This window comes from Paenibacillus sp. LK1 (assembly GCF_002750415.1).
In the GTDB taxonomy this organism is placed as follows: domain Bacteria; phylum Bacillota; class Bacilli; order Paenibacillales; family Paenibacillaceae; genus Paenibacillus; species Paenibacillus taichungensis.
Window position 1 is genome coordinate 461,372 of the sequence record NZ_PEII01000003.1, and the last position, 57,671, is coordinate 519,042.

The 57,671-nt window shown below is 46.7% G+C and carries 53 protein-coding genes and 4 pseudogenes (2 of these 57 running past the window's edge); 23 read left to right on the forward strand and 34 right to left on the reverse strand.

What is annotated here, in order from left to right:
• The 3 genes from CS562_RS09255 to CS562_RS09265 form a co-directional block, all read right to left on the reverse strand.
• On the reverse strand, positions 1-334 hold the 5' end (the start) of the coding sequence (locus CS562_RS09255) for a nucleotidyltransferase domain-containing protein (protein ID WP_099855178.1). The gene continues 434 nt to the left of window position 1, outside the view; only the first 334 of its 768 coding nucleotides appear in the window; its start codon is at positions 332-334; its stop codon lies off the left edge, out of view.
• A 191-nt stretch (positions 335-525) separates the two neighbouring features.
• On the reverse strand, positions 526-909 hold the full coding sequence (locus CS562_RS09260; RefSeq protein ID WP_099855180.1) for a nuclear transport factor 2 family protein: 384 nt from the start codon (positions 907-909) through the stop codon (positions 526-528).
• 122 nt (positions 910-1,031) lie between these two features.
• The gene (locus CS562_RS09265; protein ID WP_099855182.1) at positions 1,032-1,586 is read right to left on the reverse strand and encodes a GNAT family N-acetyltransferase; all 555 of its coding nucleotides are present in this window, start codon (positions 1,584-1,586) and stop codon (positions 1,032-1,034) included.
• Between the two features lie 650 nt (positions 1,587-2,236).
• Here CS562_RS09265 and CS562_RS09270 point away from each other — a divergent pair.
• A complete protein-coding gene (locus CS562_RS09270) occupies positions 2,237-2,944 on the forward strand; it encodes a CAP domain-containing protein (protein ID WP_099855184.1) in 708 nt (235 codons plus the stop codon).
• Positions 2,945-3,170: 226 nt separating this feature from the next.
• On the opposite strand, the pseudogene CS562_RS33805 reads toward CS562_RS09270, so the two are convergent.
• The 10 genes and pseudogenes from CS562_RS33805 to CS562_RS09325 form a co-directional block, all read right to left on the reverse strand.
• Positions 3,171-3,652: pseudogene (locus CS562_RS33805) on the reverse strand (DUF1643 domain-containing protein).
• Between the two features lie 226 nt (positions 3,653-3,878).
• The gene (locus tag CS562_RS09285) at positions 3,879-4,658 is read right to left on the reverse strand and encodes a Cof-type HAD-IIB family hydrolase (RefSeq protein ID WP_099855189.1); all 780 of its coding nucleotides are present in this window, start codon (positions 4,656-4,658) and stop codon (positions 3,879-3,881) included.
• A 217-nt stretch (positions 4,659-4,875) separates the two neighbouring features.
• A complete protein-coding gene (locus tag CS562_RS09290; RefSeq protein WP_180287082.1) occupies positions 4,876-5,349 on the reverse strand; it encodes a DinB family protein in 474 nt (157 codons plus the stop codon).
• Between the two features lie 194 nt (positions 5,350-5,543).
• Complete coding sequence (locus CS562_RS09295) at positions 5,544-6,011, reverse strand: hypothetical protein (RefSeq protein ID WP_090808360.1); 468 nt, start codon at positions 6,009-6,011, stop codon at positions 5,544-5,546.
• Positions 6,012-6,211: 200 nt separating this feature from the next.
• The gene (locus tag CS562_RS33395) at positions 6,212-6,544 is read right to left on the reverse strand and encodes a DUF3024 domain-containing protein (protein ID WP_257219432.1); all 333 of its coding nucleotides are present in this window, start codon (positions 6,542-6,544) and stop codon (positions 6,212-6,214) included.
• Positions 6,545-6,729: 185 nt separating this feature from the next.
• On the reverse strand, positions 6,730-7,845 hold the full coding sequence (gene xerA / locus CS562_RS09310) for a site-specific tyrosine recombinase/integron integrase (RefSeq protein ID WP_257219433.1): 1,116 nt from the start codon (positions 7,843-7,845) through the stop codon (positions 6,730-6,732).
• An 81-nt stretch (positions 7,846-7,926) separates the two neighbouring features.
• Positions 7,927-8,229 carry a hypothetical protein gene (locus CS562_RS32565; protein WP_125477255.1) on the reverse strand — a complete coding sequence of 101 codons (303 nt, stop codon included), beginning with the start codon at positions 8,227-8,229 and terminating at the stop codon, positions 7,927-7,929.
• Positions 8,168-10,204, reverse strand: a complete 2,037-nt coding sequence (locus CS562_RS09315; RefSeq protein WP_099855195.1) for a B12-binding domain-containing radical SAM protein — start codon at positions 10,202-10,204, stop codon at positions 8,168-8,170. Before CS562_RS09315 ends, CS562_RS32565 begins: the two co-directional genes overlap by 62 nt.
• A gap of 550 nt (positions 10,205-10,754) precedes the next feature.
• Positions 10,755-12,635, reverse strand: coding sequence for a DNA helicase RecQ (gene recQ / locus CS562_RS09320; protein ID WP_099855197.1), 1,881 nt, complete (start codon positions 12,633-12,635; stop codon positions 10,755-10,757).
• Positions 12,636-12,900: 265 nt separating this feature from the next.
• Positions 12,901-13,242 (reverse strand): annotated as a pseudogene (locus tag CS562_RS09325) (Rpn family recombination-promoting nuclease/putative transposase); the annotation flags it as partial.
• Between the two features lie 176 nt (positions 13,243-13,418).
• Here CS562_RS09325 and CS562_RS09330 point away from each other — a divergent pair.
• Positions 13,419-13,940: a DUF5412 family protein gene (locus tag CS562_RS09330; protein WP_099855198.1), complete on the forward strand. Its 522-nt coding sequence runs from the start codon at positions 13,419-13,421 to the stop codon at positions 13,938-13,940.
• A gap of 80 nt (positions 13,941-14,020) precedes the next feature.
• On the opposite strand, the gene CS562_RS09335 is transcribed toward CS562_RS09330, so the two are convergent.
• The 5 genes from CS562_RS09335 to CS562_RS09355 form a co-directional block, all read right to left on the reverse strand.
• Positions 14,021-15,145, reverse strand: a complete 1,125-nt coding sequence (locus CS562_RS09335) for a glycosyltransferase family 2 protein (RefSeq protein ID WP_257219434.1) — start codon at positions 15,143-15,145, stop codon at positions 14,021-14,023.
• A gap of 61 nt (positions 15,146-15,206) precedes the next feature.
• Positions 15,207-15,953, reverse strand: coding sequence for a class I SAM-dependent methyltransferase (locus CS562_RS09340; RefSeq protein ID WP_099855200.1), 747 nt, complete (start codon positions 15,951-15,953; stop codon positions 15,207-15,209).
• On the reverse strand, positions 15,940-17,526 hold the full coding sequence (locus CS562_RS09345) for a nucleotide sugar dehydrogenase (RefSeq protein ID WP_256716934.1): 1,587 nt from the start codon (positions 17,524-17,526) through the stop codon (positions 15,940-15,942). Before CS562_RS09345 ends, CS562_RS09340 begins: the two co-directional genes overlap by 14 nt.
• Before the next feature lie 25 nt (positions 17,527-17,551).
• Positions 17,552-18,541 (reverse strand): polysaccharide biosynthesis protein, encoded by a 990-nt coding sequence (locus CS562_RS09350; RefSeq protein WP_099855202.1) that lies wholly within the window; start codon positions 18,539-18,541, stop codon positions 17,552-17,554.
• A gap of 17 nt (positions 18,542-18,558) precedes the next feature.
• Positions 18,559-19,248: a glycosyltransferase gene (locus CS562_RS09355; protein ID WP_076291781.1), complete on the reverse strand. Its 690-nt coding sequence runs from the start codon at positions 19,246-19,248 to the stop codon at positions 18,559-18,561.
• 353 nt (positions 19,249-19,601) lie between these two features.
• Between CS562_RS09355 and CS562_RS09360 the strand changes: the two genes are divergently transcribed.
• On the forward strand, positions 19,602-20,312 hold the full coding sequence (locus CS562_RS09360) for a GT-D fold domain-containing glycosyltransferase (protein ID WP_076291780.1): 711 nt from the start codon (positions 19,602-19,604) through the stop codon (positions 20,310-20,312).
• 109 nt (positions 20,313-20,421) lie between these two features.
• On the opposite strand, the gene CS562_RS09365 is transcribed toward CS562_RS09360, so the two are convergent.
• Positions 20,422-20,838 (reverse strand): hypothetical protein, encoded by a 417-nt coding sequence (locus tag CS562_RS09365; RefSeq protein ID WP_076291779.1) that lies wholly within the window; start codon positions 20,836-20,838, stop codon positions 20,422-20,424.
• Positions 20,839-21,027: 189 nt separating this feature from the next.
• On the opposite strand from CS562_RS09365, the gene CS562_RS09370 reads away from it, so the two are divergent.
• The 12 genes and pseudogenes from CS562_RS09370 to CS562_RS09420 all read left to right on the forward strand — a co-directional run bounded on the left by CS562_RS09370 (position 21,028) and on the right by CS562_RS09420 (position 30,834).
• Positions 21,028-22,161: an RluA family pseudouridine synthase gene (locus CS562_RS09370; RefSeq protein WP_076291778.1), complete on the forward strand. Its 1,134-nt coding sequence runs from the start codon at positions 21,028-21,030 to the stop codon at positions 22,159-22,161.
• 111 nt (positions 22,162-22,272) lie between these two features.
• Positions 22,273-22,854: an SLOG family protein gene (locus CS562_RS09375; protein ID WP_179087229.1), complete on the forward strand. Its 582-nt coding sequence runs from the start codon at positions 22,273-22,275 to the stop codon at positions 22,852-22,854.
• Positions 22,855-22,975: 121 nt separating this feature from the next.
• Positions 22,976-23,794, forward strand: a complete 819-nt coding sequence (gene speD / locus CS562_RS09380; protein WP_063564347.1) for an adenosylmethionine decarboxylase — start codon at positions 22,976-22,978, stop codon at positions 23,792-23,794.
• Between the two features lie 177 nt (positions 23,795-23,971).
• Entirely contained in the window at positions 23,972-24,382 is a 411-nt protein-coding gene (gene flgB, locus CS562_RS09385; RefSeq protein WP_076291820.1) for a flagellar basal body rod protein FlgB, read from the forward strand.
• A 229-nt stretch (positions 24,383-24,611) separates the two neighbouring features.
• Positions 24,612-25,103, forward strand: a pseudogene (locus tag CS562_RS33400) (GNAT family N-acetyltransferase); the annotation flags it as partial.
• Positions 25,104-25,304: 201 nt separating this feature from the next.
• Entirely contained in the window at positions 25,305-25,712 is a 408-nt protein-coding gene (locus CS562_RS33185) for an NUDIX domain-containing protein (RefSeq protein ID WP_256716933.1), read from the forward strand.
• A 234-nt stretch (positions 25,713-25,946) separates the two neighbouring features.
• On the forward strand, positions 25,947-26,462 hold the full coding sequence (locus tag CS562_RS09395; protein WP_076291777.1) for a sigma-70 family RNA polymerase sigma factor: 516 nt from the start codon (positions 25,947-25,949) through the stop codon (positions 26,460-26,462).
• Entirely contained in the window at positions 26,459-27,796 is a 1,338-nt protein-coding gene (locus CS562_RS09400; RefSeq protein ID WP_099855204.1) for a DUF4179 domain-containing protein, read from the forward strand. Before CS562_RS09395 ends, CS562_RS09400 begins: the two co-directional genes overlap by 4 nt.
• A 94-nt stretch (positions 27,797-27,890) precedes the next feature.
• Positions 27,891-28,934: a S66 family peptidase gene (locus CS562_RS09405; protein WP_099855206.1), complete on the forward strand. Its 1,044-nt coding sequence runs from the start codon at positions 27,891-27,893 to the stop codon at positions 28,932-28,934.
• 64 nt (positions 28,935-28,998) lie between these two features.
• Positions 28,999-29,304, forward strand: coding sequence for a hypothetical protein (locus CS562_RS09410; RefSeq protein WP_076291774.1), 306 nt, complete (start codon positions 28,999-29,001; stop codon positions 29,302-29,304).
• Positions 29,305-29,669: 365 nt separating this feature from the next.
• The gene (locus CS562_RS09415) at positions 29,670-30,365 is read left to right on the forward strand and encodes a threonine/serine exporter family protein (RefSeq protein ID WP_373561709.1); all 696 of its coding nucleotides are present in this window, start codon (positions 29,670-29,672) and stop codon (positions 30,363-30,365) included.
• 19 nt (positions 30,366-30,384) lie between these two features.
• Positions 30,385-30,834 (forward strand): threonine/serine exporter family protein, encoded by a 450-nt coding sequence (locus CS562_RS09420; protein ID WP_063564353.1) that lies wholly within the window; start codon positions 30,385-30,387, stop codon positions 30,832-30,834.
• Between the two features lie 240 nt (positions 30,835-31,074).
• Here the strand turns inward: CS562_RS09420 and CS562_RS09425 are convergent, their stop codons facing one another.
• The 9 genes from CS562_RS09425 to CS562_RS09465 form a co-directional block, all read right to left on the reverse strand.
• Positions 31,075-32,934 carry a transglycosylase domain-containing protein gene (locus CS562_RS09425; RefSeq protein WP_373561702.1) on the reverse strand — a complete coding sequence of 620 codons (1,860 nt, stop codon included), beginning with the start codon at positions 32,932-32,934 and terminating at the stop codon, positions 31,075-31,077.
• Positions 32,931-33,725 (reverse strand): hypothetical protein, encoded by a 795-nt coding sequence (locus tag CS562_RS09430; RefSeq protein ID WP_099855212.1) that lies wholly within the window; start codon positions 33,723-33,725, stop codon positions 32,931-32,933. Before CS562_RS09430 ends, CS562_RS09425 begins: the two co-directional genes overlap by 4 nt.
• Positions 33,726-33,894: 169 nt before the next feature.
• Positions 33,895-35,031 (reverse strand): sensor histidine kinase, encoded by a 1,137-nt coding sequence (locus CS562_RS09435; protein ID WP_099855214.1) that lies wholly within the window; start codon positions 35,029-35,031, stop codon positions 33,895-33,897.
• Positions 35,032-35,085: 54 nt separating this feature from the next.
• Positions 35,086-35,808, reverse strand: coding sequence for a response regulator transcription factor (locus CS562_RS09440; RefSeq protein ID WP_373561703.1), 723 nt, complete (start codon positions 35,806-35,808; stop codon positions 35,086-35,088).
• A gap of 89 nt (positions 35,809-35,897) precedes the next feature.
• Complete coding sequence (locus CS562_RS09445; protein ID WP_063564357.1) at positions 35,898-36,719, reverse strand: DUF2785 domain-containing protein; 822 nt, start codon at positions 36,717-36,719, stop codon at positions 35,898-35,900.
• A 241-nt stretch (positions 36,720-36,960) separates the two neighbouring features.
• A complete protein-coding gene (locus CS562_RS09450; protein ID WP_099855216.1) occupies positions 36,961-37,419 on the reverse strand; it encodes a DinB family protein in 459 nt (152 codons plus the stop codon).
• A gap of 183 nt (positions 37,420-37,602) precedes the next feature.
• Positions 37,603-38,547 (reverse strand): DUF1963 domain-containing protein, encoded by a 945-nt coding sequence (locus CS562_RS09455; protein WP_180287083.1) that lies wholly within the window; start codon positions 38,545-38,547, stop codon positions 37,603-37,605.
• Positions 38,548-38,702: 155 nt separating this feature from the next.
• Entirely contained in the window at positions 38,703-39,992 is a 1,290-nt protein-coding gene (locus tag CS562_RS09460) for an ammonium transporter (RefSeq protein ID WP_099855220.1), read from the reverse strand.
• A 2-nt stretch (positions 39,993-39,994) separates the two neighbouring features.
• Positions 39,995-40,408 carry a hypothetical protein gene (locus CS562_RS09465; RefSeq protein ID WP_099855222.1) on the reverse strand — a complete coding sequence of 138 codons (414 nt, stop codon included), beginning with the start codon at positions 40,406-40,408 and terminating at the stop codon, positions 39,995-39,997.
• A gap of 284 nt (positions 40,409-40,692) precedes the next feature.
• Between CS562_RS09465 and CS562_RS09470 the strand changes: the two genes are divergently transcribed.
• Complete coding sequence (locus CS562_RS09470; protein WP_076291767.1) at positions 40,693-41,193, forward strand: DinB family protein; 501 nt, start codon at positions 40,693-40,695, stop codon at positions 41,191-41,193.
• 87 nt (positions 41,194-41,280) lie between these two features.
• Here the strand turns inward: CS562_RS09470 and CS562_RS09475 are convergent, their stop codons facing one another.
• Together CS562_RS09475 and CS562_RS09480 are read right to left on the reverse strand one after the other, a co-directional pair.
• Positions 41,281-41,784, reverse strand: coding sequence for a GNAT family N-acetyltransferase (locus CS562_RS09475; protein ID WP_099855224.1), 504 nt, complete (start codon positions 41,782-41,784; stop codon positions 41,281-41,283).
• Between the two features lie 100 nt (positions 41,785-41,884).
• Positions 41,885-43,033, reverse strand: a complete 1,149-nt coding sequence (locus tag CS562_RS09480; RefSeq protein WP_257219435.1) for a M23 family metallopeptidase — start codon at positions 43,031-43,033, stop codon at positions 41,885-41,887.
• 218 nt (positions 43,034-43,251) lie between these two features.
• Here CS562_RS09480 and CS562_RS09485 point away from each other — a divergent pair.
• The 3 genes and pseudogenes from CS562_RS09485 to thrS all read left to right on the forward strand — a co-directional run bounded on the left by CS562_RS09485 (position 43,252) and on the right by thrS (position 48,083).
• Positions 43,252-43,873: pseudogene (locus tag CS562_RS09485) on the forward strand (response regulator transcription factor).
• The gene (locus CS562_RS09490) at positions 43,870-45,630 is read left to right on the forward strand and encodes a sensor histidine kinase (protein WP_099855226.1); all 1,761 of its coding nucleotides are present in this window, start codon (positions 43,870-43,872) and stop codon (positions 45,628-45,630) included. The pseudogene CS562_RS09485 and the gene CS562_RS09490 overlap by 4 nt, the downstream one beginning before the upstream one ends.
• Positions 45,631-46,106: 476 nt before the next feature.
• Positions 46,107-48,083: a threonine--tRNA ligase gene (gene thrS, locus CS562_RS09495; RefSeq protein WP_257219436.1), complete on the forward strand. Its 1,977-nt coding sequence runs from the start codon at positions 46,107-46,109 to the stop codon at positions 48,081-48,083.
• A 120-nt stretch (positions 48,084-48,203) separates the two neighbouring features.
• On the opposite strand, the gene CS562_RS09500 is transcribed toward thrS, so the two are convergent.
• On the reverse strand, positions 48,204-49,067 hold the full coding sequence (locus tag CS562_RS09500) for an SDR family oxidoreductase (protein ID WP_099855228.1): 864 nt from the start codon (positions 49,065-49,067) through the stop codon (positions 48,204-48,206).
• A gap of 129 nt (positions 49,068-49,196) precedes the next feature.
• On the opposite strand from CS562_RS09500, the gene CS562_RS09505 reads away from it, so the two are divergent.
• Positions 49,197-49,742: a hypothetical protein gene (locus CS562_RS09505; protein ID WP_099855230.1), complete on the forward strand. Its 546-nt coding sequence runs from the start codon at positions 49,197-49,199 to the stop codon at positions 49,740-49,742.
• A 70-nt stretch (positions 49,743-49,812) separates the two neighbouring features.
• A complete protein-coding gene (locus CS562_RS09510) occupies positions 49,813-50,544 on the forward strand; it encodes an MBL fold metallo-hydrolase (protein ID WP_099855232.1) in 732 nt (243 codons plus the stop codon).
• A gap of 99 nt (positions 50,545-50,643) precedes the next feature.
• Here the strand turns inward: CS562_RS09510 and CS562_RS09515 are convergent, their stop codons facing one another.
• Positions 50,644-51,852, reverse strand: a complete 1,209-nt coding sequence (locus tag CS562_RS09515) for a PQQ-dependent sugar dehydrogenase (protein WP_099855234.1) — start codon at positions 51,850-51,852, stop codon at positions 50,644-50,646.
• A gap of 259 nt (positions 51,853-52,111) precedes the next feature.
• Between CS562_RS09515 and CS562_RS09520 the strand changes: the two genes are divergently transcribed.
• A complete protein-coding gene (locus CS562_RS09520) occupies positions 52,112-53,203 on the forward strand; it encodes a M24 family metallopeptidase (RefSeq protein ID WP_099855236.1) in 1,092 nt (363 codons plus the stop codon).
• Between the two features lie 145 nt (positions 53,204-53,348).
• On the opposite strand, the gene CS562_RS09525 is transcribed toward CS562_RS09520, so the two are convergent.
• Both CS562_RS09525 and CS562_RS09530 read right to left on the reverse strand, forming a co-directional pair.
• Positions 53,349-54,032, reverse strand: coding sequence for a queuosine precursor transporter (locus CS562_RS09525; RefSeq protein ID WP_076291758.1), 684 nt, complete (start codon positions 54,030-54,032; stop codon positions 53,349-53,351).
• A 259-nt stretch (positions 54,033-54,291) separates the two neighbouring features.
• A complete protein-coding gene (locus CS562_RS09530) occupies positions 54,292-55,689 on the reverse strand; it encodes an L-cystine transporter (protein WP_099855238.1) in 1,398 nt (465 codons plus the stop codon).
• A 334-nt stretch (positions 55,690-56,023) separates the two neighbouring features.
• Here CS562_RS09530 and CS562_RS09535 point away from each other — a divergent pair, with 334 nt between their 5' ends.
• Positions 56,024-57,671: the 5' portion of a methyl-accepting chemotaxis protein gene (locus tag CS562_RS09535; RefSeq protein WP_076291756.1), read on the forward strand. 53 nt of this gene lie beyond the right edge of the window; the window shows 1,648 of its 1,701 coding nt (coding positions 1-1,648); it begins with the start codon at positions 56,024-56,026; the stop codon falls past the right edge of the window.

The following is a 57,671-nucleotide window of genomic DNA, read 5'->3' on the forward strand; positions in this document are numbered from 1 at the left end:
TAACCCAAAAACCCCATTCATTCGGTTTACTTAATACATCGTCAATCGAGCAAATTATCGTATCAATCTTAGTTACTAATGGATATTCTTTTAAAAGCCTGTCTTTAATATTTGTCACTCTTTCGTAATCAATATCTTTGGGATCTACACAGACAATAGTAAAGTCCGCATCTGACTTAAAAGGTTTAGCGGTTCCTTTTGGAATCGAGCCACACATATAAACGCTATGAATTTTACCTTTAAATTCGGTAAGGATCTGATCTATATACTTATCAACAAAATCCTTATATTCACTTTGTATTTCAACTCTATTTATAACTTTTTCTAGTATCATATAGACTCCTCCTAAACTAAGAACTTCTTTCGACTAACGTTGTGTATTCATGACGCTTGGCGAATGCCAAGTGTGTCCGGCAGCCTCTGCTTCCCTGAAATACTTCTGCAGGACCGAGGGCGTATGCCCGATGCGGTGAATATATTGTTATCTGATTTCAGGGTAATCTATGAATAACTTTCAATACTGTTTCAACTATGATCTTCAATCAGTATTATCTTCTTATCTTTCATTTGAAATATTGATTTCCCTTGAAATTTTAATGTTTCTCCTGCCTTCATTCCATTAGGGAGATCGCTGGACAATATTCCCTCATAATCAATCTCAACCTCCGCTTTATCTCCTTCAAAAGTAATGTTCTTTATTACTTGACGCCTTTGAGAGAATACCTGAATTGACTGCTCTGCTAATGTGCGAAATTCCTGAATCCCCTTTGTTTCCGAATTCACTTCACCTTTAGAAATGTTTCGAAAATGAATATTCTCATTTAAAACTCCTATCATTCCATCAATGTTAAACGTGTTATATGCGCTCAGGTATTTTTCAATAAGATCTTTTAAATTTGAGTTCTCCATGTTGAATCACACTCCTAAATTTTGATATTACATATTTATCATGATTTCAGATAACGTTTCTGTATCCACGAATCCGAGAGGCTCAAAGGAACGTAGCGACTGGTCCGTCAGGACCTAGCCTCTCAGTGGTTGTCGCCTGAGTCCGCTTCCGTTCTATTGAATTTCGCTAAAACCTCATCAATGTTATCCCATTCATAAATTAATTCATTTAGAACTTTTCCTCCGATTATTATTTGAATTGATTTACATAATTTAGCTCCATAATGTTCATAGAAATATCGTGTATTATTATCTTCTAGAACTTCAACAAATATCTTTTGATAGCCTAAAAATTTAAATTGTAGAAACAGTTGTTTAAGTAATTCTTTCCCTAAACCTCTTCCGTGATATTCCTTAAGTATGTATATAGATGTTAAATCACTAGAATTGGCTATTATATTTGTTTCTCTCTTCCAAGAATCTGCAAATCCAATAATTTCTCCTTCTGGGTTTTCTGCTATAACTACAAAATTATCTTCTCTTTCAATATTTTCGATCCATAATTCAGTTCTTTTTTTATATGATAGATTATATAAGACTTCATCTGGAATAATACCTTTGTAAGTTGTTCTCCAACTATCCACATGAACTTTTGCAATGCCTTCTGCATCATTCATCGTTGCTTTTCTTATTTGCATAATAACCACCTCATAAGATTAGTTAAAACGAATATCTCAAGCACTTAGCCATAACTGTATATAATGAGTAGCATTATACAGTTCCTATCTTGTAATTTATTTACGATGATTTCTCATAACTTTCTTGTATTCATGAAACGCCCCGGCCTTAGATAGCTCTTAACTTAGGCTGGGGCGTTTGTTGACTGAGATTTCTTCCATGATTATACATCTGTCAATCAAGGGGCGATAGCCCCACAGCTTGAATACTGTGTTAAACGCAGTTTATGACTTCATCGAATTATCAAATACTCGCTTTCAGTTTGTTTTATATGATGCAGCATATGCTTTATATTCTATAAAATTGTCTATTAGTTTGAATAGATTCTTCCAATTATCCATCGAAATACTCCAATCATCAGGAATCCCATTGAAATAGATAACATTCATCCCGTGATGCATTTATGACCCGATATGGCCTTCTTTATCCATAACCATTCGCAACACGCTTTGCTTTCCTCGAGACACAAAAAAAGACAAGGCTATCTAAATGGTATAGATCATAAAAAAGTACTGGATAAGGAGAGAACCATATTAGGAATAAGTAAATGGCATACAGGAAAACATAAATCCGGGAACTTCATTAACTAACGGATCTAGGAGGTTGGCAAATGGCAAAGTTTTTCGTTTTAACAATATTATTATTGGTGGCAGGCTGTTCGTCCCATAACAATATGATGCAAAAACAAGTGACTCCTGAGCAAAAACAAATTTCAATTCATGATCATGCTGCTGCACCAAACTCTGTCCTCACACAGGCATCATCAACAGCTACATCGTGGCAAGAGAGATCTATTACAACAAAAGAAGCCCAAAATGGAATTCCATTGGATTTGTTGGATCTGGTTCGAACACCGGATGGAAATCCAGTAAACCAGGCACCTGCAGGAAATCCTGAAAATAAGGAGCCAACAGGACAAGTACAGGAAGGTAAAAAAAATACTACGGATAAAACCGATTTTGAGCAGCAGGTTCTGGATCTAGTCAATCAAGAAAGGGCCAAAACAGGATTAAGTTCCTTGAGTAGGAATGAAGAATTGTCAAATGTGGCTATGGTCAAGGCACAGGACATGTACAACAACAGTTACTTTGATCATAATTCGCCAACACATGGATCCCCCTTCGATATGATGAATGAATTTGGGATCACATATAATACCGCTGGAGAAAACATCGCAAAAGGGCAAACCACCCCTACCCAGGTTATGAAGGAGTGGATGAATAGCCCTGGCCACAAAGCAAATATCCTGAATAATAGTTATACTCATATCGGTATTGCTTATTATAACAACACATGGGTCCAGGAATTTACTGGGTAGCGCCTTTCATCTCCCAACAATAAAGTATCAAAAACCCGCAATTTATGTCGGGTTTTTGATACTTACAGATCCTGCATACGCCACCAGTTGTTTTGTTTCCTCGAACCGGATTGAATTGTAAATTTTATCCATTTTTTATCCGGGTGTCCGGCGAATGCCGAACCAAGAGCGTATGCCCGCAGCGTGAATATTATGTTATACGACGGAACTTACTACCTGATTTTAATCATCCAAAATAAATCAGTTCATCTATGTCGTGTCCAAGTCTTGAAGGATGTCTAGGGTGGCCAGACTTAGCCTTCTTTAAGCAAAATAGATTAATTCCTTCATTCTTCAATAATTCCATTACTTTTTTGTCTCTTTTGTTAAAGAAATGTTTTTCGCCCCATGCTATGACCACTCTATCGGCTCTTAATGCTGCTTCTATAATGTATTTGTCGTTTCAAGCCCTACAGGGTCTATTAATGATTCTTTTAGCCTTTTTGGATCGGTTGATATCAAACTATAGAGATTGACTACCTCAAGTGATCCATATTGAAATTTGTTTGCAAAGTATAGACATTGTCTTGAAGTCTGATCCTCTGAGCTTTCATTCGCTGTACTGGGATTTAACATTATGTATAATAGCTTTGGTAGCGTAATATCCCATTCTCTAGTCAATAAGTATCTATATTTTCTTTCTGAATCAAACATAGCGCCTTGCTTCATTTAACTCACCTTATTTTGAGTTTATGAAAATATGATTTAAGTTCTGTTGTATAACGTTCTCTGCGTTCCTGAACCCGAGAGACTTAAAGGAGCGTATGCACTGGGTGGCTCCGCCACTTAGTCTCGCAGGGTTGTCTGCCTGATTCCACTTCACCGAAAACCCTCGAGCAAACCGAGGAGCGAATGCGACGAAGCAGGAAACAATGTTAGGCGAAGTAACCTTGAATTACTCACAAAGTCTTTCTAAGATCATTGCCACTCCATCTTTATCATTAGTGTCTGTAATCTCTCTAGATTTCAATTTCAATTCATCTATTGAATTCCCCATTGCCACGGGCCAACCACAAATATTAAATAATCCCATATCATTAAAATCATCACCAAAAACCAAGACGTTTTCGAGAGAAACATTCATCTCCTTACACAAAGCTGCCACAGCAATTTCCTTAGAAGCCTTCGGTGATGAAACTTGAACAAGATTTCCATTGTCTGTAATCACAATATTTAGTTTCATTTTAAATTTCTCTTGAAAAGAAATCATATCAATTTTTCCTGAAAATAAGATTTTTGATGCCTCAAGGCATCTAAGTTCTTCCAATGGCTTTACAACAGGGTTATCTTTAACTTGTATTACAGTTGAATAGTCACATTCCTTTAAAGTCATCCATACATCTTTCACTTCAAAACTTAAGTCAAGATCCGGATTGCAATTGAGACAGTAATTTAAGAGTTCTTCTGTAACTTCAGATTCAATTGATATATGTTTGTTAATTCCTGTATGTTTACAATCAATGTAGGCACCATTGTAATAAACAAATGAACCTATGCTGAGCATTTCCTCGTTCATAAACGACCTCACTGCCCTTGGAGGGCGTGCTGTTGCAAAGATAAATTTCATCCCCATATTCGAACAATCCATAATGGCATTATAGTTTCGATTTGATATTTCCTTTTTGGAGTTGAGGAGTGTACCATCTAAATCTAAAACTATTACTGAAAACTTCATTGAGATCTCCTCTCTGAAAATACTTCAGGTTATTTCGCCTAACGTTGTTTTGTTCCTGACGTCAATTCCCCTTAGATAGTTCTTATCTTAGGGGAATTGATTTGTCTGTCTGAATCTGCTTCCTTGAAATCCTTCAGGCAGACCGAGCGGCGACAGACGCGAAGCTGGAATATGGTGTTATAAGATATTGGGCATCCCTGAATTCGCTTACACTTTATTATATTGACGTTAAATACTTTTCAATTTGTTTTTTATGGTGTTTATCGTGGGGAATAAATCCTCTTAAATATCCCCTAATCGAAAACTTTTTTCTGTCTCCGTCTTTATATTCCTTTATATAATCTTCCTCTGGTAATCCGGTGATATCATCAATGATCTTGTTTCTGTATTCAAAGAATTGGTTAACGATAGAATCTCTTGTTTGAGTCTTTGCATATTCCCTCGCATTAACGTTGAATTCATCAAAGTTCAAATGCCTTACAGTCACGAATTGACCAAGCTTGATCTTCTCTATGCCTTCCTCATAAAAATATTTGTCCCAAAGCATGATATGACTTATTACATCTTTCAATGACCATTTCCCTTCTGAAATGGGACTATTCCAATGTTCTTCATCTATAGTCTTTAACTCTCGTACAAAATCAATAAAGGTTTTGAATTCTTCTACCATTTCCAAAGAGGTCTTCGCCATGTACATTACTCCTTTGAGTTGTTTTTATATCCTTTTCCCAATTTCTTATAACGTTCCTGTATTCACGACCCGACGTATGTCGGGTGTCCGGCGAATGCCGAACCAAGGACGAATGTCCGCAGCATGAATATTATGTTATAGGATGTAAGCAGCTTCTTTGAATTGCTTATCCCTCTTGTAACATTCCCTTTATATCAACTATATTTTTCTTTTAATATTTCTATATATTTGAGTGGAATTTCTGTGATTTTCGAAATATCTGATACTTCAATTCCTAGTTTTATAGCGCTTCTTGCAGTCTTCAAATTATGCTTTACTTTAATGATCCGATCTTTAAGTAATGCGTCTCCAAAATCCAGATAATCATCAGCAATCTCACCATTCAAAAAGAACTCTATATCATAAGTTCCTATGTGCTCTTCTATGTAAAAAATATTAATCGAGCAAAATACTACGGCTTCTGTTGTATTAAAACTATATTTTAGGTATATGGCTCGCTCTTCAACGCTTATAAATTCATCATATAATTTGCCCATGAAAGTATCATGATAATCGCTTTTGTTCTCGTCACGCCACTTCCTATAGGTTTTCCAATAGTTTTCTTTCGTGTTCTTCATCGCACTATGCTTACTGTCCCACTCAAGTAGAATGTCTTTATTCACTCAATCACTTCCCTTAAAAAATCTTGAATAAAATAAGTTTTCTTTATGTGTTTGCTGATTTCCTATAACGTTCCTGTATTCATGAACCCCAAAAGGGTTGTCTGCTGAAAGTCCTCCTCGAAATCCGCCTTGCAGACCAAGGCTCCAAAGGAGCCGCTGCTTGAATATGATGTTATAAGATGTCATTGGCTTCCTGCGAACTATCCCCAAAACATTCCGTTGTGTCCTTCATCCACTATCTTTAACTGGGTTTCAAAATCTTCATTCGGTTCAATGTCATCTATGAAATGCCATTTCCCTTTACTGTTCTGCCAATATATTTTCCATTCATTATCACCTAATCTAAACTGAGCTACTGGCATCTGCACCCATTGATCACTTTTGAATCCTTGTCTTTCTTCGATCAATGTCACATGATTCCCTCTGATTTTATAACTAATTTTAATTTGGCTTTTTACATGTTCTGGTACTGCATTTTCAGTATATTTGTCCATCATCTTCATAATCCGCTTCTTCGTGAAATCATCCATCATTACCTGTCTCTCCTTGCTTTGATCCGTTTTACTCTGTTTATATCACAATGATGTCTCATAACATCTAATTTATGTACTTCGTAAATACCACACATCCTGCATGATATGTGAACTACGTATATGATAACCTAAGCAGTGGTGTTTGCGAAGAAGAATTTGGTGAAAAAGGGATATTTATTAAGCACTCAATCTCCCAAATCCAAACGATCCAATGGGATCTGAATACGCTGAATATTTTTCGTACTAACATGGGTATATTGCTGTGTTGTTCGTGCACTCGTGTGACCAAGTAGTTCCTGAATATAGCGCAGGTCTGTTCCGTTTTCCAACAAATGAGTAGCAAAAGAGTGCCTTAAGACATGAATACTAACCTTCTTCACAATGCCTGCACGTTGTCTGGCTTCTTCAAAAACCTTCTGCACACTCCGCTCCGTAAGATGCCGATCAGAAGATTGCCCTGGAAAGAGCCAACGGGTTGGTCTATATTCAGTGACATATTTCTGCACCATATCCCACGCTAGACTCGATAGGATCGTTCTCCGATCCTTTTGCCCCTTCCCCTGTCTCACGATGAGTGTTTGCCTTTCAATATCAAGATCGCTGCACCGCAAACGTACAACTTCACTTACACGAAGTCCAGAAGAATAGGTTAGAAACAATATGGCCTTATGTTTAGGGTTGGTTACGGATTTGAGCAATTGAGCGACTTCCTTTTCCGACAATACTTGCGGAAGCTTGGTCTGCTTCTTGGGACGAATATACTGGATTTCCGTAGGGTGATGGAGTACATGCTTGCAATAGAAGCGGAGCGCGCTAATCGTCTGATTCACGCTTGAATGGGATATCCCTCGCTCAAGCATACCTAAACAATACGTCTGAATTTTGGAAGTAGTCACATCGGTATCATTAAGGGGAAAGCTACTCAGAAAACGTTCAACCTGATTACAATATGCTTTAATCGTTTTGCGGCTGTATCCTCGTAACTTTAATGCCTTCTGTAACGGCTCTTTGCTCCATGGATGGTTTGCCTTACTAGCTTTCCACTGCTGTAAAATCTCATTTTCAACCCACAACTCTGGGGTAATCAGAACGTCATCTGGATCGAATTGATTCATGAACTCCTGAAGAGCAGCTATGGTGTAAGGGATGATCCACACTTTTTGTTTGGCTTCCCACGTTCTGCCCTTAATCCGACGAATCCGCTCAATATATGCAGGGTTATACGGGATATGAATGCGCAGGAACTCAGCGGAACCTTTAGCTATGGTAATCGTCTTTTCAGTAGTAGCATATTTATTCATAGGAAACTCTCCTTCGTTTGGATAGGTCATGTTTTTACCAAATTCAAAAAAAAGGAAGGCCCTTCTTCATCCACTAGGGAATCAGACGACCTTCCGATGCTTTCGGAACATATATGTTTTGATAAAAGGTGAAGCGGAGCGCGGCTTGTGCAGTGGCAAGCCGCGTAAGGATGAGGGCTGCTCCCAATGGGGCAGCACCTCACGGGATTGCACCGCGTCCACAACCGCGGTGCTCACCGTTATAGCACCAGAACGGCAAAGCCATGGTGCATCCCCCACTGCATGCAACCATCGGCCATGCAGCTCCCCAATGCCGCTGCACCTACATGGCAGCGGCTTCTTCTCCCAGCGGCAGCGTGTAATACTGCGCCTGCTGCCCTTCATGCTGCTGGTACACCACGACCAGCAGCGTCCGGCCTTTTGCGGCAAGCGGGCTGGCGCCAGCAAGCACACGCTCAAGCCGGAACGGAAGCACATCCAGTACGGTGTGCTTCTGCAGTTCCTTTTCGCCGAGACCAAGGTCGGCGAAAGCACGGGCACCCATGACCGTCTGTGCGGTCATGGCCGAGGTCATCGGCAACGCACGCGAAGCGTTGCCGTCCACCCCGTCCGCCGCTCCATCCGCGGCGGACCCTGTTGCGTCGCACGCAGGGAGCGACGCTGCGCCATCGCTACCGATAACACCCGCCGCATCTGCGGCAGAGTCTTCTCCGGCAGCAGCCGAACTTCCCGCAGCGGCAATCGCACTCGTGCCGCTACTTTCCAGCCACGCCGTGCCTGCGGCACCGGCAACGCGCGGCAGGCGAACGTCTTCCGGACGTTCAGCCAACGTTTTCATATACCCCGCCCACTGGTCTTTCTGGAGCGGATCTTCCCACCAGATTTTGCGTGGTTTGTATTTGTGACCGAGGAAATAATCGAGCTTCATCAGACCAAGCACGATATCCATGTGCGGTGTGTTGCGCGACTCCAGGAAGCTGTGCAGACGGGTGAACAGATCCTCCAGCTGGTGACCGATCTTCTGCCAGCCCTGACCCTCCCAGTAATCCCCGAACGCTTGGAAGAAATCAAATGGCGAATCGAACTCCTGCTCCATCAGATACTTCAGCGTATGGTCCATCCGGTGTGCGTTCCAGTATTTCTCCAGCACATCTTCCAGTCGCTTCAAGCGCACAATGTCGCTGAACGGCAGCACGTCACTGCCCAGAATCTCATACGGCGCGTGATCCATATACGTGTAGTTATACTTCTCCGCATCCAGACGCAGACCGGTACCACGAAGCATTTTGAGGAATCCAAGCTGAAGCTCTTCCGGCCCCAGAGCAAATACATCGTTAAACGTCTTGCGGAACGTATTGTAATCTTCCTCCGGCAGTCCGGCGATGAGATCCAGATGCTGGTCGATTTTTCCGCTGGCTTTCACCTTGTTCACGGTACGACTCAGCTTCGAGAAGTTCTGGCGACGTTTCACCAGTTCATTCGTTGGATCATTGGTAGACTGAACCCCAATCTCGAACCGGAATGTGCCCGGCGGAGCATTCTCTGCCAAATAGTCCAGTACCTCGGGACGCATAATATCCGCCGTAATTTCAAACTGGAATACCGTCCCCTGATGATTCTCGATCAGGAATTTGAACATTTCAAGCGCATAATCCCGCTTGATATTAAATGTCCGGTCCACAAACTTGATCAGCTTCGCGCCCTTCTCGATCAGGTACAGAATGTCCGACTTTGTCCGCTCAATATCGTAATACCGCACGCCGACCTCAATACTGGACAGACAGAACTGACAACTGAATGGACAGCCACGGCTGGTTTCAAAATAAACAACCCGTTTCCCCAGCTCCGGGATATCCTCTTCAAAACGGTGCGGTGACGGTAGATCGTTCAGATCCGCCTTCGGTCGTCCTGGCATGAGAATGACTTCTTCCCCTTTGCGATACGCCAGTCCATATACGAAGTGGAACTTCTTGTCCCCCTCCAGCTCCGTCAAAAGCTGATGCAGCGTCTCTTCCCCTTCCCCCATCACGATGAAATCGACATTGGGAATCCGGTTCATCCAATATTCCGTGTCGTAGGACACTTCCGGCCCGCCCAGCAGAATTTTGACCTCAGGCATAACCTTTTTCAAAATATCAATGACCTTGATTGTCTCTTCAATGTTCCAGATGTAACACGAGAACCCGATAATGTCAGCACCGCGCTGATACAGATCGGATACGATATTCATGACCGGGTCCTTGATCGTGTACTCGGCCAGCTCAATATCAAAATCCTTCTCACTGTACGCCTTCAGACACCGCAAGGCCAAAGAGGTATGGATGTACTTTGCATTTAATGTAGAGAGAATAACTTTCATGGTTCACAACCTTTGCCTGGACACCCAGACCTTATTTTTGGTAAAAGGAAAGCTGCGCAGCCATCCATCCTGCCCCGGATGCTGTTCATGCAAACCTCTTTTGATAGCCATTCCATGTCACATGGACATATCCAACTTTTGTCTTTCAAAGAGTGGACACTCCTTTCAAAAAGACATATCCACCCCGCAAAACCCAAAACACAACATACAGTATGAGATACACACAATCAAACTACATGCTGTATACGCTACTGTCTGCCATTCCTATGACCAATGTCCACCTTATGAAAGACAATTCACTGTCTTTTGTCCACACCTCAGAGACGACACATCCAACTTCAACTTGTAAAAGTCCTCATTCGCGCTCCATCTGTGGTAAACCTCAATCACGTTGCATGCACTACGCACTACGCACTGCCCACTAACCACACCGGTAACGAACGATTCCCCATATCATGGACGAAGCATCACTAAATCTAAAAACATCTATCTCATCTATTTGAACACTTGAACTTGGACTTTGCACAATCGAAAGCACGAATCCAACAACTCACTCATACTCGTAAAAAGCGTCATCATCCGTATCCACGTCTTCGCCCGTTTGCTTCTGGAAAAACTCAAGGAAAGGCAGTCCGTACTTGCGATACTTAACCTCACCGACCCCTTTAATATCCAGCATGTCACGTTCTGTCTGTGGACATACCACACTCATCTCGCGCAAGGTCGCGTCATTGAAAATAATGTAGGACGGCACATGCTCTTTCGCCGCCAGATCACGACGGATTAGACGCAGCTGCTCAAATACCGTCTCGTTAACCGCAGATGGCATTGCATCGCGTCCACGACGTCCGCCATAGTTTGTACCCGAAGCCGTCGCCGCCGTCTTGCGGACCACCCGCTGCATCACTTCACGCTGACCTTTAAGCACTTCCACCGCCAGTGGCTGCAAACGAACAACCGGATACTGCCCCTCTGACAGCATCAGATAGCCTTCCGATACCATCACGTTGATGATCTCGGCGATCTCACGTTCCGTGCGATTACCCATGACGCCGTAGGTTGGCAGGGAGTTGAAGCCGTAATCAAGTACTTTTTTGGCACGGGAGCCTTTGAGCACCGAAGCGACCAGCGATACACCATACCGCTCACGCATGCGGTGAATGCAGCTGAATATTTTCTGCGCATCAATCGTCATATCCACCAGCTCACGGTCGTCCGTACATGAACTGCAAATGCCGCACGGCTTGTCCTCATGCACCTCACCGAAATAATCCAGCTGTGCACTGCGCAGACAACGCGTCGTGTAACAGTAGTCCACCATCTGTTGCAGCTTCCGGTAATCGTTCTGTTTGCGGTCACCCTCCATCGGGTTCTGCTCGATCAGGAACTTCTGGGTGATAATGTCCTGTGCCCCGAATAACAAAATGCACTGGCTCGGCTCTCCGTCCCGTCCCGCACGCCCGGCTTCCTGCACATAGGCTTCCATGTTCTTCGGCATGCTGTTATGAATAACGTAACGTACGTTGGATTTATCAATCCCCATCCCGAACGCATTTGTCGCCACCATCACCCGGATATCATCGTACAAAAAAGCTTCCTGGCTCTGGGCCCGTTCATCGTCCGTCATCCCGGCATGATAGCGTCCTGCTGGCAATCCCGCCTGCAGCAAACGCTGATGCAGATCGTCCACGTCCTTACGGGTCGCGGCGTACACAATACCCGGCTCGCTGGCGTGCTCGCGCGCGTAATTCAGGACAAAGTCCTTTTTGCTCTCGCCGCGCAGCACGCTGAACGCCAGATTATCCCGCCCAAGTCCGGTCACATACGTCTGCGGGTCCTGCAAACGCAGCAGCCGCAGAATATCGCCCATGACCTCGGGCGTCGCTGTAGCCGTAAAGGCCGCAACCACCGGCCGCTCCGGCAAACTGTCCACAAACGGCGCTACCGCCAGGTAGCTTGTCCGAAAATCATGCCCCCACTGCGACACACAGTGGGCCTCATCCACAGCAACGCAAGAGATTGGCAAATAGCCCATCTCCTCTCGGAACCAGTCTAGCTCCAGTCGCTCAGGCGCGACGTAGAGCAGCTTCAGCTCACCGCGCTGCGCCGCGCGGATGCGATCATTCACTTCTTTGCCGCTGAGCGTACTATTAATATAGGCGGCTGCAATACCAGCCGTGGTCAGTGCATCGACCTGGTCCTTCATAAGCGATATCAACGGGGAGACGACAAGTGTCAAACCCGAATATAACAAAGCGGGGATCTGATAACAGATCGATTTCCCGCCCCCGGTTGGCATAATACCCAGCGTATCTTCACGTTCGAGCAGGCTGGCTACGATCTTTTTCTGTCCCTCACGGAAGTCGGGGTAGCCATAATATTTTTGCAGGAGACCCTGCGCTTCTTCTAATGTAGGTGTTTGCACACTCATGTAAAGACTCCTTACTTATCACCGGTGTTCTTCCACCAGCTTGGTCCGATCCGATTCTGACATCCGAAAGCGGCTTATACCGCATCCTTGACAACAAAATGGCGTTCTCATGACTTGTCCGTCAAGCAAACGCCGCTCCCTTTAGTTTAACGGCCCAGACCCGAATGAGCAACCGCGTTTTACTGTAAAACGATCTAGGGCAAATTAAAAAACAACCGCCTGCCTTTTGGGGACAAGACGATTGTTTCAATTTAAAGTACATTTGCTAATCTTTCAGTGCCTCAACTTCAGACTCAGTTAGACCACTTGTTTTGGCAATGACTGAAACTTCGATGCCGAATGAAAGCATATTTTTTGCAATTTCAATCGCCTTCTTTTGTTCGCCTTCCACTATACCTTTAGCAATGCACTTTTCCGTAGCCCACTCAATCATTGAGGCTTCATCATGCAAATACTTTTGCCGTTCTTCATACAAGCGACGTGCTTCACGATCCTGACTCAGAAACTCCAGCGTATCCATCGCTTTCTTCAACGTAGGTTCATTCATTTGCAGCACCTCCCAATTTGATTTGTCAGCACCTTTCAGGAACAAAAGCCAGTTAATCAAAGCTTTACAAATTATTCTACTTTAAATAAGATCAAATTCCCCATTACAACTAGAATCATTCCACTTATTTGTTATTAATTTCAATCATCAATATGATATCATCAATGAATGATTTACTATAGAAAAGATCCTAAATACACATCAAATTCGTACCTCTAAAGGAGGTTGAACGTATTATGAAACAACATGCACATGCTAGTGACTCTTCAAACATCTCACCATCAAAATCATGGATACGCCGACACCCGATATTCACCGCATTTTCGATATTGATTTTTGTTCTGTTCTCCGCCGTATACCTTTACTTCACGCTTCGCCCTTACTTCTCCACGTTTGATCGATCCGAACAAGGTGACCTGAGCTACTCCATGCCATCACGGAACGGAGAATATATCGCCGAGATTTACGGCGTACCTTATGGTGGAGCGGCAGGTGGAGTCACAATCTGGGTTGAGGTGAAGAAAACGAATGCCCTTGATGATTCCAATGTAAAGGCCATATACCGCGCTGGATACCACGGACATAACCATCTGGAATGGGAAGATGAAAATACACTCCGGATCGAAAACTGGAATGAGTATGTAGATGAAAGCATTACGCTAAACATCGATGATGAAATCTATGACGGCCGGGGCTGGGCATGCCAAAGCCTGCGTATGAAGGACCAGTACGTTCGCTGCCTAGCACCAGAAAAATAAAACCACAAATAAGCAGCCCCGCTCGCCGACTCTCATGGCAAGCGGGGCTGCTCTTATTCCACCTCTCGAACAGATCAACACTACTCTTTCTCTTTCTCTTTCTCTTCCGGCCCACTGTTCCCCTTACTCACCATCGCTTCAATCTTCTGCCGATTGGCAATCAGACTGGGGTCATACGGCAGATACTCCCTTGCTTTGCTGTTATGCAGAAGCGCGTGCTCCCAGTTTCCCACGTGAGCGTAACAAAGGGAGAGCCGTGCGTGAGGCAGCCAAGTGCGGCATGCCGTAGGCACGGGACGCAGACCCGGATCCCGGCTGCTGACATCAAGCGCTTGCATATACCAGTAGATGGCAGACACAATCTCCTGCCTTTCCTGGAAGCAGGCAGCGATGGCGCAGCAGAAGTCGGCATGCGGCAGGTCGAATTGAAATGATTGCAGCAGCGCGCCCAGTTTCCGCCCCGGCTCGCCCAGCCGCTCATAACATTCCGCCAGCCGTGCGCAGGCGATGAGCCGATCCTCGCGATAGCCGCTCGGCTCCAGCAGCAGCTTTACGTACGCCCGAGCCGCCGCCGCATAACGCTTGCGGTCGTAACATTCGCCTGCATAATAGAACAGCAGGCGTCCCTGGGCTGCGCCCTCTTCGGCGATCCATTTGCGCAGAATGCGCACGTTTCGCGCCGAATGATGGCCCGCTTCGCGGCGGTGCGTGACGGCAATGTCTGCCGTAATGACACCGCTCCGCGGGAAGCCTAACTGCTCGTGCAGCCGGCCATGCCAGCGGCACCCCGCCTCTCGCTTAACGAGGCGTAACCGTCGGTCCGTCACGAGCGGACTTCCCTCCGGCCCCTCGGCCAGCGTATAGCTCAAGATCACAGCAGCCGTCTCACCGCCTGACGGCAGCTGCTGCTTCAACCTTTCCAGTTTCGCCCGTTCCGCAGGCAACAGCACATCATCTGCATCCAGCCACAGGATATATTCCTGTGTGGCCTGGTCGAATGAATAATTCCGCGCTGCGGCGAAATCATCTTTCCACTCATACGTGTAGACCCGGTCGGTATATTGCGCAGCGATCTCCATGGTACGATCGGATGAACCGGTATCTACAATCACGATCTCGTCCGCGATGCCGGCGACCGAGTCGAGACAGCGCGCAAGCGTGCGTTGTTCGTTCTTCACAATCATACACAGACTGATGGTGATCACGGTTTAAGCCCCTTCCTGTCTTACCCGTATTGCGGTCTTTTTTTCTTCTCAATCTTATCTGTTACCCTTCTCCGTTCTCCTGACGTCGCAGACGTTTAACCTGTTCAACCGCATTATCCAACGCTTTCTTGCGTAGATTCATCAGACGAAGGTGATTCTTCTCCACAGCGGCAAAATGTACGTGATCCAGCTCCATCCATTCCGTCAGTTGGTTCAGGGTTGGTGACATATACAGCTGCGTTTTCCGTCTTTTGCGTGCCACACAACATAGATATTTATGATGAACTTCCAGCTTCAATACTTCAAAATACGGCAGCAAGCACATCGCCAGATTCCCGGCATAGAACGTCTGCTTGTGATCGTAAAAGGGATGATAACCATATGGCACGGTCACAACCAGGGTTCCCTCCTCCTGCAGCAGTCGGTGAATTTGCAGCAATAACGTCTCCGGATGGGCAAAATGCTCCAGCACTTCGCCCAGCAGTACTGTATCAAAGGTGGTTCTGGCTTTCCATTGTGTAATGTCCAGCAGGCGAAAATCCACATTGTTCCGCACGGGTCTGGACTCCTTCGCCAGTTCCTCGCGGGCGTATCGTATACTCTCTTCTTCCAGATCAATCCCGGTCACCCGAAAGCCTTCCCGCGCCAGCAAAATGGACGTGACTCCCTGGCTGCATCCAATATCCAGAATTCGCTTGCCTGTTGCTTCCCGGCACATCCAGTGCACACGTGTACGTGTGGCTTCGTGCGATTCTTCCGAATTGATCTCGCCATAATAACGCTCGTTGACCCGGTCATGATTCGCCATGGCTGCCTCCAGAATTTTCGTGCGAGTGTTCGTTGGTTGGTTCGATGGACGGTTCAATGTGTGATTTAACATTGGCCTTACTGTCTGACTGGATAGGATCGGTGTGTCCCCGCTTTTCCCCATCCTTCGTCCGAGGCACTCGCATGTTCTCGTGAATTTGTATTTCATGTTCTTTCTTGGCGTCCTGCACCACGTTTACTTCCGGTCGGATCGGCTGTCCAAGCACCACTATGTTTCCACCTACACATCCGGCTGTCGCATTGCGTGTGTCGAAGATGAGCTTGGCATGATCCGCCATCTCCTGATAGTCGAAGCCCGTATGATCCGTCGTAATGATGACCAGATCCGCCCCCGCCCACAATGCTGGTGATGCTAATTGAGCCTGGGCAACCGTACCATCATCCTTGCGGAACACAGGCACCATAGGATCGGTGAAAACCACATCTGCCCCTGCTTCACTAAGCAGTCTATAGACATCCAGCGCTGGCGATTCACGCAAGTCGTCGATATCTTTTTTGTACGCCATACCCGCCAATACAATTTGGGCCCCTTGCATCGATGAACCTTTCTGTTCGAGCAACTCGGCAGCACGTTTCACCACTCTTTCCGGCATTTGCCGATTGGTCGCATCCGCAAGCGAAATGAATTGCAGCTCTGATCCCTGACGGCCTGCGGCCCAGGACAGATAGATCGGGTCAATTGGAATGCAGTGTCCACCAATGCCCGGGCCCGGATAGAACGGCATATAACCGAACGGCTTGGTTGCTGCAGCGTCCAGCACCTCCCAGATGTTTACGCCCATTTGCTCACAGGCAGGTGTCAGTTCATTCACGAGCGCGATGTTCACGCTGCGAAACGTGTTTTCGAACAACTTTGCCGTCTCCGCCACCGTCGTTGAACTAACGGGAACGATTTCGTTCAGGAACGAACCGTAGAATGCCTTTCCATAAGATAGACAGGACGGCGTGGAGCCGCCAATGATCTTCGGTGTATTTTTCACCCCGTAATGCACACTTCCGGGATCTACTCGTTCTGGTGAATAACAGACATGGAACTGCTGTCCTACTTTCCACCCTTTTGCAGCTTCGATCGGGTGCTTCACACGCTCCTCGGTGGTGCCGGGATACGTAGTACTTTCCAATATAACAAGGCAGCCCTCCTGAAGATAAGGCGTTATGCCATCCACTGCTGCAGCGATAAATGAAATGTCCGGCTGGTGCTCCGCAGTCAAAGGCGTAGGCACACAAATAACAATTACATCCGCCTGACCCACCGCTGCGAAATCAGTCCCCGCCATCAATAATCCAGCCTGCGCAAGGGATTGCACAACCTTATCCTCAATGCCGATTACGTACGATTTCCCGGCACGCAGTTTAGCCACCTTCGCCCCATCGATGTCAATTCCTTGCACCTGATACCCAGCCTGCGCCATCTCCACCGCCATCGGTAACCCGACATACCCAAGACCAATGACGGCGGCTTTGAGGGAGCGGTTGTTTAGGTTTTGAAGCGTAGTACGTTCCTGTGTTTCCTTATTTCCTTCATGCTTGCTGCTCTCTACCATTCCTTCCACCTCCAAACGGTCCGCCTCCCTTCTATTAATGAATAAAGCCGCCTGCACGTAAAAACTGGGCAATAGCGGAACGGTTCATCATTGCGCTGTCTGAACGATACTCGGAAAACGTCACGCGAGGCAGCCCACTATACGGATCTGTCAGGCGCTTGTCCGGTTCCTGTGGCAAAATCACATAATATTGTTCGTCAACCTTGTAGGTACGTGGTGCCTCGAATGGAGAAATGAGTACTTCATGTAATTTTTCGCCCGGTCGAATCCCGGTTACCTTATAGTCGTGAGCCGGACGACCTGCCTGCTCCAGCATGACCGAAGCCAGATCCGTCATTTTGCAGGCCTTCATTTTCATCACAAAAGTCTCGCCGCCCACCGCTGCCTCAGCCGCCTTCAGCAACAAATGAATGGCCTCCGTCCGCGTCAGGAAAAAGCGGGTCATGCCTTTGTCCGTAATGGTCAGGCTCTTGCCTTCATCAATCTGACGACGGAACAATGGAACAACACTGCCGCTGGTCCCGAGTACATTGCCTCCGCGAATACATACAAAACGGGTGGACTCGCTCAACCCATTAGCACGAATCATCATCTTTTCCCCCAAAGCCTTGGTCATGCCGTAAACGTTAATCGGATCTACCGCTTTGTCAGTGGAGACGTCAATGACCTTGGCAACCTGCATGCGAATCGCAGCGCGAATAATGTTCTGCGTGCCGATGACGTTGGTCTTGAACGCTTCATCCGGCTGATCCTCGCATACCGGAACATGCTTCAGTGCAGCCAGATGGAAGAGTACATCCACCCCGCGACAGGCTTCCTCCACTGCCCGATAGTCGCGAATATCTCCGATGACAAAACGCAAACGTGCATCATGACCGAAATCCCGCTGCATCGTTATCTGGGCGTACTCATTACGCGAGAGAATCCGAATCTCGGCTGGATTCTGTTCCAGCAGTATCTCGGTCAGCTTCTGCCCCCAGGAGCCCGTGCCTCCGGTGATCAAAATTGTTTGTCCTTTAATCATGATGAATCCCTCCTTGTTCAAATCATGAATTCGCGTAATACCGCAGCCATCTCTTCCCGGCTCAATCGGTCTTTCGGTGGTACTTTTTTGATGGATGTATTGTTGGAATGCACTATATTTACATAATTGCGCGGAGCCAGCAGTTCATGCGGCAGCTCAATGACATTGCCATGTGTTCCCCGGCCCGGCAGCTTCACCCGGTATCCCGCAGCGTACTCAGCCGTTTTATACAGGTAAACATAGAACTGCGGGGAACGGTGAAATGCTGGAGCCATCTCATGATTCACACTGTCCCACAAGTATCCATTCTGGTTGATGAGTGCTATCGTTCCGGGCTGCGGCTGCACGTCATAGAGCTGCTGAACAAAGGTCCTGTGATATAGATCATCCGAATCCAGACGCGCCATGTAGATCTCCTCCACCCCTTCTGCAAAAGCCAAGATGGCCCGCACACTTTCTATGGTTGTTCCAAAACGGATATTGGAAGGCAGCGGCTCCTGTTCAGCTAAAATGTCTTGCATCAATTCCCCCGATTCCTTGGAAAGCTTCACCACCGTCAGAAAATCCTGATTGGTCTGCGCCTTAAGACAATGAAGAGTGAAAGTACGAAAAATGCTCATTCGTCGCTCCAGCCACTCTCTTGTCAAGCGCTGTGGGTCCATTCCGTAATTGTTGAAGTTAATCTCAATAACCACTTTTCTGGACATGCCCTTCCTCCTCATCTTTTGTTGAACTTCTTTCAATTCAGTCAGACTATTTTCATAGTTTTTACAGCCCTTTCCACGCAAAAAATGCCTCCGTCAGCCCGAAACTGCTATACAGAAGCTCTCTCCAATCCAGCCGACTCTATAACGTATGAAAAAATAATAGAACTGGTCCGGACACTTGCACGGGTTTTTGTATAAATCAGCTTTTACATAAGCCCATCAACACTTTCCGGTCCCGAAAGTAGATTGATATATAACCGAAGATGCGCCCTGCGGGTCGAACGCACAAAACGTTGCCGAAGCCGCAACATAGAATAGAGCAATTGAATTTTCAAAGGAGGCCTTATACCACTATGAGTCCAATCTATCTTGAAATGGATGGTGTGCTGGATCAACTCGAAGCCGCCGTGAGGGATAAGCGTCCCTTCTCTCTGGTCCGTGTGGGCGATGGGGAAAATATCGTCATGTCTCAGGAAACGGTCTGGAGTACGGAACAGGTTTTGCAGGAACGATGGGCTATCAAAGCTAATCTGGGACAAAAAGGACTGCGTCTGCCCAATCTGCAGCTTCGGGACGAGGTTGCCGCTTCCTTGCAAAGGGCAGATATCGTAGGTATTCTTCCTCACGGGGACAGTACCATCAAAGCGCCGGAGCATCTCAAAAGACAGCTGACCGATACGGTGTTCGCACATTTCGGCATCGCTCCGGCACTAACTTGCCATGCCTGTGTCAATCGGGAACTCGCGCAGGTGCCCCGCTTCTGGAATATGCTTGCCGGCAAGCGGGTGCTGCTCGTTACCCGCGAGATTGAGCAGCTGCGAGTCATGCTCGTTCAGGAGCCCTACCATCTGGATATCACAACTGCGCTGCCGTTCGACAGCTGGGATCAGATGCAGGAAACGCTGCAATGGATTCAAACGAATCAGGATACCTTCGATGTAGCTCTTTTCTCCTGTGGCGTGAACGCGGTTGTTCTTGCGGAACGAACAGCGGCACTTGCAGGCAAAGTCGCCATCGACTTCGGCAAAGCCAACAACATTATTTTGAAAGGCCGCGCTAACTAGTCTGTAAAAGTAGATACTACAACAAAAATCCCGGACTCCTTGGAGCCGGGATTTTGTTCTGCTAATCATCAGATGCTTACTTAAACACTCTTCCTGCTGAACCTTTTGTTCATAGGAACCAATTGGTGGCTGCAATGCCATGGAACACCTCGGGGCCAGTCCGTACCGATGTGGACACGCCGGAAATAAACGAAGTATATACACTTTCCAGTGCAGGCGGTGCGGAAAGATCCTGTGCAGTGAATGAATGAAATTCAGCGCCACCGTTCTGACCTACCGTGCCTTCGGCGCGATAGATCACATAGAACGGATCGTAAACGCTGCCCCGTACAAGCTCAACAACAAACGTATCCCCCACTTCTCCGGTAACGCCAACCGTGCCATTCAAGGTGATAATGGGATTGGGCACACCAAGGGTCTGCAGACCAATGGAGCCAAACGCTTCTGGCGATGGGCCTAGAGACAAACCGGGCTGTCCTACGGTTCCCGAGTTCATCGAAGTTCTCATATCGAGAAACACACCCATGAGTAACACCTCCAATGCTATGGGATACGTTATTCTATGAATCTCGACTCTCTTTGGATTGGATGGGTAACAGATTGTCTCCACCTATTTTTATTTGCCCCTGGTTAATGGTATATTGGACTGCATAACGAAATGAACGGATCGTATGCACACAAGCGGTACAGGCTGTTCAGAAGGAGATTACTATTTATGAATAAACGTAAACGCCCAACAGGCAATACATCGGCCAAGGGAAAAACATCCGCAGGTTCGTCCACAGCACGGTCCGGTCGGTCCACTTTTACTTCTGCCAAATCGTCAGGACCATCCACATCACGCAATACAGGAGCGGCGAATAAGCCTGTAGCATCCAAATCCTCCGCGGCTCCCAAGAAAGCCGGAGCACCCAAACCCAAAGCAGCCAAACGTTCGGGCAATTCCTATTATCGCAAGCAAGAACCACCACGCCCGTACAAGGTTACCGAACCGGATGAGCTGCTTAACTTCTTGCTGAAACATTTGAAGTCCGGCCGGAACGCCGTCAAATCGATTCTGGGTCGCGGACAGGTATCCGTTGATCAGAAAGTGGTGACCAAGTTTAATCTGGAGCTGACGCCGGGGCAGATCGTAACGATCAGCAAAGAAGGCGCTGTTGCCGCTCCTTCCCTGACGGGCATTAACATTTTGCATGAAGACAATGATATCATTGTCATTCGCAAGGAAGCTGGACTGTTATCCATTGCCGCTGACAAGAGTGATGATCTTACCGCTTATCGCCAGCTGACCGAGCATGTTCGCCGTACCGACGCCCTGAACCGGATATTTATTGTCCATCGTCTGGACCGCGACACTTCGGGTGTCATGATGTTCGCGAAGAGTGAAGAAGTGCAGCAGAAGCTGCAGGACAATTGGAAAGAAAATGTACAGGAACGTGTGTATGTTGCCCTTGTGGAAGGCGCCGTTGCAAAAGAAGAAGGCACTATTTCCTCTTGGCTGAAAGAAACCAAGACGCTCAAAATGTATTCCAGCTCTCGCCCGAATGATGGACAACATGCCATTACACACTACAAACGTCTAAAATCGAACCGTGAATTCTCCCTGCTGGAAGTCCGTCTGGAAACGGGACGCAAAAACCAGATTCGTGTGCATATGGAAGATCTGGGCCATCCCATCGCAGGCGACAAAAAATATGGTGCTCATACCAAAACACTGGGTCGCCTCGGACTGCATGCACGGGTACTCTCGTTCATCCATCCAACGTCGGGTGAGCTGATGAGATTTGAGACGGATATTCCAAAACAGTTCCTCTATCCATTCCGTACGGATGCTCCATCAGCGAACTAACGGGATGATTCAAAGAACAGGCATCGCTGACTCAGTGACTTCAGCCGATACTGGACATGCCACGGTGCCGGAACTGGCCGATGGCCTGACCACGCCTGAAAGGAGGAACCGATGCTGAAAAACGTGTTAATTACCGGTTATCGTGCACATGAACTACAGATTTTTGGACAGAAGCATGAGGGAATTCCTTTCATCAAAAAGGCGATCTCCTCCCGTCTTACACCTCTGGTCGAAGACGGGCTGGAGTGGGTGCTGACACCAGGCCAATACGGTGTAGACCTGTGGGCCTGTGAAGTGGTGCTTGAGCTGAAGAAGACATTCCCGGATCTGAAGCTGTCGATCATTACCGCTTTTCAGAATCCCGAGGAACAATGGAAGGAAGACAAACAGGAGTATTATCGCTCCATTCTTCAAGGTGTGGACTATTATGGTGCGATTAGTCGTCAGCCGTATATCGGCCCTTGGCAGTTTACTGCGCGAGACGACTTACTGCTGCGCAAAAGCGACGGTCTTCTGCTCGTGTATGATGAAGATGCCGGGGATGGCAGTCCCCGTTTTATAAAGGAAAAAGCGGTCAAAAAACAGCAGAATGAAGATTATACGATCATCAGCATTACCTCGGAGGATATTCAATCGGTCGCCGAAGATGAACGGATGAACGATGTCGGGGATTACGAAGATCCTTCATTCTGATCTGTGCACGACTGGAGTAGCAAAGAATGAAGTACATATGTTTTTTTTGGCGGCAGGTTGGGTATAAGTAGTAGTAAAACTGCGATTACCATGTCGTATGGGACAAAGGGGAACTGCAACCATGACATTAACGCCAGAGCAGCGCATTCAACTGCATGGATTCAACAACCTGACCAAGTCGCTGAGTTTCAATATGTACGATATTTGTTATACGAAAACCAAAGATGAACGCGAAGCTTACATTGAATATATTGATGAACAATATAATGCGGCCCGGCTGAGCAAAATCCTGAATAACGTGTCTGACATTATCGGTGCCCATGTGCTGAATGTCGCCCAACAGGACTATGTTCCCCAGGGTGCAAGTGTGACGATGCTTGTGTCGGAAGGCCCCATTGTGGAGATCCCCGAAGAATCCTTCGATGAATCTCCAGGCCCCCTACCCGATAATGTTGTCATGCAGCTCGACAAAAGCCATATTACCGTTCATACGTATCCCGAATTCCACCCGAGCGAAGGCATCAGTACGTTCCGGGCAGATATTGACGTCTCTACCTGTGGTGAAATCTCACCACTAAAGGCACTGAACTATCTAATCCACTCGTTCGATACGGATATCATGACGATGGACTACCGGGTACGTGGTTTTACACGGGATACGAGTGGACGCAAGCTGTTCATTGATCATGAGATCGGCTCGATCCAGAATTACATTCCGGATGAGATCAAGAGCAGCTTCGACATGATTGACGTGAACGTCTATCAGGAGAATATTTTTCACACCAAGTGTAAACTAAAAGAATTCGATCTTGATAACTATCTCTTTGGTTATACCAAAGATAAACTGAGCAAGGCCGAGCAACAGGAAATTACGGAGTGGTTGAAGCTGGAGATGGATGAGATTTATTATGGCAAAAACATCAATCGTCCTTCTTCATAGCTGATTCGTGAGGACTGATTCATACGGACTGGGACAAGGATAAGATGTCATGAAGCAGGATTTCGTAATGGAAACCTCCGGCATGCGCTTGTCCTTTTCTTTTGCCTAACTTGACAGGCAGCAGCTCATTTTTTTATGATGAAAGCAATTGCATTTCCATTGAAGGAGACTGAGCCGTTGATTGAAACGAACACTTCCAGACGCAATGAATCTCTGTTACAAGCGCTGAACGCGCAGCACAAGGTTACCACTGAAAATATTGCCAATGCAGACACACCCAATTACAAAAAGAAATCGGTGGAGTTTGAGGAAGAGCTCAGACGTATCATTGAGAATGGCAAAACAGATCAGCTCGATATGAAGCGGACTCATGAAAAACACTTTCCGGTCAGTAATCCCAATGACTCCATCGTAAACTACTGGATTGTCGAGAACAACGAAACCTCCATGAATAATAACAACAATAACGTTGATATTGACAAGGAAATGGCGAACCTTTCGGAGAATCAGCTTATGTATAACTACATGGTTGATCGGGTCAGCGGGCACTACAAGAAAATGAAAAACCTGTTGCAGGATATGAAATAATGAATGGTTGAGCAGCCCTTTGGCTGCTTTTTGTTTTGTCTATATTCGGAAATATCCAGAGGATCTATGTTGAATTATATGGATCTATATTAACCGCATTTAGCGTCGCTTTTCTTTTCCCAAATCAGGAGGATATGCTCCCCGCTTGTGCCCTTTTTCGGTATCCTCTCTGTTTCGTAGTATAATGAGATAAAATGTATGATTTCATATCCAATAAAAGAGGTGCAACATGGCTCCACATCATCTAAATGCTTTTCAGGGCTCCAAAGTCCGGCTAGCCGCTCCTTGCCCAGAAGACTGCATGCGGCTCTCCCGCTTTACTGACAGTTATGATTACTTGCGTAATCTGGATACCGATATTGCTGTTCCGCTAACGCCGGATGAGACGGGGTCATCCGCAGTTCGTAGAGACAACGGCTTTGAATTTGCACTGCGTACTCTCGAGGACAATCGGTTCATCGGATTCACGGCCCTCTACCGAATTGAGTGGAATAACCGCTCTGCACGCCTGGCCATTGGTATTGGTGATGACAAAGATAGAGGCAAAGGATACGGCAGTGATGCTCTCGCCCTGATTATTCGTTATGGATTCCATGAATTGAATCTGAACAGAATTGCGCTGGAAGTAATTGAATACAATGAGACTGCCCGACGCGCCTATCTGAAAGCAGGATTTCGTGAGGAAGGCCGCCAGCGTTCTGCCGTTTTACGGGATGGCACGCATTATGATCTGATCTCGATGAGTATTCTTGCAGAAGAATGGTCATCTCAGACCCAACTTCCGCTCGCGTTTCAGTCCACTCATACCCAAGGAGCTAAACAGACGGAAGATCACTCAGACTCACGATTGGTCGCTGCCGAAGGATCTGCGTTGTCCTTACTTAACGCCAAAGGTACTGAGAACTCTCCTGTCCAACCTCGGATTGGTGTCGGAGCGGTCATCCTCAACGAACGTAATGAAGTCCTTTTGGTTTGGCGGAATCGGCAGCCTGAACAGTACACCTGGAGTATCCCTGGGGGCAAAGTCGACCCGTACGAATCCATTGAAACGACGGTCATTCGGGAGATCAAGGAAGAAGTCGATCTGGATATTGTCATCGACAAGCTGCTCTGCACGGCAGAGACGATCCGACCTGAACAACAGGAACATTGGATTTCCGTCCTCTACTCAACTCGAGTTATCGGCGGTATTGCTCGTAACCGCGAAGAAGGCGGAGCGATTGGTGAGATCGGTTGGTTCCCGCTGGATGATCTGCCATCGCCGCTCGCTAGTTTCGCGGTGCCTGGTCTGGAAGCTGCGAAAAAACTCCATCTTTATTCTGAAGATTGAAATCGAGAGAAACTAACCTCACTACGGTTAGACAAGTCATATGAAGATAACAGCCGCCGAACTCCTCTCTCTAACATAAGGGGGAGCTTGGCGGTTGTTTTCAGTTTCTTCGCAATTTCCTTCTTTTTGGTAGTCTTCGGTAAGTGTATACATAACTTTTTTTTCCAAAATCAAGAACCGTTTGGCCCTTTGCACGGTCTAATACGCAACAACATCCATGAAAGGAGGAGCCATGTGACCCCTGCTCAACTGACCATCGCCGCACAAAAAGGGGATGCCGAGGCTTTTGCAGCCTTAATGGAGATGCATCAGAGCCGACTGTATCGGATCGCCTATGCCTATCTGCACAACGAGGGCGATGCGCTGGAAGCGATACAGGAATCCACCTATAGAGCTTATCGAAAGCTCAAGAAATTAAAAGAACCCTCCTATTTCGCCACTTGGCTGATCCGCATTCTGCTGAACTACTGTGCGGACGAACGCAAACGCAAGAGCCGGTTCAGCCACGTTACTGAAATTCATGAACCCAGCAGCTGGGACCGGCCCGCAGACCCTGATCTGGCCGCAGCCGTCTCTGCGCTGAATCGGGATTGCAAACAGATTATTATTCTAAGTTATTTCGAAGGTTTCTCCTTAACAGAAGTCGCTGATATTCTCGAAATCCCGGCCGGAACCGTAAAATCCCGACTGCACCGGGCACTCGGCCAACTTCGGAACCAGCTTGAAACGAAAGGAGATGTAACATTATGAGCGATGAAATGAAGTCATTTGAAGCCCTTGAGCAGCGTCTGAATGATCGTAAAACAGAATACGACGCCATGTCTGTACCGGATGCCGCAGCATATCAGGCTGTACAGGCTGGAATCCGTCAGGCTGCGCGTAAGCGCAAGTCCCGGCTGCGCTGGGTTATGAGCTCCATATCGGCAGCCGCAATCATCCTCGTGTTTACGGGATGTATTCGCGTCTCCCCCGCCTTTGCATCCTTTGTGGAGCAACTGCCAGGCATGGAGGGCATCGTCAGTATGATTCGCCAGGATAAGGGGTTAATGATGGCCATCGATCAGTCCCTCTTGCAGAAGGTAGGTGTGACCGATGAGCATGACGGAGCTTCGATGACCGTGGACAGCATCATTACAGATGAGTCACGCATGGTTATTTTTTACACGATGAAAGGCATGAAAGATCTGGACAAAGGTGGATATGATTTCGATTTGCTTGATGAGCATGGTAAGAATCTTCCTGTTGGATTTAGTTATTCATCTCCTAAACCGACTTCAGACGAGAATGTCTATGAAAATTATATCGATGTTATCTTTACTGGCGACGTTTCGCCCCCCGAAGAACTGAGTGTTGTATTTAAATCCAGACATAAAGGGAGTTCTAAAGAGTGGAAAGTTACTTTCCCAGTAGACACTGATTTAACGAAAGGTATGAAAAAAATCATCCCGGTGAATCAAACGCTAATGGTAGATGGGCAGCGTATTGATGTTAAACAGGCTACCCTTTATCCAACTCGTTTTGTGCTTGATGTAAAATTCGATCCAAAAAATACAAAGAAGATCTTTGGACTGGATGATCTTCAATTGGTGGATGAAAAGGGCCGCGCATGGAGAACAGATACCACGACAGGTGAGGATGAACGATCCATTTACTTTGAAAGCATGTACTTCTCCATTCCGAAAAAGCTGACTTTACAAGGTTCTGGATTCTCGGGGCTGAATAAAAATGAACTGGATATCGTCGTTGATCTGAAATCACACAAGATTACAGGTGGTCCATCTGGATTGAAGATGCTTGGAAGCAAGGTCGTCGGCAAAGATTTGGTTATCCATTTCTCTGTAGACGGTAGTATGGAAGGCAAATTCATTCTAGCTTTCGGAGATGTTATGGACAAAGAGGGTAAATCATATCAGATTCCAGGCTCCAATTGGAGCAGTGGAGATGGAACAGATGAAAGACATACAATTATCTCTTCTACTATTCAAAATGGGGCTAAGATGAAAGGAGAAATAAAGATGCATATTGCCACCTATCCAATGAAATTTAAATCACCATTTTCAATGGAAATCCCGGTGAACCCTTAATCTTTTTCAGAAGCATGCTGGTATAAACGCAATTATTCTTTATAATGGAAACATTCATTAAATCGATATGTTCCCAAGAAAGGGTGTTTTCACAATGAATAAGCGTTCAATCCGTTACCCGCAGCCACTCGCTCCGGGAAATACCATTGGCGTGGCTGCACCATCCAGCGGTGTAAGTGAATCCTTGCATCATTACCTTGAAGAGAGCAGGCACAACATGGAGCGCCTTGGTTTTGGTGTTCAGGAGAGCCCATTTCTACGGCATAACGCCAAATGTGTAAGTTCCTCCAAGGAAGATCGCGCTGCCGAGATCAATGCATTTTTCCGCGACCCTGAGATTCAGGCTATTATTCCTCCGTGGGGTGGAGAGTTCCTTATGGATATTCTGCCCCTACTCGATTGGGAAGCTTTGAAAACCTTGCCTCCCAAATGGGTTATGGGATATTCGGATATCAGCACCTTTTTATTCGCATATACCCTGATCACCGGAACGGCTTCGGCACATGGTACGAACTATGTGGATCTAAGATCCAATGAACTCGATCCGGTGACAGCCCGCTGGATTGATGTATTACAAACTAGCCAGGGAGGGCAGGTTACTCAATCTTCTTCCACTCACTATCAATCGGAATGGAAACCGGATTTGTCGACATTCAATCTGGATACTCCTTCTCGCTGGAAACAGCTTGGGCAACCCGAAGGAGCAGACTCGCAGGTTACATTCTCAGGTCGGTTGATCGGCGGCTGCATGGATACGATCTCCAGTCTTATTGGCACGCCGTATGCACCTGTTGAAGCGTATCTTGATCAGTATTGTGCAGAAGAAGGAACAATCTGGTATCTGGAAAGCTGTGAGATGAATGCGGGTGATATCTACCGTCATCTGTGGCAGATGAGACAGGCAGGCTGGTTTGCAGGCGTAAAAGGCTTCATGTTCGGCCGACCTGCTGGTTATTCCGATACAGGAGATTTCAACTTCATCGATGCCCTGTCTTCGGCTCTCGGAGATATGGATGTTCCCGTACTGTATGATGTGGATCTTGGCCACATCCCGCCACAGTTAACTTTTGTGAATGGAGCACTGGGCAAAGTGGCTTATGAAAATGGACGCGGGAGCCTTGAGATGGCATTTGTGTGATCACCTTTTGTAGGCAGATGCATACCTTGAAGTAAGAAATGATTTTGAGGAAGGGTTGTGCATCATGTCTGAATCCACGTCCACACCATCCGCACGGGTCGTATACCAAGCCAATCAACCAATGCTCCAATCCGTGCAAAGTGTGCGGAATATGCTTCATCATACAGCCCGGCAGCATGTAGGCAAGAAGGTGCAAGTCCAGAATATCGATGGCCAAGTATGGGAAGGTGTCATTATCAGCGCAGATCGGGGAATATTGTATCTCCAGGTTACGCCGATGCATGGATATCCCGAGCCACGCGCCTTGTTTGGACCAACTATTTTGCCACTCGTGCTGTATGAGCTGTTGGTCATTACCCTGTTGATGTAGTTGTTTTTTGTTTCGATCGAGCCTAATCCAAGAAGCTTCTCTCCCTTTGACCATCCGGCCCTGGGAGCGAAGCCTTTTTTGGGTTTTTGGAGTGATCGGTTATCAATTTGGTGTGAATGCATGCATTAATCTCTGCAACCTGGATGACTTCCTGTAATTCGTGCGGTATGTTTCCTTGCTAACGTGTGAAATATGATACAATGGTGTCGGCACCAAGCCTTATCTCATATGAACGGAGCTTGATCCGGTTGGAATATATCCCTCATGATCCTCCACCCGTGCCTCAGTCTGAGACGGAGCTGGTTGGGACAAATCATACTGAACAATCCCGCGTGATTGCAATCTGTCTATTGGCAGGCAAGATCATGCTGCAAAGTGGCGGTGAGACCTATCGTGTGGAAGATACGATGAAACGCATGGCTGCCGCGCTGGGCCTTCCCCATTCGCACAGTTATGTTGTGCCCACAGGTATCTTCTTCTCGGTTGATGCAACCGAGCCTGCCAAGCTGATACGGATCTCTGAACGAACCACGGATTTACATAAGGTATCCGAAGTGAATGCCGTTTCCCGGCGTATTGGACAAGGTGAATTGTCCGTTGAAGACGCCTATGCATTGTTACAACAGATTGAGGGACAGCCCTCCTCCTATTCTGCAGTTGTGCGGCTTACAGCGGCGGCGTTATCCAGTGGTTGCTTTACCATTATGTTTGGTGGAGGCTGGGTCGACTTTCTCCCTGCCGTTCTCTGCGGTGGTATTGGCTATGCAGCAGTCATTGCCTTCCATCGATTAGTACTGGTGAAGTTTTTTGCCGAACTGACCGCTTCATTTGTCATCGGTCTGCTCGCCTTTTTGCTTGTCTATATGGACGCGGGTCATGAACGGGACAAAATCATTATTGGCTCAGTCATGCCCTTGGTACCGGGACTGCTGATTACCAATGCGGTGCGTGACCTGATGGCCGGGCATCTCGTGTCCGGGTTATCCAAGGGAGCCGAGGCGTTTCTGACGGCTTTTGCGATTGGTACCGGCATTGCTGTTGTTTTTTCACTTTTTACGTAAGATGGAGGAGTTGCAGGTTATGCTTCATTTTATTGAACAGGCCCTGACCAGCTTTGTCGCCTCGGCCGCATTTGGTATTATTTTCAACGCTCCTCGGCGCATGCTGCTTCACGGTGGATTTGTCGGTATGATCGGCTGGATCATCTATATTGTGCTCGAATATGCTGCGGATGCTGTTCCTGCTACTCTTGCAGCGACCATCGCGGTAGGTGTCATCAGCCAGCTGTTCTCCCGCATGTTTCGCGCACCCGTCATAATCTTCAGCGTAGCAGGTATCATTCCGCTCGTTCCCGGTGGACTGGCGTATAATGCGATGCGTAATTTTGTGCAAAATGACTACGGCGCTGCCATGGAGATGGCTGCCAAAGCGCTCATGTTATCAGGTGCCATCGCGATCGGACTTGTATTGTCCGAGGTGTTGAACCAGATGATTCGTCGTATACCTGAATCATTGCGAGCAAAATCCTAACACAGTAGATGAATATATTATCACTAAACTAAACGATAAAGACCCGTTAGAGACAGGGTAAACGCTGTCCTTCACGGGTCTTCTATATTTCCAGCCAATGTTGATCCGTTATCATCTAATATGCAGCGTTTTGTTTTCATCATTGTATCCATTTGTTCGATAACTGTACGATCCATAAAAAGAACTCCCCATGTCTGTTGGACACTCCTTGTCCATTGGTGTACGGTAAACCCTTCTCTTTTATGGCAAAGCACGCTTCATCACCGACGCAAATAAATCCGCCGCCACACCACTTCCGGATCTCATATAATGCTCTGCATCTGTACGATCAAATCCCATCCAGACTGCGGCCGTCCACTTGCTCGTATATCCTACAAACCACAGATCCCTGTTCGCCTCCTTGCTTACACCAGGTAATGCAGCCTGCGTTGTTCCTGTCTTCCCCGCTACCTTATGCTGACTCAATTGTGCCCTGCTACCTGTTCCTTGACTGACCACATCTTGAAGCATACCGGTCATCGCCGTTGCCGTGCTGGTGGAGATCACCTGCTTGTTCTCTGGCTTAAAAACATAGATTGTCCGACCGCATGAATCCTTAATTTCACGAATTAGATGCGCCGTATTGAACTTGCCGTTATTGGCAAACACGGAATATGCCTGGGCCATTTTTAGTGGAGACACCCCTTTATGCAAGCCACCTAGGGCAATCGACAGATTAAGATCCTCCTTGCCCAGTTCAATGCCCAATCGATCTGCAAATTGATGTGCGCGTCCCAGTCCTGTCTCATGCATCAGCCATACAGCCGGAGCATTAATGGAGTTTTCAATGGCTTGCGACATCGTAACTGTACCTCTGTAACGCCCGCCCAAGTTGCTTGGTTGATAACTCCCATATTTCATGCGTTGATCAGGCAGCATGCTCTCTGGCTTAAACCGCCCTGATTCCAATGCAGGTCCGTATGCAATAATAGGCTTAAATGCAGAACCAGGTTGCCTTGCATCCGTCGTTGCCCGGTTAATGCCTCCTTTTACAGGGTCTCTCCCACCCATCATCGCTTTGACTTCACCGTTATGCTGGTCCAGTATGATCATACTCGCCTGCACTTGCTCATCCTCACGATCATCGGTGAACCGTGAAGATTCACGGAATGTTTGCTCCATCGCCAGCTGCGCCTGATCATCCAATCCCGTACGAATGGTCCAGCCTGCGGATTGAATCTCTGCTCCACTCTTACCTGTGAGACGAGAAGCCTCCTCAATTACCGCATCCAAGGCAGACACGTAAGCAGGCGCTGTTGAGCCTGGAGTCGATTCAACTGTAGAATTGAGCGGTGTATAGTCCACATTTCGCGCTTCCTCCATCTGTTTTTTAGTAATAATTCCTTGCTCATGCATGATACCAAGAACCACAGAACGCCTCTCTTTGGACAGGTCTTCCCGATCCACCGGATTGTATATAGAAGGTCCCTTCGGAATGCCGGCCAGCGTAGCCATTTGCCAGATCTCCAGCTGATGTAGATCCTTAATCCCGAAGTATCGCCAAGCCGCGGCTTTAACGCCATATTGCTGGCGTCCCATATAAATATGATTCAAATATAGCTCTAATAGCTCATCCTTGCTAAATCTCTTTTCCATCGCCATGGCAATCGACATTTCATTCACCTTGCGAACCAGCGTTTTATCTCCGTTCAAATACAGATTTCTGGCCAGTTGCTGTGTAATCGAGCTGCCTCCTTGACTCAGGTTCATATGTAAAACATCCTGCACAACCGCCCTGCCAATGCCGATAAAATCCAGGCCATCGTGGTTATAGAAACGTCGATCTTCCGTAGCCAGAAACGCCTGCTTTAACAGATCGGGCATATCCTTTAAATCAGCATGCAGCGCATATCCCTTGGTTTGTACTTGTAATCTTGAAATTTCTGTTCCATCCGCATTGGTAATGATCGTGGAAGAGGCCACCAAAATGGCCTCAGGATGATTGCGAAGGACACCTTCGCCGTAAGTAACTAGATAGATATAGCCGACCGCAAGCAAAATAACGATTACTACAGAGGCATCAAATATATGATAAATTCCGCGCCTTATGCTGGATCTCAACATTCAGGCTCCCTAAATACATGTGGATTGGAGCCTGAATGTTCCTGTTGCTTCATTTCCATAGAATCCAGAGCAAGCTCCAGCCTTAACGTCTGCTCATACGCTAGCCTGACCCAGTGCTGAATCTCCGCTTCATCCCGGCAGCGTCCTTCCACGATCGTTTCAAGCGAGGAACGAACACCGTAGAGAGTAAGTTTCATCGGCAGATCTGCATTTATGCGACCAGATTGTAATCCAACCCAATCTGCTTGTATACGTTGCTTATGACTTCTCTCACTTTCTGACGCTATTTGTTGTCGGCTACTTTCTTCGCCATACATATACATACCAGAACTGAACCATTCTTCGTCTCTCGGCTCTCGATCTATCCACTCCTGGTCTGAACTGTTTAAGCGCTCCGATTGTATACGTATCGCAACGTCATTCAGATCCGTGGCAATCTGCCGCAGCTCTCCTCCGTTTAACACTTCAATCTGTGCTGGAATTCGGCCATGGGCCAGTTCATGAGTTCCACGACCAATCACCTTGAGGTCATCTGCAATCTTCTGGGATCGAATCCAAAAAAACAATGCAAACATACCACCACCGATGAATATAACCAATGGCGTTGTACCGATATGGTTTATCACCCAGTACATAATGCGAGTTATTCCTGTTGTCTCCGATAGGATATGATGATGGGCAAAACGTAACATGTGATAAACGACAAATAGGAGCGCTGCGCTAAGTAACGCGCTTGCTCCGCAAATATATATGTAGCTCAATCTGACTGTACGTAATAATAATCTCATATTCGGTAGCCTCCTCAATTTTGCAGTTCATCTTTTCGATTGAGGTTAAGAATACCGAATATTTCTTAATTAAGAAGTGGGTAACTTCTTATCATTTTCTTAATTAAGCAATTTGCCTACATGTTGAATCAAGCAAGCTCTCTTATAAGTAGACGAAAATTCTGCCCGGTTACCGTTCCTCTGCATCTCTGTTCATCGGAGGAGCAGTCACCGGAAAACGCGTAACAAAATCGGTTCGGCCCTGATCACTGTAGGCAGCGATAGTTCCTTTATGTAATTCAATCATGGATTTGGCAATAGCCAGCCCCAGTCCGGTGCCGCCCGTATCACGCGAGCGGGACTTGTCCACACGGTAGAATCGATCGAATAAATGCGGCAAATCCTGCGCCGGAATCGGTTCACCATAATTGCTAATGCTCACCACAGCTTCTTCACCTTCAAGAGACAACGCAATCTCCATCACTTTACCCTGTGCTCCATAACGGATTGCGTTGCTGAACAGGTTCTCATACGCACGAACAAGCTCTCCAGGAGCGGCCTGAATCCATAAAGGTTCTTGTCCACCAATGATCTTGTATGTCATGCCTGCTTCTTCCAGCATCGGAGAGAACTCTTCAGCGAGCTGCATCAGAAACGGATTCAGGTTCAAAGAAGTCAATGACAAAGGAAGGCTCCCACCACTGACACGGGTATATTCGAACAAATCGTCGATTAGCTTCCTTAATGTTAAGGACTTCTCGTACGCAATGCTCACGTAATACCGCATCTCAATTTCATCCTGATATCGATCCTTCTCTATGTACTCCAAAAATCCGAGAATGGAGGTCAGCGGAGTCCTCAAATCATGAGAAATACCCGTAATTAAGTCATTTTTGGCAGCAACTGCACTACGCTCCTCTTGCAATGACAGCTGCAATTGTTCAGCCATCTGATTAATACTGGCAGCCACAACGCCAAATTCATCCGATGTCTTCACATCGATCCGATGAGACAGCTCTCCTTTGGCAACTTCCTGAATTCCTGCCGTAATCTCATCCAGAACCAGCATCACCCTGCGCGTGAACAGGAAAAAGAACAGCACAAAGCCAAGTATGCCAACCATAATCATTAATGGCACCGACCCAATATGGTTCACCAGCCACCTGATGCCCCTTGCAGGGATCGAATAATTAGGATAAGTCTGAGCCGCCAGAATGGAGTGTACGACTTTGCTGCCCCCATACAAAATAGCCCCCGTCAAAATGCCACTCAGCAGAAATGCGTAGATAAATTTCCACCGGACTGTGTTAATTAATTTTGAATTCATCTCGGAACTCCTTGCTCATGCTCTGTATCCAATTAACCTTATAGACGCACGTGCTTATTGTGATTTGATCATCTTATAACCAACACCCCATACCGTCTGTATGAACTTGGGATGTTTGCTGTCGAGTTCGATTTTCTCACGAATCTTGCGGATATGCACCATAACGGTATTGTTGGACTCCATAAACTCTTCTTTCCAGACCTGCCTGTAGATCTGCTCCATACTCAACACAGAGCCTTGATGGCGCGCCAGCAGCTCCAGAACAGCAAATTCACGGGGAGTCAAGCGAACAGGCTGCTCATCCAGCCAGACCTCATGCGTATCCGTGTTGATGACCAGATCGTCAATCACCCATTCATGCTCCTTGTTCTCACGGCCTTCATTGAAGGTATGGTACCTGCGAAGCTGTGACTTTGCCCGTGCCACAAGTTCAAGCGGGTTAAACGGCTTGGTCACATAATCATCAGCGCCGATGCTCAGCCCTGTAATTTTATCCATATCCATGCTTTTGGCTGACAGCATAATGATCGGCATTTTCTGCTCTTCCCTAATTTTCATACATGCTTCAATTCCGTCCATATTCGGCATCATGACATCCAGAATGATCAGATCAATTGGCTCTTTTTTCAGTTGCTCAAGCGCCTCGATCCCATCACTGGCTGTCAGAACCCGGTATCCTTCATTGCCAAAATAAATCTCCATCAGTTTAATAATATCCTGCTCATCATCCACAAGCAGAATGGTTGCTGGCTGTGCCACGGCATTATTCCTTTCCATTCCATGAATCATTACTTGATCAAAGTATACCACTAGGAAATGGATCTGCGAAAATCATCGCCCTAGGAAAGAAGCAAAAACGTTGGATTTTAGGAATAATATACTTTTTCTATTTTATATAAAGTATGCTCGATTGTTGGGCAGAGATCAGCATCGACTTTGTGAAATTTAATTCGAAAGTATAAACTTTTCAAAAAGTTCTTTATATTATTTTTTTGCCTAAAGGCAGGAAGGAATTCTGGATTTTTCTCCACATCACCAAAACGTTGAATCCATTGCTCTACATAAGTCTGACTAAGTATTTTTCTATTTAAAACACTAATTATGGATTTTACCATTCTTTCATCTTCCCCGTCGGAGTAAACTCGATCAGTGATGGTCATCTTTTCGTAAACCAAATCGAGAATGGTTAAGAGATCATTTTTATCCAACTCGGAACATTGGGCCAATTCGTCTAAAGCATCTGCTGCATGGGCTATGGCATGAGCCCAGCCTTTTTCTTCGTCATACCCGCGGTAATCTCGCTCTTTATGTACATTGTAAAACACGATCTCTTTTATCTGATGAATATGCTCTTTCGAGAGAAATGGTGATTCTTTATGCCTCATGAAGAGGAGCGGTATAACTAGCATAGAGAACGATCGAGTAAAGACAGAGTCTGTATTCGTTTCACCAAGCCTAAAAAGCAAATGCTTATTATCCAAAACAACGGATAGAAGTTGTTCTAGTTCGTTTACTGTTAAGGTATTATCAGGAATCCAATTTGATAAGGTTGTATAAATGAGGTCATCACGTAGTTGGGCATCCAAAGAACCGATATTAACCATCATTTCTTGTATCAACTGGAATGTATCGAGAGGTGTTTGGTAGTCATTCTCTTTTACTAATATCAACTTTTCTTTTAAACTCATTTTACACACCCCTAATAGAAGATTTTCCGAACTTACTATTTTAGTTTCTATTGACTATGTGGCATTTTTAAACGTTGGTTTTCGTTAATTGTAGCTGATCCGGCAATCTCTATTATTAACGTATAGTATCGTCGATCTAATCCTTGCTTAACCGTTGCTTGTTACGGATAACATGCTCTATGTATTCTATTAAATCTGCTCTGTATTCAGGCAGAACCTCACATTATGGACCTGGATCTATCTATTCAAACAACGCTACTTTGGGCTCTATACCAGTTAGTGTCAGCATCGTATGCAGTTGACCCCTGTGGTGATACACATGTCCCATGATCTCAAGCAGCCACTCCAGACGACTGTACGAAGCTCCCCAATAGGAGTCAGTCACCTGTAATAATTCCTCCGTATTAAACTGTCTGTATCGATGATAGAGGTACATCTGATTCGCAATCAGCGCTTCCCTGATCTCACTCAGTGAATTCGGCTGATTTTCCTCGTAAAACAAAGCCATTTCTTCTTCGGAAGCTCCCTCCGAAATATGTACATCTGCACGACAAATGACGGATAGATGAGAAAGCAATTCTCCAACCGGCCGTTTGCCTTCAATCGGAGTCAAAGCCAAGTCCTGCTCCGACAGTTGGTCACATAAATTGATTAATGATGTCACTGCCACATCAATATGTTTAAATGCAGACTGAATCAACAGAAACACTCCCTTTTTATTCCATTATACAGAACATATGATCGCCAATCAACTATAAATTCCCCCTTTATATATAAACCAGCTTTGCTCGAAAACCAACAATGATGAACAAAAAAAGTCCCTCCTCCCTCATATAGACGGAAATTGGGACATTTTGTTGCTCCGATGATAACAAACACGAACTCAACTTGAATATAACGAACAATACGTTTGATCGAATCGTCCTGCGAGCAAGTCAGCCTTGCGAATGAAAAATTGCAGCTCCCCACAATCCCACCATTGAAAACCGATAGCGTCATGCGTATCAATTTTTAATAGAAGTAAGGTATCCGCAAGCTCTTGTTGTGTGCGTTTCTCATCCCCGCCATAATGAGCAGTCAGCTTCTTCTCACACGCCTGCTCGTCATAAGCGTACTCTTCATCTAGCACGATCTGTAACAGCGCCTGATGTTCTGCATCCGGATGCTGACCGTCCGGGTATCCAAACATGCCACCCCAGTTCTGCGTACTCGGATGATTCCAGCTGGACTCAAATTCGAGGTATCGGTCATACAGACCTTCCTCCCCTTCGACAGCAACCGTTCCACCAGACAGCGGGGCGGCGATTGCATTTAGAGCCAGAGAATCAATGTATGCGTATGTAGGAAACTCGAGATTAGGCAGCACTGTTACCGAATGTGCTACAAAATCGTCCTCGCCCAATGCGGTTTCGCCATCAGGCTCTCGCCTTGTCAGATTGTGAGCGTCCGGCTCGTAAATCACACGATGCTCAATATGATAAGCAGGTTCATCCACACCAATGAAAAAGTATAACATGCCCCGTTCGGGCAAACTCCCGCGCCCATCATTTGGCGTATATGGCGTCAAATCCACGAGATTCAACTGGGCCAGGAATGTCATGGGCACCCCATCCTGTGTCAAAGGCCATTTCATGTTACTCGGCAGATCCGGATTTCCACCTACACGTGAATTTCCTGTTCTGCGATACTCATCGATTGTCGATACATCAAGGCGAATTCCCCAACGGCTTGAAGATAACAGCAGATCGGCAGCATTACCCAACCCATATTCTTCAAGAGTTTTCCGGGCTTTTCTGGTCAGACGTTCACATTGTTCAGGTTTAATCATACAGATCCTCCCCTTCTGACAATACATCTATGGTGAGACATATTCAGGTTCACACCTGTATATTCTTCCGCTGACGCTTCTTTCCCTGCTTCTAGCGAAAAAAGAGACTGACATCCGGTGTCAGCCTCCTTCCTTATTATCCATTAGGTTCATTCTTAACGATCCCGATTCGGTGAATCATTCTGGAAAGCACGAATATGCTCCTCGCCATCCAGAAATTCATGCGACTGGTGTGCAGCCATTACACCATGATAACTAATATCCAGACCTAATTCTTCCTCTTCTTCCGTGGAACGGACAGGAACGATCTTGCCAATCAGTTTCAGACCAATCCAGGTCATGACAAATCCCCAGACGACCAAAGCCGTGAGGCCAAGCGCCTGAACACCCAGCAGCCTCCAGCCACCTCCCATGAACAAACCACCATCGGTTGCAAACAAACCCACGGCAATCGTACCCCACATCCCGGATACAGCATGAACAGGGAACGCACCCACAGGATCATCAATCTGCCTGCGGTCTAACCAACTCGTTGCAGCCATCATGAGCAATCCGGATACCGCTCCGATAAATATCGCAGCCACATCACCGACAAAGGCACACCCTGCCGTAATACCGACTAGACCGGCCAACGAGCCATTAATGACCGATGGTGCATCTGAACGATTGAATCGGAACAAGGTGTAGAGCAGTGTAACCGCACCGCCTGAAGCAGCAGATAACATCGTAACGATGGCAATGTGACCGATCCTGACATCAGTTGCACTGAGCGTACTTCCTGCATTGAAGCCAAACCAACCGAACCACAGCAGGAATGCACCTACAGATGCCAGCGGCAGATTACTTGGGAGCGCAATGGCACTTACACCATGCGGCGTATATTTGCCTTTACGTGGCCCAATAATAATCGCTGCGGCCAGTGCAGAGAACCCGCCCAACGCGTGAATGACTGCGGAACCGGCGAAATCCTGCATCCCCAGCTTGCTGAGCCAACCGCCGCCCCATGCCCAATGTCCACCAATCGGATAAATAATGGCCGTCATCAATATGATGTACAGCAGATAGGCACGAAAGTTAATCCGCTCAGCCACAGCACCCGATACGATGGAAATGACAGCAATCGTGAACGCAGCCTGGAACAGCCAGAATGTTTCCAATGATACGGGTACGTCCAGGTGAGACAAGTCTCCATTGAGGAAAAATCCGGTTATGCCTACAAAACCTCCAGCATCAGAGCCATACATCAAGCCAAATCCGATGGCATAGAAAAGCAACGTTCCAATGGTAATGTCAGCGAAAACCTTCATAATAATATTTACACTATTTTTATAACGTACAAAGCCAGCCTCCAGAAGGGCGAATCCGCCCTCCATCAACAAGATCATGGCTGCACTCAATACGACCCAGACCGTATCAATCCCGGAGCTTAACGTCTCCAAAGTCATGCTTATACATCCTCCGTTTCCCTAAGCTGTCTAATCTCCCGGATCGTTTCGGGCGTAAGCTCGATTTCGTCCCGTTCGATGCTGTCCAGATGCTTGATTCGTTCAGCAATGCGGTCCAGTTCTCGTATCCGCCGCCGGATTTGTTCCATTTTGCGAAAACGTTCCTTCACCTGGACCATATATTCCACCGCCTGGTGATGGGATGCAGGGCGGCCTGCGAACCATTTGCGTACAGTCGACAAGGATTGATAAGCCACTTCTTCCGCACGTTTTTTTTGTTCAAATTGTTCAATTTTATGTTTAAGCGTTTCGATCTCATTTTCTTTTTTGACCTTGAGCTGTTGGATAAGGTACAATAAATCGGACGATGATATTTGCAATGCTGTATGGTGATACACCTCGTCAATTACTAACATACCATGTCAGGACTCCTTACATATCAAGTTACTTGTTATCGATTATAGAGTCCAGCACTACTTAGCGTCAATTCTTTTTTTTTGGCGATGGTATAATTTGATATGACCCGTTTATAAAAACAGCTTCATTTTCATCTACATAACTTCAACTAACAAAGTAAATTAAACACCTCTTCGCACTCGCCTTTCAAATCCTCTATGATGTATATTAAGCATCCACATTTTAGGCACCGCACTTACAAAAGCTTACATCATAGAACTCATTTAAAGGAGAGGATCGCACGATGTTCACTCGTAATGACGACATTCGGAGCCAAATCTGGGAAGCCGTCTCTGGACTCAATGAAGAGCAATTGAACCTCCAACCCACACCAACTCACTGGAGTATTATGCAAGTTCTCCGTCACCTGAATATGATGGAAAACATCATTGTGAAGCAAGCCCAAGCCGCTCTAAAGAATGAACAGACCGTTGCTGTGGACAAAAAACCATATGAGCTTACACTCGATCGCAGCCACTCTGTCAGCGCCCCGTCTCATCTCCAGCCTCCTGCGGAACCAGAAACGCTGGCGAATGTACGACACGACCTGGAAGACTCACATCAAGCACTGATGCACGTTGCACAAGATCATGAGTCTGAACTGCTGCGAAGCAAGTCCTTTCTTCACCCGGTTTTCGGTGAGATGGATCTGGCTCAATGGGTCGATTTTGCAAGCTATCATGAAGAGCGTCATCTGGCACAGATTCAGGATATTAAACAAAGGCTTGGCGTGTCGCACACCTAAGTCATCCCCTATTTACTCGATGTAAGCAAAAATAACCTCCAATCCACGCATGTGGATTTGGAGGTTTTCATTTATTGTGAAACATGTTTATATTTTTTTGCCCAAAATCGCCAAATCCCGGTTGACGCCATCCAGCACAGCCACTTCAGGGTAATAGCCCCACTGCACAAAGCCATGCTTGCGCAATAATCCCAGACTCGGTTCATTATGTCCAAACACAAAGCCCAGAATCGTCTTGATTCCAAGCGCAGGACAAGCGTCAAAAATGGTGTTCAGCAAACGTCCGCCAGCCCCAATTCCCCGGCACTGCTGATCCACATACACACTGACTTCCACCGTCCCATTGTACGCAGGGCGTCCATAAAACGAACTCAGGCTAGCCCAGGCTACAACCTGTCCCTCATATCTCATCACCCAAAGAGGGCGATGATCCGATGAATGCTCCTCAAACCACGGAATACGTTGCTCCACGGTCACCGGCTCCAAATCCGCCGTTACCATCCGGCTCTCAATCGTAGAATTATAGATCTCCACAATCCTAGGCAGGTCCTCACGACGCGCATACTCAATCTGTACACTATCCAGCTTCATGTCTACTCCTCCATCATCCAGATCGATTCTATCTTATGACGGTATTATAACGGAGGAAGGAAGTCGACGTCATCCCCCAACATTCAGCTCAATTCCATATTTACTCAGACAACCCTTGAATCGTGTTACCCCGGGTTAACTGCTGGCTCTGATCCGCCCAACGAATGTTAACAGAACGGGAAGTGAATAGATCCGGGCCGTCCGATACCTGGAAGTGCAGATGAGCTTCACTGGAATTACCTGAGTTACCCAGCTCTCCAATGAGGTCTCCCTGCTTGACTTTGTCCCCTTTTTTGACGGCCACACTGCCTTTCTTAATGTGTCCGGTGATGCTGTATTCTCCGTTTCCATGGTCAATGACCACATTATTACCCGCTGGTTCTTCCGGGTTCATAACACCTGGTATGTTATCTGGAATATCATTCTTGATATCGACTACGGTTCCATCTGCTGCTGCATAGAGCGGTTCACCAAAAGCGTAGTAGTTTTCGTTCACTTTCGCATCTCCGTTGTAACTGGAAGCTTCTTTGGTGCGAATAATATCTAGCGCATAGCGCTGTGTTTCATGCTCATAATGATAGTTCGACATCACATCATTACCTCCCCAGAACACATACCATCCCCCCTTCATAGGGAATTGAAACTCGGTTTTGGTGAACGTTTGATCCGTATCTACATGGGGTTCCAGTGGTTGGATTAATAGCCCTTCAATCTGATTAGCTTCGGTAAAATAGGCTTGAATCCCTTTGGTCCCTGTTTGATCCTTCCAGGCGAACTCAGTTAAATGGTTCACTTTGGCATCTACCACTAGATCAAAGGAAGTTACTCCCTCAAGGAATTGATCCGCGGACGTTTTAAACTGTTCAAGCGTTAGTGCTTCCTTCAACTCGGGACTCATCTGACTGTAAATGGCATCCTTGGAACCGTTCATTAACGTATCGATGAAATTCTCAGGTGTAATGATGTCGCTCACCTCTTTACCCGAATTCTCTTCCTGATTTTTACTCTCACTCGCTTCATTGGCATTTGTCATCTGTTCCTCGGACTGCTGTTCCGCCTGCTCGGATGTAATCGAATTACTGTTACCACAGGCAGACAACATCACGCAGGCTCCAAGGGCAATGGCAAGCAACTTCCAGCTCTTTTTGCTCTGTAATTTCTCATGTGCAGCATATCCTGATTTCGGAAGACTTTCCCCGCCATTTAAGTGATCCGTAAGAATTTTAAATCCTTCTTTTAACCTCTTCATTCTCTACATCCCCTCTGGTGTTCGTTATACTTTCCAGTTAAGTGTACAGAATGAATCTTATCCTTCGTCTAACTCTTCCTTACATGTAGTTAAACTGTCGCGTCTTCTATGGCTTCATAATTAAGATTCCGTTAAGATAGCTCACACACTACATAGCCCTCTCGGATGGTATGATTAGCAATAAACAAACAGGAAGCCCTAGGAGGTCATTTCACATCATGGATCACGTCTCCATACTGCTAGTTGATGATGAACAAGCCATTTTACATATGCTCAAAACCGTCCTGCTCAAAGAACAATTTGTAGACATCGACACCGTTACCACTGGGGAAGAGGCGATTACCGCCTGCGAAAATAAAACCTATCACTGCATCGTGCTGGACATCATGCTGCCTGGCAAAAGTGGACTGGAAATCTGTCCCTTTCTGCGGCAAGTGACCGATGCACCGATTCTTTTTCTGACTGCCAAAACTACGGATTATGACAAGTTAACCGGATTCGCCGTTGGCGGCGATGATTATGTCGTTAAACCATTTAATCCACTGGAAGTGGTCGCCCGCTGGTGAGCTTCAAGTTGAAGGACAGCCGGTAAACTGTCCGGCTCTTGTCTATCAGCTGCTGCTCTTTTTCTGCAAGCATCCCAATCGCATTTTCACCAAATCGGAATTGTATGAACGCGTATGGGGTTCGGAAGCCATCAGCGATGACAACACCGTTATGGTTCATATTCACCGTATCCGTGAGCGGATTGAAGCTGATCCCTCTAACCCTGCCTTTCTCGTCAACGTCCGGGGGCTGGGATACAAACTCATTTTGCCTAACCAAGTGTCACGCGCATGAGTATTCGTCGCAGGTTAATGACCCGATTTATCGTTATGCTTGCTGGCGCAGTAGTCCTTATCATCCTGTTGGGTTCTGCAGCCACCTATTGGGTCGTTCAAAAGGTAAATGAAGTAAGCCTGGTGGATGACTTCGCTACTAGTGGTCTTGACCAACTGATTAATACCGCAGAAATCATGCCCGATGGGACGGTCCGCTATGATCCCAGGCTGCTGAAGCAGGTCGAGAAAAATCAGGGATGGCTTCAGGTTGTGGATGAAAAAGGCTACGTCATTGATGATTTTGATACACCGGATGACGTTCCGAAGCAATACAAGCCTGGAGAGTTGATCGCATACTGGGAAGCAAAAAAACCGTTCCCGTACCAGATCGTCATGCTGATTCGGGAGAAAAACGGCGAGATGTTCACCTTGCTGTATGGCGAACGCAATCAGACCAAATCCTTACTCGATCAAGCCCGTGAGGACAGTCATTACACCAATGGAGAGCTTATACTTCTCCCCAAACAAGAGGATGCCATCCGTTCCAAAGGTGCCTATCTGCAAATTTTGGATGCCTACGGTCAAGAGCTGGCTTCTTATAATAAACCTGCCATGGGCGTCCCTAGCAGTTACAACATACAGGAACTGGCTTTGCGTATTCGTTATCCCAATCGATATGGAATATCGATCGCAACCTTTTACGATGTACAGAATGGCACAACCTGGATGCTCAGTATACCTGTCGATCCAACTGCTACAGGGGAAGAAAATCCCTATAACTTCATTTTGACCCCTGTGCTCATTGTGCTGATCCTATCCGTTATCATTTTGCTAATTCTGCTGGCCCTATGGTACGCTAATCGTTTCGGTTCCCCCATGCTGCATATGCTCCAATGGCTCCAACGACTGGAACAAGGACATTATGAAGAACCCAAAGGCATTGGCGGCGTACCTCGCAGCCAGCGACGAAATGGCAAGTGGAAACGGAAATACCACGTGTATGCTGAAGTGCTTCGCTCCATGCAGGCATTATCCGCAACATTGAAACAAGATGAAGAGCTCCGTAAACAGACCGAATCTCTGCGTGAGGAATGGATCGCCGGAATAACGCATGATCTCAAGACACCGCTATCCTCCATCCAGGGATACGCCCATATGCTTGAAGCACAGAAATATAGCTGGTCCCCGGAAGAAGTGAGGGAATTCGCGGGCATTATGCTGGACAAATCCATGTATATGGACCGACTTGTGAATGATCTTGCCATGACGTACCGATTGCGAAGCGGTGGATACCAGCCACCTGCGGAAGAAACTGACGTAAATACGCTACTGCATGATCTCGTCCAGCGTGCAGAACGCAACCCGGTATATGGCGAGGGACGTATTGTGTTCCTCCCTGCGAAAGTTCCGGTATACGGCCATGTGCATATTCCTTCGTTTGAACGCATTGTGGATAACCTGACCGCTAATGCCCTTCTGCATAATCCAGTGGAATCGACTCTGACCGTTAGTGTGCATCCGGGTAAACAGGCTGGGGAGTTCAGTGTTCATTTTGCCGATGATGGTCAAGGAATGGACCCGGAACTGGTCTGGAGGCTGTTTGAACGATATTACCGAGGGACTGATACAGGCACGTCCGATGTCGGATCAGGCCTTGGCATGGCGGTAACAAAAGGCTTAATTGAAGCGATGAAGGGTCGTATTGAAGTACAATCGACTTCTGGTGAAGGTACTGTCATTCGATTAATATGGGATGGACAATCAGAACATGGGTAAAAAACATTCCGCTTGACCTTTTCATTTTCAATCTATATAATCGACACTCAATAACACCTGTTCCAAAATATTGATATGAACTTCAACGATATTAAGATCAACTCAATTGATATCGATTTTGCATATTTGGCGATGACCAGAGACAAGATTCCGTTTGCGTGCTGCCCAGAGAGAGAAGGGATTGGTGAAACCTTCTTCAGCGAACGGACCGGAATTACCCCTCTGCAGCCGTGACCTCGAACTTCAGCTTTTCGGTTTTCTTCACGAATTCCGGACAAAGCTGTCAGTAGAGTTCACCGCCTGATCCCCGATAACGGATTCCAATGAGGGTTATGATGTTCTTGTTTGCGGCGGCTGGTCGTTTTCATGAGCATTCATAACCAAATTAGGGTGGAACCACGAGCTGAGCGCACTCGTCCCTTTTCCGGGACGGGTGTTTTTTGCGCTTCAAATTTGAATATTGGAGAGTGGTTCACATGAGTAATCCGAATAATAACAGTCAATCCAGCAACCAATCGAATGACCAACAGCAACCCGGGCATCCGATTGAAATTCGCCTGCAAGGCGGAGCTGTACGTTCTTACAACGCAGGCATCACTGTAGGAGCGGTCGCCTCATCCATCAGCACAAGTCTAGGTAAACAAGCCATCGGCGGAATCGTGAATGGTAAGAATGTCGATCTCGACTGGGTGCTTGAGCAAGATTGTGAACTCGTCATCGTTACTTTGGACAGCGCGGAAGGTCTGTATCGTTACCGACACAGCACAGCTCATGTACTCGCGCAGGCTCTCAAACGCATCTACGGTGCGGAACAAGTCAAGCTGGGCATCGGGCCTGTCATTGAAGATGGATTCTATTACGATGTCGATCTGGAACATGCTCTATCGATCAGTGATTTGGCTGCCATTGAGCAAGAAATGAACAAAATCATAAAAGAAAATGAGAAAATTAGCCGCCGGGTAGTTAGCCGGGAGGAAGCACTTCGCATCTTTGGAGAGATTCAGGACCCGTATAAGCTTGAACTTATTCAGGATTTACCGGAGGACGCTGAGCTTTCCATTTATGACCAAGGAGAGTTTTTCGATCTCTGTCGCGGCCCTCATCTTCCGTCCACTGGTCGGATCAAAGCATTCAAACTGCTGAATGTGGCAGGTGCATACTGGCGCGGCAACTCGGACAATAAAATGCTGCAGCGCATCTACGGCACTGCTTTCCCGAGCAAAGCCCAATTGGATGAACATCTACACATGCTGGAAGAAGCGAAAAAACGAGATCACCGCAAACTGGGTAAGGAGCTTGAACTGTTCATGTTCTCTGAAGAAGCACCCGGTATGCCGTTCTATCTGCCCAAAGGCATGACTGTTCGTACAGAACTGGAGCAATTCTCCCGTGAATTGCAGCTGCAGGAAGGCTATCAGGAAGTTCGTACTCCCCTCATGATGAACAACCGTCTGTGGGAGCAATCGGGGCACTGGGAACATTACAAGGACAATATGTATTTCTCGGAAGTGGACGATGCGACTTTTGCCCTGAAACCTATGAACTGCCCGGGACACATGCTGATTTTCAAAAATACACTCCATTCCTATCGTGAGCTGCCGATTCGTATGATGGAATTCGGTCAGGTCCACCGCCATGAATTCTCAGGCGCTCTGAACGGCATGATGCGGGTGCGGACTTTCTGTCAGGATGATGCCCATCTCTATGTGATGCCAGAGCAGATCGAGGAAGAGATTAACCAGGCGATTTCATTGATCGGACGTATGTACGACATCTTTGGATTTGAGTACAACATTGAGTTGTCCACTCGTCCGGAAGATTCCATGGGATCGGAAGAGCTGTGGGATCAAGCAGAAAGAGCATTGCAGAATGTACTTGATCGGCGCGGTGTGAAATACCGCATTAACGAGGGTGATGGTGCCTTTTACGGTCCAAAAATTGACTTCCACATTCTCGATGCACTGAAGCGCAGCTGGCAGTGTGGAACAATTCAACTAGATTTTCAAATGCCCGAGAAGTTCGATCTCACTTATATTGGCGAGGATAGCCTGAAACACCGTCCTGTCGTGATTCACCGTGCCATCTATGGTTCAATCGATCGTTTCATCGGCATCCTGACTGAACATTATGCAGGTGCATTTCCGCTCTGGCTCGCGCCCGTGCAAGTGAAGCTACTGCCAGTGTCAGATCATTACGCAGATTATGCGCTTCAAGTTCAGAGCCAGCTGCGGGCTGCCGGTATTCGGGTAGAAACAGACTTGCGCAGTGAGAAGCTCGGCTACAAAATCCGTGAAGCTCAGATGGAAAAAGTGCCTTACTCGCTCGTGCTCGGGGAAAATGAGAAAAATGCCTCATCCGCCTCTGTCCGTGCATACGGTCAGGGCGATCAAGGCATTCAGCGCATTGAAGCATTTATGGAGCTGATTCAGCAAGCTGTGAAGGCCAAAGCCTGAGCGCTTAATTAGGGATTGGCTGGAACTTAACTTTAGAGGCAGCCCGTTAGTATGGAAAACGGCTGCCTCTAATTATGTGGAAACAAGTAAGCAGCATCTGCCGCTTAAAACAGTCAGTAGTTACAATTTCTCTTCGGGTCTAAGTCCAACTTGCTCTTCACTCCATGTCCAGAAACGCTCAGCATCTGCCGCATCCAGCGCATGGGCTTTCAGTTCCTGGTCCTTTTGTTGATAAAAGTAACGCCCGGTTACCCCGGCGACTTCAGGGCTTGTGGCGAGATAGTTGGCCGTTTGTGCCCCTTCTTCTGGTGAAAGGAAAAACGGTAGTTTGCCCACCAAAGCCATAATGCGTGTGCCAAAACCGGTATTGCGGTCTACGCCAATACTTGTACCCACCGCACCGGGATGAAGGCAGTTGACCGTGATTCGGGTATCCGCTAATTTGCGGGCCAGAACACGTGTGAACAACACGTTAGCCAGCTTGGATTGAGCGTAACTTTTGATTGGATTGTAACTTTTGTGCAGATGGGGATCTTCGAAATGGATTTTCCCGGCTTTGTAGGCACCAGACGAAACATTCACTATACGCCCCTGCTTCGCAGACTTCAAAGGTTCGATCAGGAGTAAGGTAAGCAGGAAATGTCCAAGATGGTTAATACCGATAGCTTGTTCGAAACCGTCAGAGGTTTCCTGGCGCTTCAACATGACGACACCCGCATTATTAACGAGAACGTCAAGTGTGTCGTAACGCTCACGGAAGGATTGAACAAAATGGCGGATGCTCTCCAGTGACCCCAGGTCACACAGCATCAGTTCAATCGCAGTAGAGCCGGACTGACGCAGCGCCTCCTCCAGTGCCTGCTGTCCGCGCTTCTCGCTGCGGCATGCCATAATCACGTGATACCCTTGCCTTGCAAGTTCAATGGTGGTTGCCAGACCCATGCCTGAGTTGGCTCCCGTAACAACGGCTGTTGGAATGGACATCAGGTACTTCCCTTCTGAACCAGAGGTTCTTCATATTTTGAGACAGTCATCCTTTTGTTTTTTAAGCACTGCTGACGTCAATATGAGATAATTGAAAGATCACATATTGGTCTTATAGGGAGGATACGTATGCTAACCAAAGAAGACTTCAAGAAACTGAAAAAAGAAGCGAAACTTGAGATTGCATTCATCGAACAGGAAGCTCATAATCTCCAGCAAAAGATAGACTCATCCCTGTATGAAAAAGATAAACTGTGGAACGATGAAGAGATTGGTGAGCTTACCCAAAAACGGAAAGAACGAAAATACAGTTCATGGACGATTGAATTATGCTCGATCATTGAAGACCTGCTGAATCAACTATACCAACAAACGTATCAAAAAAAATTTAATTCGATCCAGTTGATGAAAACTCCTGCATACCGCTCATTATCCAATATCGAGATCCTTCAGGCTGAATTGAAAAATCAGCATCTGTTCCTAAAATCGGAAGAAGAGAAAATTGAAGAAGAAATAGCCAAAGTGTTTCAACTGAGAAATAAACTTATTCACTCCAACTTTTCTTATGCTTCCATTATTAGAGAAAATCACGATGCAAAGCAAGAGTTTGAATCCACCCTGGATACGGTGAAGAAGTATAGAAAACACTTGAAATATAATCAGCCAGAGAACTGACGAATACATGATACATGCAAATGGTCATACACGACAAAGGAGGTGCTCCGGATTCGCTCCGGAAACAAATATGAACAATCAACCCATAGAAATTACGGTTCTAAATCTTCATATTGTCACACCTGCGGGTAAAAACCCGATCTATCCTGTTATGTTGCGCGATGAAGATGGTATTACGCTTGTGGATACAGGCATGATTGGCCAACTCGCCGAACTTCAGTCCGCACTGGAGCATGAAGGCGTTCAGCTGTCTGATATCAAGCGCATTATTGTAACCCATTCCGATATAGACCACATTGGTAATCTTGGTGCCTTGGTGAATGCTATTCCGGAAGTGGAAATCTGGGCGCATAGCGATGAAATTCCGTTTATCACGGGCAAAGAGCCCATGATCAAGTTCACGCCAGAACGCAAAGCGTTGCTACCTGAACCTATAGCGGAGCTGGCGGAACAATTGATCTCACAGCGGACTGAGTTCAAAATATCCAAAGTGTTAGAGGACGGTGACATGTTGCCTCTACAAGGTGGTATCCAGGTCATTCATACACCAGGACACACCCCCGGACATATCTGCTTGTACTTCCGGGAGCAACAATTCCTGCTCGCTGCCGATGAATTGCGTGTGGTCGATGATGAATTGGTGGGTCCTGCTCCACCTGCAACACCGGACATGCCTGAAGCACTTCGCAGCTTGAAAAGGCTGCTTGGCCTGAAGCTGGAGAAGGTACTTTGTTACCATGGTGGCGAGTACACCGATGAGCCGAGTCGGCGCATTGCCGAACTCGCGGAAAGCGCCGACTAATTGGTACCTGCAACTAAGTTATATTTACGTAAATAGTGAATCGAAGGGGCTGTCCATACGTCATAAACATGGCGGGACAACCCCTTTTCTATTGTAATGTTACGGTTTCGGCGTCAGAACGATCAGTTGGTCATCTCCATCACGTGGAGCTCCCCTGCCATCCCGGTTGTTCGTGAGCACGTATAACTTTCCGTCTTCTCCAGAAGTCACATTGCGAATACGTCCCCACTCGTCTTTAAAAATCGGCTCTACCTGCGTTACTTGTGTACCATCTTTGGACAGAGTAATTTTAAGCAGTTGTTCACCCCTCAGATTGGCAGCAAGCAGTGATCCGGCCCATGGCCCTTCCTTTATAAAAGCTACACCTGATGGAGCCCATGTTTCATCTCCACTATGCGCAAGCGGAGCCTGATATGTACCATTCTTATCATCGTCTCCCTCTACCTCTGGCCAGCCATAATTATCACCAGCTTCAATCCGGTTAATTTCATCAAAATTACGCTGACCATGCTCTGTGGCATACAGATAGCCATTGTCCGGGTTCCAAGCCAGGCCCTGTGCGTTCCGATGCCCCATGCTGTACACCGGTGAATTAGGCCAAGGGTTATCTTCTGGGATCGATCCGTCGAGACCAATCCGCAATATTTTGCCACCCAAGCTATCTTCGTTCTGGGCCAGCTCCGGTTCGTACCGTTCACCTGTCGTAATATAAAGCAGATTGTCCGGGCCAATCTTGATCCTTCCTCCATTGTGATTCACCCCACCAGGAATGTCACGGAGCAGCTCCTTGTCTATGGTCGCCTTCCCATCACTCACTTTCAAACGCAACAACCGATTGGCAATGTCACCACCACCTTTTAGATAGGAATGGTATGCATACAGATAGCCATTATTGTCAAAGTCCGGATCAGCAGCAAGTCCAAGCAGGCCACCTTCCCCTTCTTCATTAAACGGTGCAGAAAATTCAATCAGAGGTTCAGATGCCAGCTCTCCGTTCTCGATGACCCGAATGGTACCCGGTCGCTCTGTTACAAACATCCGTCCATCAGGCACGCTTACCAACTCCCAAGGTACATTGAGTCCGTCGACCAGCACGGAAGCCTCATAAGGAATTACAGCATTTTCATCTGTTTCCTCTTCCCCACCAACAGCACTGTTATTACCACCTTCCGCTGTCTGTCCCTGACCTGTACCCTGTCCTTGTGACGTTTGCTGCGACTCTGTCGTCGGGTCACCCGAAGCACAAGCAGTTAGCAAAGCCATACTGAGTAAAGAAGCATATAACGGAACGCTTAGTCGATTATTCATGAATACATCTCCCTTCTAATGTCCATGTTATATCGTGTAATCCCAGTTTCAAGGGACTGTCCATTTCTAAAGTAAGTAAATAAATAAGTAAGTAAGTAAGGCAACCCTACGCGGTTTCGCCCTGTATTACCCTCCCCACCTGCCACTCAAACGGCTAGTTAAAGCTAATTTTCGGTCATCATCCCCGCCTCCATTTGGATTTCCCCGACATTCTTCTATAATAGAAAGATAGAACGAATGAAAGGTGGACATATAACTAATGAATCAAACTCCTTTATCCCGGCTGGAAGCTGGTCTGTCAACGCAAGGATTGGACGCCATGCTGATTACAGATCCGAAACATATTTACTATTTAACAGGTTTTGCGAGTAATCCGCATGAACGTTTCCTTGGGCTTGTCCTTGCACGGGGCGAAGATCCGCTGTTGATCGTGCCTGCACTCGACGAGGAAGCTGCCGCAGCCGCTTCTTCGGTCTCGAACATTGCCACGCATACTGATACGGACAATCCTTACGCCTTATTTGAGCGTTATCAAGGACGTCTGGGCCGCGTAGGTCTCGAAAAAGAATACGTGACTGTCGCACGTTATGAACAGTTGACCGCCGCGCTGGGCGCTGCCAGCTTTGAAGATGTCGGCCCTTTGCTTCGCACCTTGCGTGTGAAAAAAACACCGGATGAGGTCGCTCGCATTCGCCACGCCATTCATCTGATTGAAGAGACGCTCCGCCAAGGACTGTCTCACGTTCGTACAGGTGTAACCGAAATCGAACTGGTTGCCGAAATGGAATACCAGATGAAGAAACTGGGTGCAGACGGCCCTTCCTTTGATACCATGGTGCTCACAGGACCCAAAACAGGCTTGCCACACGGCACACCAGGTGAACGCAAATTGCAGCATGGTGATCTGTTGATGTTTGATATGGGTGTCTACGCTGGTGGGTATGCATCAGATATTACGCGCACATTTGCCTTTGGTGACATTTCACCTGAACTTAAAACCATCTATAACACCGTGCTCGCAGCAAATGAAGCTGCCATTCGGGCAGTTAAGCCAGGTGTCACCTGTGCGGATATTGACCGTGCAGCACGCCAGGTTACGGAAGATGCTGGATACGGCGAACGTTTCCTGCACAGAGTTGGACATGGAATGGGCATTGACGTGCATGAGTATCCTTCACTGCATGGTCAGAACATGGACATTCTGGAGGAAGGTACGGTATTTACGATTGAGCCGGGCATTTATGTAACCGGCGCAGGCGGTGTGCGTATCGAGGATGATGTACTTGTGACAGAAACTGGCGTTGAGGTGCTAACGTCCTATCCAAAAGAGCTGCAAATTCTGACAGACTAATCCTCTTTGGGATCATATCACTTTCGTTTCCATTTTTCTGAAGAAATATGGTGTCATAACCAAAAGTCCCGCGAAACCATGAATGAATGGCTTTGCGGGACTTTTGTGTTGAATTCAACATTTTCCGGACGAATGAACTACGAATCTAGGCTTCATCCTTGAATTTAAAGCTTCGTGCAGCATATAGAAACGGCGTTCCTACCGCGGTCAATACAAATTTGATCACGTACGTCGTCAAGAAAATTTCAAGCCAGACGTCCCATGGATAGATGAAGGCAAAAGCGATCGTGCAGAATACCAGTGTATCCGCAAACGAACTGATGATCGAGCTACCGTTGGTACGTATCCACAACTGATTGCGCCCTGGCGCCACCTTACGCAGCCAAGTGTACAGTCGCACGTCCAGGAACTGACTGATGAAATAGGCTGTCAGACTTCCGAGTGCTAGCCGTGGTAGCAGACCAAACAGGGTTTTCATCGAATCCTGTGCAAAATCCGTCGATGCTGGCTCAAAGAACAATACCATCTGCATTAGCACTGTCGTCATGATCAATGTGAAGAACCCGAACCATACGGCTTTGCGCGCCTCACCCGGTCCATATTTCTCATTGAGCAGATCACTGGTCAGGTACATGCTAACATACATCGTATTACCCAGCGTTAGAACGATACCCATAATATCTATCGTTTTGGTCACCTGTATATTGGCAATGACTGTTGCCACACCAATCCAGGCATAAAGACCCTTTTTACCGAACAAGCGGTAACACAAAAGAAAAAAGCCATACGTTACGAGAACAAAAAGCGCTCCCCATCCTAAATTAAACAATATAAATACACTGCCTTCCTAGTTTTGATTACGCGGGATGGTTACGAACCGCGGTTTGGCTCTGGGCCAAAACATGAATACTCTATCACATTTTCCCAAGGTTGAACAGAACTAAATAACTCCAACTGACTTCAGGTGATATTTACGGTATAACCAACAGATGCTAAAAACAAAAAGCCGCCCTCCGGATTAACCCGAAGAACGACTGCTCTTGCATGACTTGTGGCAGTAACTGCCATAAGCCTATTATGAATCTGAATTACACCTGAACGGCGGAATCCAGATCACGACTTTGATCATTGAATGTATCCTGATCGTTTTCTTTCAAAATTTTACTGGATACGAGACCTGCGGTCATCGAATCGTTCACGTTCAGCGCCGTACGGCCCATGTCGATGAGCGGTTCAACCGAGATCAGCAATCCTGCCAAAGCTACCGGCAGGTTCATCGTGGACAACACGATCAGGGAAGCGAAGGTTGCCCCGCCGCCTACACCGGCTACGCCGAATGAACTGATCACGACTACCAGGATCAGAGTAATGATGAAGTCCCAGCTCATCGGGTCGATCCCGACCGTAGGAGCAATCATCACCGCCAGCATGGCCGGATAGATCCCGGCGCAGCCGTTTTGACCAATCGTAGCCCCGAAGCTTGCCGACAGGTTCGCAATCCCGTCCGAAACACCCAATCTCTTCGTTTGTGTCTCCACGTTAAGCGGAATCGCTGCCGCACTTGAACGGGATGTGAAAGCAAAGATCAGTGTTGGCAGAACCTTTTTCACATACGTAATTGGATTGAATCCAAACAGTGAAATGATAATCAGGTGGATGATGAACATTACGATCAACGCCACGTAGGAAGCAATGACGAATTTGATCAGCTTCAGAATCTCATCCGGGTTCGTTGTGGCGGTTACTTTCGTAATCAGCGCCAAAATCCCGTAAGGAGTCAGCCTGAGTACCAGCGTTACAATCCGCATAACCACCGCATATACCGCATTAACCATGCCCCGGAACGTTTCCGCCTGCTGTGGTTTTTTGCGATCCAATCCCAGTACTGCCACACCGATAAAGGCCGAGAAAATAACAACAGCCAGTGTGGATGTACGACGCTCTCCGGTCATGTCCGCGAATGGATTCGACGGAATGAATTCCAGCACTTGCTGTGGAATCGTCTGATCCTTCACGTCAACGAGACGTTCCTCCATCTTCTGCCCCTGTGCGAGCTCTCGGTCTCCACCTTCGATCTCAATGGAAGTCAGGTTGAAGCTCAAGCTAGTCACAATACTTACACTTGCGGCAATCGCTGTCGTGATGAGCAGGATTGCAATAATCGAAAGGCTCATTTTACCGAGATTTTGCTTGCCTTTCAGATTCATGATGGCCGAAATGATGGAAACCATGATCAATGGAATCACGACCATTTGTAACAAACGAACATATCCTGAACCGGCCAGATTAAACCAATCGACCGACTTGGTAATGATGTCAGAATCAGATGTGTAGATCAGTTGCAGAATGACGCCATATACAACCCCAATGCCCAAACCCGCAAATACACGCTTGGTAAACGAAATATGTTTCTTCTGCATCCAGAACAGGACACCCAGAAGAGCGAGCATAACCACGACGTTCAAAATGATTAAAAAGGTATTCATCTGTATAAATCCTCCTCAGTGTGAGTAACCGGATATTCCGGTTTTCTACTCGCTCAAAAGCGATATTCAACAATATATCACATAACAAACTATTCTGGTAGGTATTAATTGATATTATGTAATATGCGTGTAACAAATTCATCTATTTCTGAAAAAAATACACTGAATCGTGAAAATTATTGTATTCAACCTCCGGTTAATTTTGTAATATAGGTATATCCGCTTATTCCCAAGTTTTCTCAACGTGAAAATTAGGCCTTTCTTCGTTGGTATTTAGTCTTACGATAACGGAAAAGCGATAATGTTAATGAACATGACGTGAAAGGATGATCCTATGTTTCGAAACCGCACCGTTGCCGGTAAAATTAGAGGCACTTTGTTCCTCGTACTGCTGGTTGCTTCCCTGTTGTTTAGTATCAGTTTCTATGCTGTCTCCATGAATATTATGCAGAGCTACGTGCTTCCACAGTTCGACAAGGTCCTGAGCACGTCCATTCAGGATATATACAAGAACACATCCGCTTCTAAAATTTTGCAAGTACAGAGTGGTGGAGCCGGATCTGAGGGTGCTGCACTGACCGTAGAATCCTATTTGGCTGGCAAAGCCAAAGAGCATAATCTGGACGGAGCATACGTGGTGTCCATTCAGGATGGTAAAGCTACCGTGGTCATCGCAAATACCTCCTCGGGTATGAAAGCCGGAGATGAGATTAAAGTAGAAGCAGCAATGAATGAGGCCATTGAGAAAAAGGAAATGGAAATCAGCCAGGTTTATGCCGATTCCTTCGGAGTACATAAAGCAGCCTTTATACCGATTGCAGGAAGTAACATGATCATGGCTGTCAGCATGGATGCCCAATTCATTCAGGACAAGATTGCACAGATCTTCTGGTTGTGCCTCGGTATCACAGCATTGGTCTTTGTGCTCGGATGGCTCATCTCGACAAGCATGATCAAACGTGTAACCAAACCGATTATCAAGCTCGTTCAACATAGCAAACAGATATCACAAGGAGATCTGACTGCTGAACTTCAGATTAAAGGTAAGGACGAAATTGCACAGCTCGCTGCTAGCTTCCAGACGATGACTCATAATCTGAAAGAAATGATTAGCCGCGCCCTCTCCACATCCAATGAAGTTGTCGAAGGCTCCAATGATTTGCTCAAACGGGTAGAATCCATGTCCGGTATGGTGAAAAACTCCAGTCGTTCTGCAGAAAGTGCCGAGAAAGGCAGCGTAAGCATCGCTTCCAGCGCGGCCGAAAATGCCAGAGCCATGGAAGAAATTACGCAAGGCATTATGCATATTGCTTCCTCTTCTGCCGAAGTATCCGAGCAGATCGGAGATGCTGCGAACGAAGCTGTTAACGGTAACCGTCTGGCACAGGATGCCATTCAGCAAATGGAACGTGTCGGCCAGACCGCGAGCGAGTCTCTGCGTTATGTTGAAACGATGAACGAGCGTTCGATCGCGATAGGGACCATCGTACAATCCATTTTTGAAATTACGAAACAGATTAACATGCTGTCCCTCAACGCTTCCATTGAAGCAGCACGTGCGGGAGAGCATGGACGCGGGTTCGCCGTTGTTGCCGGAGAAGTACGCAAATTGGCGGAGCAATCCAAGACAGCTACAGAGGAAATCTCCGATTACCTAGGTACTATCCGTGAAGATGCTGAACGTTCCGTTGATGCTATGAACCGGGTAACCCAAGAGATTGGATCAGGTACTCACGTGGTTCAACAGGCAGGCTCTGCGTTCCAGCAGCTTAACGAGTTGATTCAGAACGTCAATCTGACCATTCAGACGGTATCGGCCTCTACACAGCAAGTATCAGCTGGAGCTGAACAAGTCAGTGCTTCCGTGGAAGAAACAGCTCAAATCACTTCCAAGTCCCGTCAAAGCATGCAAGAGATTGCTTCTACAGCGGATCTCCAACTGAATGAGATGGACTCCCATTCCAGTACCGTACGGCATCTGC

Excerpts from the sequence above, each read along its gene's own strand:
- CS562_RS09490 (WP_099855226.1), top strand. The coding sequence starts at position 43,870 with ATGAGTATTCGTCGCAGGTTAATGACCCGATTTATCGTTATGCTTGCT.
- CS562_RS09330 (WP_099855198.1), top strand. The coding sequence starts at position 13,419 with ATGAAACAACATGCACATGCTAGTGACTCTTCAAACATCTCACCATCA.
- CS562_RS09350 (WP_099855202.1), bottom strand. The coding sequence starts at position 18,541 with ATGATTAAAGGACAAACAATTTTGATCACCGGAGGCACGGGCTCCTGG.
- CS562_RS09360 (WP_076291780.1), top strand. The coding sequence starts at position 19,602 with ATGAGTCCAATCTATCTTGAAATGGATGGTGTGCTGGATCAACTCGAA.
- CS562_RS09445 (WP_063564357.1), bottom strand. The coding sequence starts at position 36,719 with ATGAGTTTAAAAGAAAAGTTGATATTAGTAAAAGAGAATGACTACCAA.
- CS562_RS09315 (WP_099855195.1), bottom strand. The coding sequence starts at position 10,204 with ATGAAAGTTATTCTCTCTACATTAAATGCAAAGTACATCCATACCTCT.
- CS562_RS09375 (WP_179087229.1), top strand. The coding sequence starts at position 22,273 with ATGCTGAAAAACGTGTTAATTACCGGTTATCGTGCACATGAACTACAG.
- CS562_RS09365 (WP_076291779.1), bottom strand. The coding sequence starts at position 20,838 with ATGGGTGTGTTTCTCGATATGAGAACTTCGATGAACTCGGGAACCGTA.
- CS562_RS09420 (WP_063564353.1), top strand. The coding sequence starts at position 30,385 with ATGCTTCATTTTATTGAACAGGCCCTGACCAGCTTTGTCGCCTCGGCC.
- thrS (WP_257219436.1), top strand. The coding sequence starts at position 46,107 with ATGAGTAATCCGAATAATAACAGTCAATCCAGCAACCAATCGAATGAC.
- CS562_RS09465 (WP_099855222.1), bottom strand. The coding sequence starts at position 40,408 with ATGTTAGTAATTGACGAGGTGTATCACCATACAGCATTGCAAATATCA.
- recQ (WP_099855197.1), bottom strand. The coding sequence starts at position 12,635 with ATGAGTGTGCAAACACCTACATTAGAAGAAGCGCAGGGTCTCCTGCAA.
- CS562_RS09510 (WP_099855232.1), top strand. The coding sequence starts at position 49,813 with ATGAACAATCAACCCATAGAAATTACGGTTCTAAATCTTCATATTGTC.
- CS562_RS09400 (WP_099855204.1), top strand. The coding sequence starts at position 26,459 with ATGAGCGATGAAATGAAGTCATTTGAAGCCCTTGAGCAGCGTCTGAAT.
- CS562_RS09340 (WP_099855200.1), bottom strand. The coding sequence starts at position 15,953 with ATGGCGAATCATGACCGGGTCAACGAGCGTTATTATGGCGAGATCAAT.
- CS562_RS09355 (WP_076291781.1), bottom strand. The coding sequence starts at position 19,248 with ATGTCCAGAAAAGTGGTTATTGAGATTAACTTCAACAATTACGGAATG.
- CS562_RS09415 (WP_373561709.1), top strand. The coding sequence starts at position 29,670 with ATGCTGCAAAGTGGCGGTGAGACCTATCGTGTGGAAGATACGATGAAA.
- CS562_RS09460 (WP_099855220.1), bottom strand. The coding sequence starts at position 39,992 with ATGACTTTGGAGACGTTAAGCTCCGGGATTGATACGGTCTGGGTCGTA.
- CS562_RS09470 (WP_076291767.1), top strand. The coding sequence starts at position 40,693 with ATGTTCACTCGTAATGACGACATTCGGAGCCAAATCTGGGAAGCCGTC.
- CS562_RS32565 (WP_125477255.1), bottom strand. The coding sequence starts at position 8,229 with ATGAAGGGCAGCAGGCGCAGTATTACACGCTGCCGCTGGGAGAAGAAG.
- xerA (WP_257219433.1), bottom strand. The coding sequence starts at position 7,845 with ATGAATAAATATGCTACTACTGAAAAGACGATTACCATAGCTAAAGGT.
- CS562_RS09410 (WP_076291774.1), top strand. The coding sequence starts at position 28,999 with ATGTCTGAATCCACGTCCACACCATCCGCACGGGTCGTATACCAAGCC.
- CS562_RS09405 (WP_099855206.1), top strand. The coding sequence starts at position 27,891 with ATGAATAAGCGTTCAATCCGTTACCCGCAGCCACTCGCTCCGGGAAAT.
- CS562_RS09530 (WP_099855238.1), bottom strand. The coding sequence starts at position 55,689 with ATGAATACCTTTTTAATCATTTTGAACGTCGTGGTTATGCTCGCTCTT.
- CS562_RS09455 (WP_180287083.1), bottom strand. The coding sequence starts at position 38,547 with ATGATTAAACCTGAACAATGTGAACGTCTGACCAGAAAAGCCCGGAAA.
- CS562_RS09515 (WP_099855234.1), bottom strand. The coding sequence starts at position 51,852 with ATGAATAATCGACTAAGCGTTCCGTTATATGCTTCTTTACTCAGTATG.
- CS562_RS09435 (WP_099855214.1), bottom strand. The coding sequence starts at position 35,031 with ATGAATTCAAAATTAATTAACACAGTCCGGTGGAAATTTATCTACGCA.
- CS562_RS09285 (WP_099855189.1), bottom strand. The coding sequence starts at position 4,658 with ATGAAGTTTTCAGTAATAGTTTTAGATTTAGATGGTACACTCCTCAAC.
- CS562_RS09520 (WP_099855236.1), top strand. The coding sequence starts at position 52,112 with ATGAATCAAACTCCTTTATCCCGGCTGGAAGCTGGTCTGTCAACGCAA.
- CS562_RS09505 (WP_099855230.1), top strand. The coding sequence starts at position 49,197 with ATGCTAACCAAAGAAGACTTCAAGAAACTGAAAAAAGAAGCGAAACTT.
- CS562_RS09500 (WP_099855228.1), bottom strand. The coding sequence starts at position 49,067 with ATGTCCATTCCAACAGCCGTTGTTACGGGAGCCAACTCAGGCATGGGT.
- CS562_RS09475 (WP_099855224.1), bottom strand. The coding sequence starts at position 41,784 with ATGAAGCTGGATAGTGTACAGATTGAGTATGCGCGTCGTGAGGACCTG.
- CS562_RS09430 (WP_099855212.1), bottom strand. The coding sequence starts at position 33,725 with ATGAGATTATTATTACGTACAGTCAGATTGAGCTACATATATATTTGC.
- speD (WP_063564347.1), top strand. The coding sequence starts at position 22,976 with ATGACATTAACGCCAGAGCAGCGCATTCAACTGCATGGATTCAACAAC.
- CS562_RS09260 (WP_099855180.1), bottom strand. The coding sequence starts at position 909 with ATGGAGAACTCAAATTTAAAAGATCTTATTGAAAAATACCTGAGCGCA.
- CS562_RS09440 (WP_373561703.1), bottom strand. The coding sequence starts at position 35,808 with ATGGAAAGGAATAATGCCGTGGCACAGCCAGCAACCATTCTGCTTGTG.
- CS562_RS09370 (WP_076291778.1), top strand. The coding sequence starts at position 21,028 with ATGAATAAACGTAAACGCCCAACAGGCAATACATCGGCCAAGGGAAAA.
- CS562_RS09480 (WP_257219435.1), bottom strand. The coding sequence starts at position 43,033 with ATGAAGAGGTTAAAAGAAGGATTTAAAATTCTTACGGATCACTTAAAT.
- CS562_RS09290 (WP_180287082.1), bottom strand. The coding sequence starts at position 5,349 with ATGGCGAAGACCTCTTTGGAAATGGTAGAAGAATTCAAAACCTTTATT.
- CS562_RS09265 (WP_099855182.1), bottom strand. The coding sequence starts at position 1,586 with ATGCAAATAAGAAAAGCAACGATGAATGATGCAGAAGGCATTGCAAAA.
- CS562_RS33395 (WP_257219432.1), bottom strand. The coding sequence starts at position 6,544 with ATGATGGATGATTTCACGAAGAAGCGGATTATGAAGATGATGGACAAA.
- CS562_RS09270 (WP_099855184.1), top strand. The coding sequence starts at position 2,237 with ATGGCAAAGTTTTTCGTTTTAACAATATTATTATTGGTGGCAGGCTGT.